Here is a 46,048-nt window from a genome sequence, read left to right as displayed (position 1 = left end):
ATAAACAATCCTTATTAAGATGAAATTTGTTTTTGAAACGATTAAGAGGCACCTTGGTCGACCAAGGCGCCTCTTTGATATGAATTCTACTAATAACCATATATGTAAACGATACCAAGAATGTCATTTATTAAACCTCAGTAAATTATTAGTGAGCAGAGTTATTGTTATTTTAAGTATGTATTATTACACTGTGTATGATGGGCATATAGGGGGGATAGTAATGGTTAACTCTAATAAAAAAGAAATAGAAATAAGCAAAACAAATGAAACACGATCCAATGAAATATCGAAAATGATTGAAGAGGGTGGTTTGGGCGCTGACCAGTATTACACTATAGACAAGCAGCAACCCAATCAAAAAATTTTAATAGAAAATATTGATCAATTCAAAGACGAAATAAGTCAAAAAGATAACGACGATTTAATTGATCTATTAATACTAAATGCTCAGGAAAACATCAACTCAAAAGGTAACCATGCTTTGATTATTATAAAAAAAGAACTGCTTAGCCGAATGTAATAAAAATGAAATTAAAAAAACTGAGATACCTAAATCTTTAGGTGTCTTTGCTATTCTAATAATAAGGAGAAAAAATTTATGAAAGTAAAAGACCAACAACCCTATATCTTAGATAATGAGCTAGGCTCAAGAGAAGAAGTTGAAATAGACGAGCAAAGAATTAAAGAATTAGAAGAATATGATGAGCAAGAAGATAAAAATCCTAATAATAAAATTATTATTTTTACAACTATACTGATATTTATTTTAACCATAATTTTATCTGTTATTATACAGACGAATAAAAAATAGATAAAGTCTTTAAAGTTAAAAACGATCGTTTTTTAATAATATTGTTGGTATAGATAGGTCAGGATCTAAATAAACATTTAAAGGTTCTTAATAAATTAAGAAGATGTTTTTTAAATGAACGATATGACAACGTCCTAACCCACATACTGGATCTTCTATCACGTCTAATTTCGGAGCAAAGCTTCTTGAAACGCAATCTACAACTTAACTTTGCGCACTTACTTGTAAAAGTAACCCATCTAACGCTTTCACTTTATTAATATTTGGTTGTAACGTGCTCACTTATTCTGTGTTGCGAAAAATACATAATAAATCTCTTCTTAGGTATACTTCTTTAGGTGTGACGCCCAACGCGTCAACCATCTCGTCTGTGACTTCAACCGATTTTAATTCATCATTTCTAGTCACATCTAAATCGCTATTCAATGTAGAGAGAATGACGGATTTCATATTTTGATCTATATAATTCATTAAAATATAAGGTGTAGTCAACGTTGCATGCCCACATAATTCAATTTCTCCACCAGGTGTAAACCATCTCAAATTATATTTTCCATTATTTTTGACTGTAAAAGCATCTACCACATATCGTTTCATATACTCAACTCCCTTAGTAATACGTTTTTATAATAATATAGCGTTACGCAGTACTAATTTATTGAAAGTATCATCATATTCTTCTATTATTCGTAACTTTTCCTAAATCTTCACAAATCTTTGTATTAATTATGTAAGCGAATACAAATATAATGAGGACAAATCAATTTTAGTAGGAGGATATCGTTTATGAATAGTTGGCTAGGTATAGAAAGTAAAATTATAATTGTTACAGGTGGAAGTTCAGGTATAGGCAATGAAATTGTTAATAATTTATTAGATAATGGCGCAGTTGTTTATAATGCGGATTTAAAAAATAGTGAAGTAAATAATGAAAATTATAATTTTTTACAAGTAGATGTAACAAATAGAGATATTGTAAAAAATGCTGTAGATGAAGTTTATTCAAAAGAAGGTAAAATAGATGTTTTAATCAACAATGCAGGGATTAATTTGCCACGTTTGTTAGTGGATGGTAAAGAAGAACATCCTGAATATGAAATCAATAACAAAGACTTGGACTTTATGTTTGATGTAAATCTAAAAGGACCTATTTGGTTCAGCCAAGCAGTTGCTAAATATTTTATTAAACAAAATCAGGGACATATTATCAATGTTTCCAGTGAAGCAGGTCAAGAGGGTTCTGAGGGGCAAAGTATTTATTCAGCAACTAAAGCAGCATTAATTGGTTTAACTAGAAGTTGGGCCAAGGAATTAGGTAGACACAATGTTAGTGTTGTTGCAATAGCGCCAGGTATTATTGAAGAAACTGGATTACGTACCTCGCAATATGAAGAAGCATTAGCGTATACTCGAAATACAACTGTAGATGAATTAAATGGGGATTATTCTAAATCTATCCCTTTAAAAAGGGTGGGTAAATTGAAAGAAATTGCTGATTTAGTATGTTATTTGAGTTCCAGCAGATCAAGTTATGTTACTGGTACAACAATTAATATTTCAGGTGGTAAATCCAGAGGGTAACCCCATAAAGTTAGGGGGAAATTATGAAATTAAGTGAGAAACATTTAAAAATAGTTGAATTATTGCTCAACGATAGCATGTCATTGGAAAAACTAACGTTTACCTTAGAAGTTTCAGAAAAAACTATTTTAAATTATATTAAACAAATTAATCATTACTTCGATAATTTAATTGTTATATCTAAATATAACAGAACGATAACGCTTTATATTAAACAAGAACAGAAATTTTTTAATCAATTTGAAACATTAGTAAGAAGCACTGAAGAAAGTAATTGCTCCAATTATAACGCAATGGTTGATATATTTTTTCAAATATTAAAAAATGATCCCATTACGATTGATGAAATAGCAGAGTATCATTTTATGAGTAAAACAAGTGTAAATAATTTGTTGAGTAGTTTAAAAGAGGAAATAGAGGAATACAATGTTTCAGTCATAGGAAAGCCTAATGTAGGTTTATCTATCGGTGGTGTTGAGTATGATATTCGAAAATTAATTATTGAGAAGTTTATACATCGTTATGACAATACTGAAATAGACCATGAATTATTTACTCATTTAAATAAACTTCGGGAAACGCTAAAGCTTGATGAGCAGTCGTACACTCGCTTTATTGTTTCAATAATGGTGACGATAGAGCGAATAGGCGAAAGTGCATTCATAGATAATGATATCTCTTTAGACAATCATATTTTCTCTTCAAATGACTATAAAGAAATAGTTTTTATTCGAGATTATTTAAATAAAAACTATAGAAATATTGATGTAGATAAAGAGATGATTTTAATCGTCATACAATTAATGGGAAGACGTGCATCAATATTAGACGAATTAATTTCATCCACAGATGAAGCACTAATTAATCGCGTAATTTCAAACACGATAGATGAAGTTATTGAAAGTTTTGCTATAGAAATAGATTATTCACTATTCACTAAAGATATACGGTTGCACATTAAACATTTAATTAATCGTATGCTTTTTGATATTAGATTGAACAATGAAATTTCTTATGATATGAAACAGCGTTTTCCATTTGCTTATGAGTTATCAAAAGTATTAGGTGAGAATATCACGAAAGAGATAGGTTTAGATGTTTCAGAACAAGAACTAGGGTTTTTAACAATATACTTTAGTATTTATTTGGAACAATTAGAACAAGAATTAAATGAAATTTCTAATATAGCGATTTTGACAGATTATGGATTAAGCACAATTAAGCTATTAAAAAATAACTTGTATAAAGTTTTTGGAGAAAACATCAGTATTACTACGATGGAAAAAGTAGAATTTAATGAACGAGTAGTAAATGATTATGAACTAATTATATCAACGACTAAAGAAAATAGACTATTTAATAGAGTGATCTATATAGAAGATGCATTTGATGAACAATTATTAAAGCTCAAAGTAGAACAATTTTTAATTTATAAGGATTTAAAAAGTAAAACTATTTTTAACAAAAGTGTCATTGTTGACTGCATGTCAGACACTGATTTGCATCATATAAAGGATCTACTTACTTATGAGGAAGTTATTAGGCAAATGGTAGATATTTTATATCACGAAAGTAAAGTTGAAGAGACTTTCAAAGCACATATTATCGAAAGAGAAAAAAGAAAATCTACAGTTAATAAAAGATTAGGTTTCCCACATGCAAGTCAAAATCAAGAGGGCATATATATTAAGGTCGCAATTTTAGAAAAGGGAAGTATTGATTATCCTGATTTGAAAATCGTTGTACTCATAGCTACACCTGAAAAGGTTGTTAATGAAGCATTATTAATTCGGACGTATGAAGAAGTATTGAATTTATCAACAAATGCCTTCTTAATTAATAAATTTTCACAAAAAACTACCTTTGCTGATTTTGCTCAAGTATTAAACCAAGAAATGAGGGATTAAGTTATGTTTTTCATCATACTCATCGTATTAGCTGCTGTTGGTTTCGTTGTTCAATATTTGTTGGGACTTTTACAAATAAAACATTTTACGAAAAATTATACAGATTTACGTAGTAAAGGACGTGTAGCAATCGGTAGAAGACCTGCTATATTTAAAGCCGGAACGTTAGTTTTATTTCAATTAAACGCGAAAAATGAAATTGAAGAAGGTCGTTATATGCAAGGCGTGACGGTATTTTCTAAGTTTCGTAAGTTAAAAGGATTAGAAGGTTTTAAACTAAACAAAATTACTGATACTGATTTAAAAAATTACAATAAATTATTGATCAAAGCAATATTAGATGCTCAGCATACACTCAATATCATTGATAAGGGTGGAGAAATTGAAAGAATTCCGTCACCTTTAATGAAAGCAGTTAAAAAGGTGAATAAATTATTTAAAAATGAAAGGGGTATGAAACATGGATTACATCGTTAAATTCGCAGAAGGATTTATAAAGTTATTCCAAACAGGCGCCGATACATTTATAGATTGGATGGGGACGATTGTTCCTTTAGTACTTATGTTATTAATAGCTATGAATACACTAATTCAACTTATAGGCGAAGATCGTATTAATACCATTGCACAAAAATCAGCACGTAACCCATTTATGAGATATTTAGTTTTACCATTTTTAGGATCATTTATGTTAGCAAATCCGATGGTTCACTCATTAGGGAGATTCATGCCTGAAAAATACAAACCGAGCTATTTTGCGTCTGCAGCACAGTTTGCGCATACAAGTAATGGAATATTTCCGCATATAAACCCAGCTGAATTATTTATTTTCCTAGGTGTAGCGAACGGTATCCAACAATTAGGTTTACCAACAACTGATTTAGCGGTGCGTTACTTACTAGTTGGTTTAGTAATGAACTTTATTGGTGGTTGGATTACTGATTTCACAACAAGTTACGTAGAAAAACAACAAAAAGTTAAATTAAGCAAAGAAATAAAATTAGAAGGTTGAGGTGAAAAAAATGAGTAAACAAGTAGAAGTCGTAAAAGGTTCTGGAGGATTTGGTGGCCCACTAAAACTTGGTGTAGAAGGCCAAAAGAATAAATTAGTTTATATAACTGGGGGTCATAAGCCCTCAGTTGTTGATAAAATAGCTGATATTACAGGGGCAGAGGTTGTTAACGGTTTTGAGACATCGGTTCCAGATGAAGAGATAATGGCAATTGTTATAGATTGTGGTGGCACATTAAGATGTGGAATTTATCCTAAAAAAGGCATACCAACTATCAATATAATGGCGACAGGTAAGAGTGGGCCGTTACGTCAATATATCACTGAAGATATTTACGTTTCTAACATAGATGAGGGGCAAGTATCAGAAGTGTCAGAAACAAATGAAGAACCTTTGATCGCGAGTTCAAGCCAAGAAGTGGATAAACCATCTGAAAAGTCAGGAAGTACTTATTCTAAAGATAAAAAAATTATGGAAACACGTGAAGGAGAAGCAAACAAGTCATTCTTAACTAAAATTGGATTAGGTGCTGGTAAGGTGATAAACACATTTTACCAAGCTGCTCGTGATGCTGTAGATACAATGCTACATACTATACTTCCATTTATGGGGTTTGTAGCTTTATTAATTGGTATTATCCAAGGATCAGGCATAGGTGATCTTTTCGCACAAATCATGTCGCCCCTTGCAGGAAACATATGGGGGCTATTAGCTATAGGGTTCATTTGTTCATTACCATTTTTAAGTCCCTTACTTGGACCAGGTGGAGTTATTGGTCAAGTGCTAGGTACATTAATAGGGGTTGAAATTGGAAAAGGAAACATTCCTCCTAACTTAGCGTTACCAGCTTTGTTTGCAATTAACACACAAAATGGAGCTGACTTTATCCCGGTAGGTTTAGGACTAGCAGAAGCAGAAACAAAAACGATTGAAGTAGGCGTTCCATCTGTTTTATATTCAAGATTCTTGAATGGTATGCCACGTGTATTTGTAGCTTGGCTCGCAAGTTTTGGTCTATATAAATAAAATAAGGAAGGGGTTTTAAAATTGTATAAAACGTTAGTAAAGAAAATTGGGCAAGATGCTGGAGCATTTGAAGAAGAAAAAATGGTCATATTATTTGGAGACAATGCTCCTAATGAATTAGCAGATTACTGCTACATTATTGAAGTGCAATCTGTTGAAGATAGTATTACTGAGGAACAAAATTTTTATATAGATAATACAGCATTTGATATTACCAAAGTAGGTTCAGCAGTTAATAAAAATTTAAATGATTTAGGTCATATCACAATCAAATTTGATGGTAGTACAGTGGAAGAGCAATCTGGCACACTATATGTTGAAGATAAAGATATTCCAACCATTAAAGAAGGTTCAGAGATAGTAATTAAGTGATTTTAAAATGAATTGCTTAAAGATAGCATAAAAAAAATATTAGCAGTGTCATTAGGTGGAGTATTATTACATCAAGCACCTACTAAACAGCCAACACAGCAAATTCAAAGAAAAGAACAGGAACAACCTATAGATAATAGTGAAAAAGAGGTAATAGAAAGACAAATAAAAAAGACTTAGATTAATTTCTAGGTCTTTTTTATTTGTCTTTAAAAGATGGATTTTACAGCGTCCCAAAATCGTTCGTTTTTGACACAAAACCTCTTAACTTAATAATAAGAGGTTTTTCTTGGATATTTAAGTCTATAAACTTGTGTTATAATCAATGTATTATAAATATCAAAAATCATGAGTTTTAAGACGATGAGAGACGCGTTTATTTGCATCGAGAATTAGATTTCGTTAATAAGTGCCCATAAAACGATTAAAAGAGGTGGTATTCAAATGGCTAAAATTGGTTATGCACGTGTATCAACACAAGATCAAAGTCTTGATGGACAGATAGATACACTTGAGGAATATGGTTGTGAACGTATCTTTAGCGAGAAAGCGAGTGGTCGTAAAACTAAAAGAACGCAACTTGATAAGTGTTTAGATTATTTACGTGAAGGAGATATCCTAGTTATCTATAAACTAGACCGTCTTGGACGTACAACGAAACAATTAATTGAGTTATCACAATGGCTAGATGAAAACAGCATTGATCTACATATTATAGATATGAACGTATCGACTAAAGATGCGATGGGCAAGATGTTCTTTACCATGATGAGTGCATTCGCTGAACTTGAAGCTAACTTATTAAGTGAACGTACGAAAAAAGGGTTGGAAGCTGCAAGAGCAAGAGGGCGAAAAGGTGGCCGTCCTTCATTGCCAGATTATAAGAAAAGAGAAATTAAATTTTTATATGATGAGCAGAAGCTCACAGGTGAAGAAATTGCAAACAAAACTGGAGTCAGTAGAAGTACTGTTTATAGAATAATAAAAAAAGTATAAGGAGATTAAAATGAACTTAAGAGAGACTTTATTTACAACAGGAGAATTTTCTAAGTTATGCGGTGTAAAAAAACAAACACTTTTTCACTACGATCAAATAGACATTTTAAAACCTGAATATAGAAACGAGAAAGGCTATCGTTATTATTCTCTGCAACAGTTAGAGATTTTCAGTGTGATTGATATATTAAAAGATTTAGAATTATCACTTTCTCAAATAAAAGCATTTTTAGATATTAGATCTATACCAAAAACAATTAATTTATTAAATTCTAAAGAAAAAGAGATAGATTTAAAAATTGAACAAATGGAAAGGCAAAAACTATTTATTCAAAATAAAAGAGATTATTTACAATTATCTTATGAAGCTGATTATTCCTCCATTGAAATCGTTGAGTTAACTGAAAGATATTATTTAATTAGTGAAAATATAGGTAATATAACTGTAAAGTCTTCTTCACACAAATTAATGGCTTTCATAAATTATATAAAAACAAATAATTTAGATTCAGGTTATCCTATTGGGGTAATTATCAAAAAGAACAATATACAAAACGATAGATATAATGAGTTTTCAAATTTTTATATTCAAGTAGATAAAGATGTATGTGAAACACCATTAATAAGAGACAAAGCACTATATGTTATTGCCTATCATGAAGGACCTGATGAAACTTTATATAAAACACATAAAAAAATTAAAAATTATATGCAAATAGAAGGATTAAAAATTATCGGCGATAGTTTTGAAGAATACGCAGTTGATGAGATTAGTACAAACGGTCCAGATAAGTATGTCACAAAAATATCTATTCAAGTAGAAAAAGATTGATATTTTGCTCCTCACTATAAAATTATTTAAAATAACTTCTTGACTATATGGTAACCATATAGTCTATATTTTTATATTAGGGAGTAGGTGATGAGTGTGATTACAAAAAAGTGGATTATCTTATGTTTAGTTTCTAGCGCACTATTTCTGATAGTTATTGATATGACTGTCTTATATACAGCGTTACCAGTATTAACTCATGATTTACAAGCCACAGCAACTCAAAAATTATGGATTGTTAATGCTTATGCATTAGTAGTTGCAGGGCTGCTTCCTGGGCTTGGAACACTAGGGGATCACGTTGGTTATAAAAAAATGTTTTTACTTGGTTTAACTATTTTTGGAGGTGCTTCATTATTAGCAGCATACTCTACTACACCTAATATGCTTATATTAGCAAGAGTTTTTTTAGCTATGGGTGCAGCTTCAATGATGCCGCCAACACTTTCAATCATCAAATTAACTTTTACAGATTATAAAGAACGTGGATTAGCTTTAGGAATTTGGTCAGCTATAACTGCTGCTGGTGCGGGGATGGGCCCAGTTATAGGTGGGTTACTATTAGAAAAATTTTCATGGCCTTCAGTATTTATTATTAACATTCCTGTGGTCGTAATTGTCCTTATTTTATCTCAGATTTTGATACCTAGCTATCCTACTAACAAAAATGGAAAATGGGACTTTGTGAGTTCGTTACAAATAATGTTAGGGTTAATTAGTATTGTTTTCGCTATAAAAGAGTTAACTAAGCCTGAAAATAATATTACAATAGTACTTCTATCATTTATTATAGGTCTTATTACTATGATACTTTTTGTTAAAAGGCAAAATAAGTTAAAGCACCCATTGATTAATTTGATTATATTTAAGAATTTCAATTTTACTGGTGGAACTATTGTAGCTGTTGTAACAGCTTTTGTATTAATGGGCTTTGAATTTATTTTATCTCAAAGATTACAACTTGTTTTAGGGTTAACTCCTTTAAAAGCAGGATTAGCTATAATGGCCATGGCGATGGCTTCACTTGTAGGCGCAATTTTAGTTGGAATTATATTAACGAAATATAGAATATTAAAACTTCAATGGATTATGCTTTCTTTAGCATTTTTTGGAATTCTCATGTTTTATTGGGTTTTGAATGCCAATTTAACTATTCAAGTTATGATTTTAATAGTGTTAGGATTTGGTTTAGGCGGTGCTATGACTCTAGCTTCCAATGCTATTATGTCTAACGTAGACGATGGAAATGCTGGTATGGCGGCCTCTATAGAAGAAGTTTCTTTTGAGTTTGGAGGATCTTTAGGCATAGCTGTTTTAGGAGGTTTATTTTCTGCTTTTTATAGTTTGTTTTTTGATTTTAGTAATACATCAATTGATACATCTAAAGCCCAAGGCAGTTTAGATGAAACAATTATTCAAGCAGAAAAACAACCTTCACATATAAATGAGCAATTAATTAATGCTGGAAAAATCGCTTTTGATGATGCTTTTTCACTAATTATAATAATAAGTATATTGTCACTAGCATGTACTATAATTTTATTAATGTTATTGGACTTTAAACAGAAAAAATTATCAAATATTAATTAAGAAATTCTAATTTAGTGGATCCAAAAGAGAATAAAAACCAATTATTTTCGCATATAACTTATATTATTTAGACTTTCATTAAGATAGAAAACAACGATCCAATAAGTATTGGATCGTTGTTTTCTAATCACATCTTTTAATTACTTTCTATTGTCGTTTCTATTTTCTGGTAAGATAATAAGCGCAATCTAACTAATAATAACTGGTACTACAATATTACTAACAACCGTAAACATACTTATACTGACAAAGTTATCCATGTAGAATAACTGAAAATAAAATCTTATTCTGCTGTTTCTCCGCCATCAACAGGAAGGTTAACACCTGTAATAAAAGAGGATTGATCAGAACATAACCACACCGCGGCGCTTGCTTGTTCATTTGGTACACCCATACGTCCCATTGGAATCCCTGACTCAAAAGCTTTCGCTTGATCTGCTGATTCTTGACTCCAACTTTCAACAGCCGCTGTCCTAGTCATTCCAGGACAAATTGAGTTAATACGTATATTTTGTTTACCAAATTCTAATGCAGCACTTTTAGTTAAACCATTAACCCCGTGTTTAGCAGAAATGTAAGGTGTTAAACCAGGTGTACCAACTAAACCTCCTGTAGATGCTGTATTAACAATTGCGCCTCCACCAGATTCAAGCATAGCTGGTATCTCATATTTCAAACATAAAAATGTACCTGTTAAAGTAACATTTATTACACGTTGCCAACTCTCTGTGTCAATTTCTGTTACTGGAGTTGTTGGAGCACCGATTCCTGCATTATTATGTGCCCAATCCAATCTACCAAATTGTTTAACAGTTTGATCGACTAAATTTTTAACATCTTTTTCGTCAGCTACGTTACACTTAATAAATTGGGCTTCTCCACTTTCCTCTTGAATGAGTCTCACAGTTTCATATCCTGCATCTTCAGAAATGTCTGAAACGACAACTTTTGCTCCTGCTTTCGCAAAGGCAATAGCACTTGCTCTACCAATCCCATTACCTGCTGCTGTTACAATACCAACTTTATTTTCCATTAATTGTTCCATTCTTTATCACGCTTTCTTTATGTTATTAATATAATTTAATACTACCGCCATCTACCATCACTGTTTGTCCAGTAATATATTGAGAATCTTTACTTCCTAGAAATACAGCGACTGGTCCAATATCCTTTTCAACGTCTCCAAATTTTTGTAGAGGAATTCCTTGGACAACTTGGTTATAATATTCTGGGTTATCTTTTCTCCATTGATCAACACCTTCAGAATAAGCAATAGGGGAAATAATATTAGCATTGATACCAAATTCTCCAAACTCATTTGCGATAACACGAGTTATGCCACGAATAGCTTCTTTAGCCACAACATAAGACCCTTGATTTTTGTCTCCTTTTACAGCTGCGCCAGGACCAAAATTTATAATGTTCCCTTGTGTTTCTTTTAAATGAGGAATTACCATTTGGCATAAATAAAATGTCGCATAAAATCCCGTATTAAATGACAAATTCAAATCATCTTCCGTAATATTTAAGAAACTATTCATACGAGACGCATGGGCATTATTAATTAATATGTCAATTTGTCCATAAGTTTGAATAGTACGATCTACACACGCTTGTAATGATGCTTTGTTACTTAAATCTGTTTTTATAAATAAAGTATCATTACCTTGGTTGTTTAATTCTTGGCTTAATTTCTGTCCTTTTTCTTCAGCAATATTAGCAATAACAACTTTCGCATTTTCTTTAACGTAAGCTCTTACAATTCCAGAACCTATGCCTCCTGCGCCACCCGTTACAATTGCAATTTTATTATCTAATCTAGCCATTTAAATTACCTTTATTTTTAGAATTCCAATAGCCTTCTTTAACAAGTTTTTCTTTATTTTTAAAAGCCAAAATAATAGCAATGATATTAACCACAAATAGTAAAATAATAATAATAAGGCCAGTTGTATAGCTACCAGAAATATCATATATAAATCCATAAGCTGGTAAAGCCACAATAGATGCAAGAGCTAAGCCAATTGATGAAGTGGAGTAAATTTGACTATAGTCTTTACTTCCAAATAATGCCGAAGCCATTGCTGGCGCTATTGTTCCAATCGATGAAGTGAACATACCAAATAAGAATAAGGCAACAGCTACTACCACAATAAAATCAGGCATAGCAATCAATAAAATAGTGGAGATTAGGCCTAGTATCATAGCCAATAAACCTACTTTTTTTGCGCCAATCTTGTCTGTTAGATAACCAAATAAAAGTGAACCAACAAAAACCCCTACCATAAGTGCAGACATCATTGCGCCAGCAATACTAACTTTTTGTCCATGGTTAACAAGGTAAGTAGGAACGTGCATTGTAAAGCTTGATATGGCAGTAATAATGAAGAAAAAGAGGCCTAATAAGAAAAAAGCTGGTGTTTTTTTGGCCGTATTATATGCAATACCTTCAATGTTTTGTGTTTGTTTATGAGGATCTATACCAGTACTTGTATCTCCATAAGCTTTTGTATTTTTATCCTTAGGAAAATTACGGATTAATAATAAAATGATAGGCGCAACGATAATAAGCACACCTATACCTGTAATAAAATATGCATTTCTCCAACCAAATTGACTAATTAAAGCACCTATAATAGGTTGTGCAAATACACCAAGTAATCCTCCAATCGCTGATAAAATTCCAAGCGCAATCCCTTTACCTTTACTAAACCATCTTTCAATTAAAATAGGACCACCTATTACGGTAATGAAAACACCACCAATAGCGAGTGGTATAGCTAAGAGATACCATCCCCAAATTGAGTTCATTAAACCAAATAAAGCGAAGGCACCTGCTTGTAAAACAATGGCAACAAACAATACTAAACGTGCACTATATTTAGATAATAGCTTTCCTCCAAATGGAAGAAACAGCAAAGTAACGATCGAAGAAATACTTAAATAAATCGTTAAACTGCCTACACCTACATTTAAATCTTGGGAGACAGGAGATAAAAATAAACCTGCTGAATTATTTAACGCTGCTTTACCTAACCCTACAGAAATACAAAGTCCCATTAATATTAACCACGCAAAATGTAACCTTCCTTTATGCATTTAATCCACCTCTAAAATTCAAAATGTTTATCTCCTTTCTGTATTTAAATGTTTTACACGTTCAAATAATTTCTTTTGTATACCTAATAGTTGTTCAACTTCTTCAGTATTTAAAACAGAATAAACTTCATTTCTCATGTTTTGCCCTTGCTTTTGGGCTTCTTCTAAAACATCTAACCCTTGATCAGTAATTGTAATTAAAATGATACGTCGGTCATTTTCTTGTTGCTCTCTAACTATATAGCCTTCCTTTACAAGTTTGTTCGTTAATTTAGTAATAGCTCCAGAAGTATACCCTAGAGAAAGTGCAAGAGACGAAGGTTTTTGTGGTCCCTCCTCTTTTAATTTAGATAAAGCCAAGATCTGTGAAATGTTAACGTTCATATCAAATTTTTTCATAAAAAGTGTCATTGTAGCGTCATTAAACAGTTCGACATTATGAATAAGTTCAAAAAAATTATTGTTTTCCATAATTGCTCCTTTCCCAAAAATTATTATGATGTTAATATACCAGTAAATGTCTTCCTGGTAAAATATTTAACGGTATACTAATTTTGTAATATTTATAAATTGAAATCATGCTAAAAAGAAACACAAAAATATAATAAGTGCCAGGGAGTATCTAAGGAGGAATTATGAGTATTTATATAGAAAGTATTGACGCATTTAATATAAATGAAGTTAAAAATTTAAAAATAGCCAAGAAACAAGTTAATTTTATAGAAACAATAACAGATTGTTTAAAGGAAGCTAAGAAATCTTCACAGTGGCATCCAGTAGCAATTTATAAAGATGATTATGTCGTTGGATTTGCGATGTATGGTTGCTTTGGGGAAAATAAAGAGACGTGGATTGATCGAATTCTTATTGATGAACAACATCAACGTAAAGGATTTGGTCGAGCAGCTATGAAGTTATTGATAAATTTAGTTTTAAATAAATATAATATAAAAATAATATATTTAAGTATTGTTAAGGAGAATGATATTGCACGGACATTATATGAAGAGTTAGGGTTTCATTATACATTTATAGATGATTTAAATGGGGAGTTAATATTTAGATATAAACAACACCAAGGATTTTAATATTGATAAAGAACTTTTCATCCTAACTCACATAAATAAGATAAATGAAAAACATTATATTCATAATTCAATCCCTCAAAACCTACATCCAAAGATTTGAGAAATTGAATTACTAAAGACTTTTTTCAACTTTATATAGATGTTTATATCAATTTTTTTAGTATACTTATAATCTAACCATAAAAGCACTTCGCAACGATAAATGTTACAGTTGATAAACAAAAAGATACAATAATGACAACTATTAATGGTTTGAAAACACGATCTTTTAAGTCTTTAAAGGAAACATTTAACCCTAATGCAACCATTGCCATCAATAAGCATATAGTCGTGACATTATCGATAATTTGCATAACCATGTGTGGCAATGGCACATAAGTATGGAACAGTGCCATTATGACAAAACCAAGTAAAAAGTAAGGTACATCAATACGTTTTTTTTCGGTCTCGCTATGCGATTTTATTCTCATAATTAGAATTAAAATAATACTCAGAGGTATTAATAAAAACACACGTCCCAGTTTTCCTAACAATCCAACACTCAAAGCTGCTTGACCTGAGAAATCCGCAGCAAGAATTACATGTGCAATTTCATGTAAACTTGTGCCTGACCAGACCCCAAATACTTCAGGAGATATTGTAAAAATAGAATATATCACAGTATATGCAAGTGAAAATATAGTGCCAATAAGTGCGACAATCCCGATACTAATCGCAGAATCTTTTTCTCTAGATTTTAATATTGGAGATATTGCTGCAATAGCAGCCGCGCCACATACCCCAGTGCCAATACCTAATAATAGAGTGAGGTGTTTATCTCCTTTAATGTATTTATTTAGTAACAACATTAATCCGATACTAAAAAGGATGACTCCAATATCGATTAATAACAAACCACTACCTTTTCCAATCACATCATAAATATTTAACTTTACTCCATATAATATAATAGCTAATTTCAGTAAACGTTTAGATGAAAAGGCGATACCAGAACGATATGCTTCAGGATAACCCTTAAAATGTCTATATAGAATCGCAATCAGTATAGCAATTGTTAAAGCACCTACCTTATCTAAAAATGGTAACTTTGAGCCTAATAAACTTATGACAGCAACGATAAATGTGAATAATAAACCATAAACAAATGCTTTACTTTTTAAGGGCTTCACTTTTTAACTCCTCCTTTTATCAAAAGTTTAGCATCGCAAAACTATAACTTGAAATAAATATTAAGTATATAACTCATAACAAATTTGATATAATAGAGGTAACTCAAATGTCAGGAGGCCTAGTTAATGGATCCATTAAAAGTTCTAACTGAAGTAGTTAAAATGAAAAGCTTTACTAAAGCTGCAGAAAATTTATACACTTCACAGCCGTCAATAAGTCGTGATATTAAGCGATTAGAATTGGAATATGATGTAAAAGTTTTCGAATTCAGACATTCTCAAATGTCTTTAACGAGTGATGGGGAGAAACTATTTCAATACGCTTTACAGCGTGAGCATTTAGAACAAACCTTAAGACACGATTTGAAAATGCAGCCTGATAAGATTTCTGGAGATCTAAGGGTGGGGAGTAGTTATACATACGGTGAATATCGATTGTCACAACACCTTACTGACTTAGCTAAAAAATACCCTGAATTATATATTCATGTGCATTTAAATAATTCTGACACAGTATTACAACATATTAAGAATAACATTATCGATTTAGGTATAATCGAAAAAGAGGTTCAAAGCAATATCATATACAGTAGACGTATTGCTCAAGATGAAATAGTGTTAGTTCGTAAAAAATCATCAACTCCAAATAAATCAATATGCTTTATCAGAGAACGTGGATCAGGTACACGAGTTTACCAAGAAAACGCATTATCACAAATTAATTCATCACCTTATTTAGTAGAAATTAATAATACAAATCTAATTAAAAATATGGTCCATGCCGATAACGGCTTTTCTATAGTCTCTAAATCTACATTAACGCCTTATGATTTAGACAAACTAGAAGTGATAAGCTTAGGCATCAAACGTTATTTCTATTTAGTCATACATAAAGATAAGTATATTGATACAAATCTTAATGAAGTAATCAAAAATTTGGTTTCATAAATTTTGGTTTTTGTATTATTTATTCTAAATTCAAAGCACGTTCTAGTGACAATCTATTTTCAAATAAAGTAATCTTTCAACGGAGTTCTAAAAAGTACTTTAATGGTATTGCTAAAGATACTCCCCCCATAAATGTTCTCCGTTCAGATAGATGATATAAAATCATTACTACATTATAGTTATTTGTATGCTATGTGTTAAGGATGCACCTTATATATGCAATTAAGGTTACATAATATAAGCTTAAATTCTTTCAATTATGAATAATGCAATTTTCCTAGATAATTCTTCCTTTGCCTTTGTGTTATTACTACAAGTTAACTGTAATGCACCCTCGTGAATCATTTGTGCAAAAATAGGAACAAATATTCCTTTTTCACTATCTCCATAAACGTCTTTCAGACTGTCTGATAAAACAATGTTCAATTCTTTTAATATTTTTTCTTTCATTTGAGGTAAGACTAGCAAAGCGTAGCTACTTCGACATTCAACATTAGGTTCTTGATAAAAATTATGAACTGCTAAAATAAGTTTACTTATACTTTCTTGGTTAAATATCATAGCGTTTGAAACATAATTTTCAATAGAAACTGTAGCAAAGTCTTCCATGATATAGTCTATTAGGTCATATTTATCTTTAAAGTGCGCATAAAAAGTAGCTCTGTTTACTCGAGCTACTTTTGTTATATCTGCTATTGTGATTTTCTCAAAATCTTTTTTATTAACTAAACTAAAAAAACCATTAATTAATGATTGTTTCGTATGTGTCGTTCTTAAATCTTTTACTTTTTCTGCCATTTATATCTTCTCCATTAAACAATTTAATCTTCTTGTTGCTACAGCAACATTTAACCATAGTTTGTTGATTGTTATATTATTTTATTGGCTGTATATTTTAATTAAAGCAACATAGAGTTGCTTTAATATATCATAGACAAGGAGCTACTTAAAATGAAAACAATTGCTATTGTAGGCGCAGGTACTGGATTAGGATTATCCCTAGCTAAGAAATTTGGTGATGAAGGGTTTAAAGTAGCAGCTATATCTCGAAATACTGAAAAATTAAAAACTATTCAAGAAGAGCTTAGTAACTTAAATATCGAGTCGAGGACTTTTGTAGCAGATATCACAGACTTAGAATCATTAAAAGAATCTATTCAAACAATTAAATATGAGTTTGGTTCGATTGATGTAATAGAATTTAGTCCTTATGCAAAAGAAGGTAAATTTACAAATATATTAGAAACTACGCCACAAAGCGTATCAGAAATGTTGAAAACTTATCTGTTTCCATCAATTCAGTTAGTTAACGAGGTGTTGCCAGATATGATTAATAAAGGAAGTGGAGCAATCTTATTTACAACAGGGGTATCTACAATGTTTCCTTTACCTTTGGCTGGAGATGCTGGAATTATAGGAGCTGGTCTTCGTAATTATGCTGAAAACCTCTACAATGAAATGGAGGAAAAAAATATATTTATCAGACATCTTTCAATAGGTGCAGTGATAGAATCTGGAACAATCGGTGATCCAGATTCTATTGCAGATACTTGGTATAATTTATACAATAAAAAAGAGCAATTTGAAGAAATATTCCCGCAAGGTTTTAAACAGTCTGATATTTCCTAATTAGTGTCACGCACTTAAATGATAAAATTGCTATTAATTTAATGATTTTGCATTTCTATCATTCATGATGTTATAACAAAACCAACAAAATTATATACTTTATGCGCCCCCCCTTGACATTACTTGTATCGAGGGGTTTTTAAGTGCAGTTATGATTGCTGCTCACTTATACTAATACATTAAAAATAGTAGAACGATACAACCACTGACGACTACGGTCATGATGTATAAAAGATATTTGTCATTTTATATTTTAGTTTAATCAGTCAATAAGTACATTTGAAATGTTATATTTCGAATTACACTTGTTCTTATATTCATATCTTTTCATTGTGTTTCTTTTTCCTCATAATTGTATAAATAAATCCCCCATTTATATAATTCTTCTACTAATGGTTGTAAAGATCTTCCTAATTCAGTTAGTTTATAATCTACTTTTGGCGGCATAACTGGATAAATTTTGCGTGTAACAAGTCCATCTTTTTCCAATTCTTTTAGTTGATTAATTAATACACGTTGGTGTGCACTAGGAATAGCTTTTTCAATTTGATTTAAGCGTAATGGTTCTTCTCGTAATAACTCCCATATAATCATAAGTTTCCACTTTCCGCCAATAATATTTAATGCAAGTTCCTTTTCACAATTAAAACTTTGATTTTTAAATTCTATCAATTTATTCAATCCCCCTCATAATCAATACTGTTAAATTAATCAGTACATCATTTTTAACACTGTATTTACTTAATATTACGTAAGGACTATATTATAACAAAAGGAGGTCATTATATGAATAAATTATTTATAAATGGTCAATTTGTAGAAAGTGATTCTATAAATCAATTAGAAGTTATTAACCCAGTTACAGAAGAAATAATTAATACAGTTACTTTAGCAAACGAAAATGATACTAAAAAAGCAATCAACGGTGCTAAAGAGGCACAATTAAAATGGGAAAAAGTCAATATTGTTAAAAGAGGTAAAATTGTTCATGAATTAGCTGAGCAATTAGAAAAAAATAAGAATGACTTAGCTGAAATTTACGTTGAAGAACAAGGGAAGCCACTCTATGCAGCCATAGGTGAAATAGAAAAATCTATTGAGTATATTAACTATATGTGCAGTTTAGCTAGAAAAAATAACGGAGAAGTTTTACAAAGCGAAGTGGAGAATGAGACCATTATATTAACTAAAAAACCTGTAGGTACGACTGCTGGTATCATTCCTTGGAATGCACCTATTTTTGTACTAATAAGAAAATTAATTCCAGCTTTGGTTACAGGTTGTTCTATTGTTATTAAACCAAGTGAAGAGACACCATTTGGTGCATTTAAAATTGCTGAATATATTCAAGAAACAACAATACCTAACGGATTAGTCCAAATCATAACAGGAACTGGATCTGAAGTAGGTAACTTATTATCACAGAGTGAAAAAATCGATCTTGTTTCTATTACAGGAAGTACTGGTGCAGGTAAATCGGTTATGGCAAGCGCAGCAAATAATGTAAAAGGAGTTAACTTAGAGCTTGGTGGTAAAGCGCCTGCGATTGTTACAAAAAATGCTGATATTGAAAAAGCAGCTAGTTATATTGTACAAGCAAGAATTAATAACAGCGGCCAAGTATGTACATGTCCGGAACGTATCTATGTAGCCAAAGATATCTTTGATGAATTTATAACACTCGTTAAAGACAAAATGAATAAAGTTCAACCTGGAGATCCCTATGATAAAGATACGACAATGGGTCCTATTATTAATCATAAACAATTAGACTCTATAAACGAAAAAGTACAAACTGCAGTAGCTGAAGGTGCCACAATAGAATTAGGTGGACACATCATAGATAGAAAAGGATTTTTCTATGAACCAACAATTTTAACCAACCTTTCCAAAAATTCTATAGTTATGAAAGAAGAAATTTTTGGCCCTGTACTTCCAATCGTAAGTTTTGAAAACTTTGAAGAAGTATTAGATGAAGCAAATAATTCTGATTATGGCCTTTCTTCTTATATATTTACAGAAAATCTAAAAGAAGCGATGTTAGCCAGTGAAAGACTAAAATTCGGCGAAGTTTATGTTAACTGTGAAGCTGAAGAAGCTATTGTTGGTTATCATGCAGGATGGCGTCAATCAGGACTTGGTGGTGCAGATGGTATAAATGGTTTTGAAGAATATTTAAATACAACCGTAACCTATATTCGTTATGAGTAGGTTAGGGGATTCATTAGTATGATTACTACAGTTATAGATCAATGTTTAATACTATTAATATTCCTCATCATTGGTTTTCTATGTAGCAGAAAAAATTGGATTCATAAAAACCATATGAGCAGTTTATCGAATTTATTAACTAATATTGTATTACCAGCAGCTATATTAACTAGCTTTAACGTTAATATAGCTGCTTATAATTTAAATTTCTTTGTTACAATCATTTGTATCAGCTTATTCTTAGTAGCTTTTCCCTTTCTTCTTTCTAAGTTGCTTGTTTCCTTCACGCACATGGAACTAGCACTGAAAAAGGTATGGATTGGCTGTTGCACGTACTCAAACATACTATTTATAGGTATTCCTATTATAGGTTCAATATATGGTGGAAAAGGATTATTTATACTAGTTATTTATAACACAATATCAAATTTATTTTTATTTACATTGGGTGTTAAACTATACAAAAACGATGTTAACTTTAAATCTGTTGGTTTATCATTATTAAGTCCTGCCCTTTTAGCTTCTTTTCTAGGCATACTACTACTAATACTAGGCGTTTCACTGCCTAAAACATTAGCTACTGCGCTAAATGAATTAGGCAATATGACTGCACCTTTATCTATGATTATTACCGGTGCTTTATTTGGATTAATCAATATCAAGAAATTTATAGTCTCTAAAAACATCTATCTCTTTTGTTTTGTACGCCTTATCGTGATACCTGGTCTTGTATTTATAATCTTAAATTCATTTATAGCAGATGAATTAATTTTAGGCGTCATAGTTCTTTCAGCAGGTATGCCTGCGGGCGCGACCAATACATCCTTAGCAACAATATATTCTGACAAGGGGCCTGAAACTTCGCAATATGTCGTTATGTCTTCGATATTATGCATCATAACATTGCCTATTTTAATGTATATATTGTCATTATAAAATTACTGCTTTGCATTCCCACACACTATGATGTTATAATGTGATTAACAAAAAGTAGTTCCATTGGAACACCGAACCCCCAACCTACTGGAATAGGTTGGGGGTTCTTTTTGGTGGGCTATGTCGCCTTATTATTTATTGCGGTTGTTTAGCCAAAACGTAAAAACCGCAATTATGCATCCTGAAACAACAGGTGCAATTATACTAACAAAAAGTAGTTCCACTGGTCTCACCTCCTTCCGTCGAATATATCGCCGGAAGTTAAGACGACTCTGTTATTATATCATTTGTGAAAGTGTAAGCATATTCACTTCCGATAAGTTGAAATATGTTAAATAGAAATTAAGATACTTAATACCAGTACCTATTACAGTATACTATCGTTAATTTGGTGTTTACAGAAATACCATGTTACTATCACCATCTTCAACACCTATATATTTCATAATATTTATTCAATACATTCTAAAATATGAATATAATTTTTGATAGCTTTTTCAGCTATATTTTGCATTGATTTGCCACTTGAGACAGACTCAATTTTAAGTAATTTATGTAATTCTTTGTTCACTTTAATCATTTTATATTCTGTTTTAATTTCTTTTTCCATTTTGAATAAACTCCTTAAAGTCAATTATATTAATCAATTGCATTGTTAATAATACCTTATTTAACTGTTAAATTCTTTAATAGCATCCCTAATATCTGATTTTAGCTTTTCATCATTTTTGTAACCATTTAAATTGATATATTCCGCATCGTTTTGTACATACTGTAAAAAGGCTTTAAATGTATTCACATAACCTGCATAATGATAATATTGCTCTTCTAAGTTATCGAAATCTTCTCTTGTAACTTCATATTCACCATGGCCTGCCATGAGTTTCATTTTAAGTTCTTGATTTTCTTTTTCAAGTTCATTAATACGTTCACTTTCAGGTTGTATAACCGTAGGTTTAATTCGATTGCCTAATGCAGTCAATCGTGTATATGCCGTTGGATTTAAATCTCTTATTTCTGCAAGTTGCTTTACTTTTTCAAATTCGTCTTCAGTTAAATTGATATTGATTGTTTTCGCTTTTTTATGATTTTGATCTGGCATTGATATCCCCTCCATAACTAAGTAAATACTCAAAAAATAAACCCCATTTTTATTGAGTGATTGCTTAGTTTTTATTTTAACATACGAGGGGATATTTGATGAGTAATCGCTAATTATAAATACTATTTATACAATTAGTAATTACTCATATTTACGCTCACATTTTTGAGCGTACGGACTAAGCAAATACTCACAGGTATTTGCTATTTTTTCATAGAAAAAATCATAGGGGGCTTGGGGGATTCATCCACCAACAAGCAGGGTATCTAGGCACGAAGTGGCTAGCATTCCCAATGCTTGCCAAACCTCTTAAGCGATGTGAGGAAGATTGTATTATGTTATAATACAATCAACGGAACAACGTGTCTTTCGTTAGAAAGCGAGGTGGGATTGTGAGCGAACGTAAACCAATGACTGAAGGGAACGAAGCTGTCGGGAAAAACCAAAATCCCGACCGCAAGGAACCGAAACAAATTAGTTTTCGTGTGAGCGAATTCGAATATTCAAAGTTACAGGCATCGGCTGAAACTTTGAATATGAGTGTGCCTTCGTTTGTTAAAAACAAGGCACAAGGCACTCGATTGGTCGCGCCCAAATTAGACAAAGAGACGCGACAATCGATGGCCAAAGATATGGGTAAGTTGGGTAGCAACTTAAACCAAATCGCTAAAGCTTTAAATACTTATGGCGAACGTGCAAATATAAAATTGATGCAACAAGATATCGCCATCATGCGTAAAGAGTTGAATCACATATGGCAACAACTAAAATAAGTTCTACCAAATCAACGTCACGGGCCATTAACTATGCCGAAAAACGTGCGGAAGAAAAAAGTGGTTTAAATTGTGATGTCGAATACGCAAAAAGTTCCTTTAAAGCTTCTCGTGAAGTTTACGGTAAAACAGATGGCAACCAAGGCCATGTGATTATTCAGTCATTCAAACCAGGTGAAGTCACACCGGAACAATGTAATGCACTCGGTTTAGAATTAGCCGAAAAAATGGTACCCGAGCATCAAGTGGCCATCTACACACATAGTGATACGGACCATATTCACAATCATATCGTTATCAATGCCGTGAATTTAGAAACAGGTAAGAAATTTAATAACGATAAACAAGCTTTACGTGACCTACGTAAAGCGAACGATGAAGTTTGTTTAAACCATGGTTTATCCATTCCAGAACCGACATCAGAATTACGCTATACACAAGCTGAACAAAACCTGATTGATAAAGGAAAAAAATCTTGGAAAAACGAAGTCCGAATGGCCATTGATGAAACACAAGCAACAGATATGGACAGTTTCAAAGAACAATTACTTCCAAAAGGGATATCTGTTGAACGTGTGACCGATAAAACCATCACTTACAGACACATTGAGGCAAATAAAAAAGTAAGAGGCAGCAAGTTAGGCGATATTTATGATAAAGGAGCGATTATTGATGGCTTTGAATCCGAGAAACAACGCAGACACACCAAATACGAATCAGAACGAACAGCTCCTGAACGAACTCCAAAAGATCAATCAACGCATAGACAACCTAGAACAGAACTTAATTGGGCAGATTTCGAACAATCAACTGAAGCCCAACGCAATGAACGAAAACGTCGTGAACGAGCTGAAAGAGCAGAACGCGAAGCTCGGGAACAGGATGATCGAGCTCGAGCAGCGAGAGCAAAGCAGATCGAATCAGAACCAAAAATTAGTAAGCGAACTAAAGGCTTCGACCTCGAACTTTAAAAACTACCTAGATAAAACAGAAACCAAAGTGATTAAAATTTCCAATCAAATGTTATCAAAAATTGATACAAAGCATATGACTGAGGATCTCACAAAGGCATTTAGACAAGAAAAAGATGGGATGTATGAGGATCTCAAAGGGATTCGAATGGCCAACCGAGAACAGCATGAAGCATTGAATAACAGTTTAAAAGAAAATCAAAAGTTGAATAGTACTTTTAAATCAAGTATCAAAAGTATGACGCATGGTATCGGTGCCCTATACTTCGTTATTTTATTAATGGCCTTAGTTTCCATTGTGACCGGTCCGATTGGACACGTTTTAGGTATTGATAGCATGTACAGTGCCTTACATCATACGATTAGACATACGCAATCAGCATGGGGCTACTTATGGTATATCGCTTATATCGCCCCTTATATACTCTTTGTTTTAATTTTATGGGGTTGTTTAAGTCTTTTAAGGCTGTTTGAAAATTAACATTCTTAAAGGGCGATTAAAGGCGTATCTCTTTGAGATACGCCTTTAATTAATATTATTTTCAAAATAAAATTATGATAAATTCAAAAATCCACGACCTAAAACATCCCTTACATCATGAATAGCCAAAAAAGCATTTTCATCTTCTGCTAAAACAATTTTTTTCGCTTTAGTTATTTGAGATTGTGATAAAACAACATATAAAACAGCTATATCTTTCTGTTCATAACTACCTGTAGCTTTAAATAATGTAGCACCTCTACCAGTCAATTCATTTATTTTGCTACTAATTACAGCATTTTTATCTGAAATAATAGTAAGTGCTTTTTTGGGATTAAGCCCCTCAATAATAAACGCCGAAACTCTCTCTATAACAAACAGCATAATTATAGTGAACAAAATATTAATAACTGGTAGAACACTTAAAAATGATAATACGATAATACTATCTAATATAAAAATTGCCTGAGCTGTTCTTATATTCAAATACTTGTTAATTATTTTAGCTATAACTGATGGCCCACCCATCGTGCTACCAGAAATAATAATCATCCCAGAACCTAAACCAATAAAAACACCTGCAAATATCGCATTAACCATAGAATCATTTAAATTTAAAGATAACGATTCCGTAAGATCCAAAAATATCGAGGTAGTAATTATTGTTAACAACGTATAAATAGCTGTTTTTTTACTTAAATATTTCCATCCAATCATTATAACAATTAAATTAATAATTAAAGATGTAAGCGCTGGGGATAAATTTAAAGAATACTTTAAAAGTAAGGATAGACCAACGGTTCCCCCATCCCCCAAATTAGAACTAATAACAAAACAATTAACACCAAAGGCCGTAAAAAAAGACCCAATTGTCGAAATTAATATATTCTTCAAATGTACACCATATACAAGTTTCATTTACAACCTCCTTTATTCTCAAAAGATATGAGTAACTCAAAATTAAAAGTGATTAAAAGATTTTTGTTGTATTCAAATTAAGCCTAACGATGAAGAGAAACACATAGAATTTAATTAGTATAAATATTGCTACTATACCTTTTAAAAAGAAATACAGAAAGTAGTCCTTGTTAAGAATAAAAAGCTTTTTCGTTTTATCTGGGTTAGATATCCATTTTTATATGCATTTATTTGGATTTTAAAAGGCGTCTTGAAGAATTAAGCGTTATACAGACAGATTTATACCAAAAATATTATATGCGTCCTTAAAATGCAAATGTGGACCAAATAAGTATAGTCTAATTTTATGAGTATGAAATTGACCAAAATCAATTTTATTCTTTTAAGACACTGATTGTTAAATAGTCATGTGACATAACAGAGTATTTTGAATTACTGATTAAAGATATTATGCTGTTTCATGTTTTGACGTCGCATATAAAGTGCATGTGTTTCTTCGAATTCAGCTTTAATGGATTGCATTAAATACCCTTGCATAGCTTCAACGGTTTCATTCTTTTGTAGCAGCATCGCTTTGAAACGTTTCAATACACTTACAATTTCAAACTCAACATCTTCCAAACGGTAATAGGTATCATGTGCATTATTAAATGATTTTTTCCCTTTAAGTAAAACACTTTTAATAATACGGATTTCTCTAATTTCAAATTTACTTAAATAGTCTTGAAGTTGTTGCGGCAATTCTTCGAGAACTTGGAACTTAAGTGCATCATTATTAAATTCAGTTTGTTGATGATTTGTATGATCCGGATGATTACTGTTTATTGGATTGTTGTATGTATCATTCATATCATGCGTATCATTATTCTCAGTCTCTATATAATCAGTATTACTTAAGTTAGTATCATTAGTGTATTCTTTTGATATGTCATGATGTATCAAATTAATATTTCTTGATGTATCATTATCATATTTCTGGACGTATGAATTTGATACGTCCGTGTTATTGCGATGTTCTATATCGTTTTCTTGCTGTGAAATATAATATACATCAGCTTCTGTTACTTCCGGTTTTTTAATATATAATTTATTAGGTTTATTTAAACCTACTCTTATTTGATTGAATAAATCAGCTTGAGTTAATTCTTTTTTTATTTTAGATAGCTTATTTGGACTACTGATATTTAAAATAGATTTAAGCTTTTCGTTGGTATAAATAAAAAATATATCTCCATTTTTATCTACCCAATTATTTCTTATGGATAAATCTAAACGATCTCTTAGTATTGACCAAGTTATTTTTGCATCATTCGACAATTTAGTATATTTAGGATTCGTAAAAAACACTTTAGGTAATTGATAAAATTTCTCTTTTTGGATTTCTTTAATATTAAAGTTGGACATACAAAAACCTCTTTCATATTTAAATTTCTAAAAGAGGTAATAAAAAAAGCTATAAGTAAGTTTATATGTATTCGACTTGCACTAATAATTCTTAGTATATATAATAAGAATATAACAACTATATAAACAAACAAATCACTTGTTTTATTACCGAAGAAACCTGACTATTCCCGTAGTTGGGTTTCTTTTATATATATTTATATTAACACTTTTAAAAGTTTTGTTAAATTGTTTATATACATTTGAGTGTAGGCATTTTCAAAGAAGGATAAAACTTCGTATAATATCTTTATATGGTTATGTCGTATAACACCGGATAAAGGCTTATACAGCAAGTATAAAGAGCGTATAACCCCTATATAACTAGTTTAAAAGTTTATACATATAATCCTATATACCTATACGTATAACCGTATAGAGTTATACGTATAGAGAATTATATGTCCTTGTAATAACAAGTATAATGGCTATATAATGGTATAAACGTTATGTATATAACTATATGGAGGCCGTTATATGAAGAGTATGAAGGAAATTGCCGATGAATTAAACGTAACAAAAATGACTGTTTATAATAATGCAAAAAAAGCAAATGTAAAATTTCAAAAAATCGATAACGTAAATTACTTATCCAGTGAAGATGAAATTATAGTAGTAAACCGAATAAGAAAAAATCAAAATAAGAATGATGATTTTGAAAGTGAAAAAAAAGAAGAAGCTAAACCTAATAATGATAACCTGGTGAAAGATGAGACAATAAAACAATTATATAACCAGGTAGATATATATAAAGAACAATCAAACAGAGATAAAGAGCAAATAAATACACTTAATAGACTTTTAGAGAATCAACAAGTATTGGCGTTAGAGAGTAATAAGAAGATTCAAAAATTAGAGAATCAATTAGAGGAAGAAAGACAGCTTAATTATTTCTTTGATACATCTGTTAATGATAGACAAAACGTTAATGCGCAAGAAGCAACATTTACCGAAGAATCTAAAGATATTAATCAAGAAGAAGAAGATGAACAGCCAACAGAAGTACAACATAAAGATGTAGCTGAAGAGAAAAAAGATGACAGTACAAACGAAGAAGTATTAGCAAAAGATGATAAACCATCTGAAGAAATAGAGAGTGAGAATGAGGATAGGGGAGAACAGCCCCCTAAAAAAGGGTTTTGGAGTCGTTTATTTGGTAACTAATTTTAATTAAAAAGGCACGACAAGTTCATAAACTTGGCGTGCCTTTTTATGTGAATCGAACTTCTGATAATCATCGATTATGTTAATAAATTAATAGTAAAAATCAATTTAATTTTAAATTTAAGTTAATTTATCAATAAAATTGGGTATGATTTTATTAAGAGACATAGAGATCTTGCCATACTTATATTAAATTAATTTAATTGTAATGAGCAATTTAGCTTATTATGTAAAAGATGAGCTGAGGTAAGCATGTGCCTGCTCATCTTTTTAAAATTGGAGGATAAATTTATGAAAAAAATTCTATTAACGGGTGCTTCAGGATATATAGGTAGCCATTTAATGAATAAATTAAAAGAAAATTATGAAATTATTGCTGTTTCTAGACATATAGAAAATAAATCTAATGAACAAAATGTTACATGGAAATCTGCAGATTTATTTGATTTAAATGAGATAACAGAAGTAATGAAAAACGTAGATATCGCTATATATCTCGTTCATTCGATGATGCCTTCAGCTAGGTTAACACAAGCAAGTTTTGAAGATATGGATGCAATATTAGCAGATAATTTTGCTAAAGCATCAAGTTTTAATAAAGTTAAACATATCGTATTTATGAGTGGCTTAATTCCTAATACGAATGAATTATCACCACACTTAAGAAGTCGCTTAGAGTGTGAACGTATTTTAGGAGCATATGGTGTGCCAGTAACTACATTGAGAGCTGGACTAATTATAGGTGCTAAGGGAAGTTCTTATCCAATACTAAAAAAATTGGTAGAACGTTTACCTGGTTTACTTCTACCTAAATGGGCATATAATACGACGTTGCCAGTCGCTATTGATGATGTCATTAATGGTCTGTATAAAATTGTAGAGCGTGATCCGCAAGCGAATGAATCGATTGATATCGGCGGACCAAATCACATGACATATAAAGACTTATTCAATCAAACAGCACAGGTTCTAGACAAAAACTTACCTACACTGGATTTACCGATTATTCCAATTTGGTTAAGCAAATATTGGGTAAAACTAATTTCTGGTGTGCCGAAAGAAATGGTATATCCGTTAATGGACAGCTTAATACATGATATGATTAGAGATAATAAAAATATTGTAGAAGATATTTCTGTTGGAAAAATTGATTATAAAGAAAGTGTACGTAACGCCTTAGAGGAAGAAGCTGCTACACAAAAGAAAAGTAAAAAAACAAGTAAGAGTGCTATTAAAGATGTTCGAGCAATTTCAAGAGTAACCTTGCCTAAAGATATGACCATGAGTCAATTGGCAGAATTATATGCTAATTTCTTAAATAAAATCACATTAAATGTTGTTAGTAGTAACTTCGATGAAGATAATTTTACAATAACCGTACCATTTTTAAATAAAAAGTTACTCTTATTAAGAAAAGACAGGGCTACATCTAATGAAGATAGGATTTTATATCGTATTGTCGGCGGAGATTTTGCTTTAGATTCAAATGGTGGTAACGCGAGATTAGAGTTTAGAAGGTTACCTTATAGTGATGAATGTATTATAGCATTACAGGAATATGAACCGACGCTACCTTGGTGGTTTTACAAGTATACGCAAGCTAAAATTCATAAAAGTGTGATGAATCTTTTCAAATTCAATTTGAAAACTAAAAAAAGTACTGAAAAGGGAGGGTTTAACATGAAAAAATTTATCTTACCAGTCGTTATTATAGGTGTGATTGTATTAAAAATATATGGATTAAAAAAATATCTAGCTAAAAATAATAACATGTCGAATGCTGAATTATAGCAGATAGATGTAATTAAATTCACATATAAAAAAGAGGAGTTAACAATTGAAAGCTAACGATATAGTAAAATCGATTATAAAAGTTAAAATGCCGATTATAGGTGGAAAACTTATAGGGAAAGTTGCAGTTAAAAACGCGCGTAAAGACTATAAGAAGAATGTAAAACCACCTTTTTCACCGTCAGGCTATCTATTTCCTATTGTGTGGCCAATACTTTATACAACGATGGGTGTAGCTTATGCAATCGTTACTAATAAATCAAATAACAAGAATTTAAAAGTTATATATTATACACAATTAGGTCTAAACTATATATGGTCGATATTGTATTTTAAATACAAGTTAAGATTTAGTGCTTTGATAGAGAGTTTTGTGTTACTTGGGGCGGTAATAACTACAACAGTAAAATTTTTCAACACGAAGAAAATTGCTGGCATACTATTGGTGCCATACATGCTTTGGAGTGCGTTCGCAACGTATTTAACTGTAGGGAACTGGTTATTGAGTAAAGAGAATCCAAGGTATACAGAAAAAAAAAGGAAATAAATCAATGAAAAAGATAATATATACTTTAGAAGTTGGAATTTTGAAAAAGAAGGGCAATTATGGCAAAAATTGGTTAAAGTTCAATATTGGAAAAATCAATTGCCAGATGGTCAACGTATTAATTCAAATATTGTTAGTAAAGCAGCTTTTGATACATCAAGTAATACGCATGAAGTAAGTAAGTTTATATTAGAAACGAGACGTGCGGAGCTTGTCCATTTGTTTTCGATATTGCCTGTTATCGCTTTTTTAAATTCGTCAAGAAGCATTAAAATTATTAATCTAATCTATGTCATTATAGCTAATGTACCGTGTATAATTGTGCAACGCTATAATCGACCTATTTCAATTTATTTTGGTTGGGTCAGGTTCGACAGAGCATTTAAGATTATTAGCACATAAAGCTAAATCTGTAGGTGCAGAAGTTGTATTATTGTCGACAAATCCGGCTTCAGCGATAGGTGAGCTTGCAAATGCAGTTATTGAATTACCGGCAGGGACGAAATATGATGCTGAAGGTTCAGCACAGCCCCTAGGTAGCCTATTTGAACAAGCATCACAAGTGTTTTTAGATAGTATTGTTTTAGACTTAATGACTGAGTTAAAAGTTGATGAAGAAGCAATGCAGCAAAATCATGCTAATTTAGAATAAAACCTACGCAAGATAATTCATTTTAATACTACACATTCATTTGTGGGGTATTTTTAATTTAAAGACTTTAATTCATACAAATTTTAAAACGATGAAAATGTTTGAATGGTTTGAATTTGGAGGGTATGAAGCTAATATATCTAAACTACGTAAGATGAACCCTCAATTACTTGATTTCGATACTTGGGTTAAACATTCAGGATGGAACCCCTTTAAGTAATTAAAAATATAGACTATTAGTTTCATTTAAAGATATATTTAAAAATATATTTAAAAAGTCACCGCCACCCTAAACTAATGTTTAGGGTGGTTTTTTTATTATATAGGGTGAAACTATGTCAATTACTGTACTGTTCATTTTCACACAATACCAAGGATTAAAACTATTGTTTAATAATGAAAATAGAGACTAAGACGATATTGTAATAAAGATGAAAATTGCTATCAATCGTTTGACTAGTTTCGATATATCGTTTATTATAACGATATATCGAAACTAGAAAGGTGATAATAATGTTTAACAGACAATTTCATAATAGAAGACACACACTGATGCAACATGAGGACAGAGGGTTCGGAAATGGTTTTGGTGGATTTGAAAAAATGTTTGCTTCTGCACGTGGTACAGATCGATTCTTTAAAAAGGGTAATTTGCAATTTATTATATTGAAACTATTATTAGAAGAACCTAGACATGGCTATCAAATCATCAAAGACCTTGAAGTACAATTCAAAGGCTTCTATTCTCCAAGTCCAGGTAGTATTTATCCAATTCTACAAATGTTAGAAGATCGTGGGTTTGTTTCAATTTCAAAGGACGGCAAGAAAAAAATTTATACAGTTACAAACGAAGGAATACAATTTTTAGAAGAGAATGCGAGTAATGATGAATTTACGAAACATATGGAACAAATCAAAAAGATAGACATGGATAAAATGCAAGAATTAAGAGCCGAATTACAAGAGTTATTTAAATCATTTATGTTAGCAGGTAAAAGCGCAATGAAAGACGATAAAGAATATGAACAATTTCAACAACTAATTAAAGAAACTAAAAAGAAACTTTTACAGTTTAGGGAAGAAAAATAAAATTTGAAAAGAAGGTTTAACGATGAAAAAACAAAATCTAAAACACATTGCAATTATTGGTGGAGGACCAGGTGGATTGATGTTAGGTCTACTCTTACAACGTCAAGGGTTACCCTTTACTATTTATGAACGTGGCTACAAAAGTATGCATGCTGATAGAGGTGGCTCACTAGATATTCATGAGGAGAGTGGACAATTACCATTAAAAGAAGCAGGTATATTTGAGACTTTCCGAAAATATGCTCGTTATGAAGGTGAAGATACACGTATTGTAAGTAAATATGGCGAGATATTATATGATGAAGATGCGGAAGAAGAGGGCGGAAGACCTGAAATCGACCGAGGAAAATTATGTGATATTATGATTGAACAAATCCACCCAGAACACATTAAGTATGGTTATAAATACGAAAAAATGATAAGACAAGATAATGGACAAGTCGAGCTAATATTCGAAGACGGCGCTGTAGTTACGGCCGATTTAGTTGTTGGGGCAGACGGCGCATTTTCAAAAATCCGTCCATATTTAACAAGCTCCGAACCTGAGTACACTGGTATTTCTATGATTGAGATGAATTCCGATGAAAACGAGCACTCAGATCTTCTGGAGTTCAATAAAAATGGGAAAGTCATGGGATTAGGTGGCAACCAAGCTATATTAGGTCAACGTAACGGAGATGGACGTATCATGGCGTACATCAGTTTTAAAGTGAAGTATGAAACACTTGATGAATACTGCAACCTTTCGCTAGATGAATTAAAAGAAAAATTGTTGAATGAGTTTAGTGATTGGAGTTCAGAACTCCAAAAATACATTGCATATAGTTATGATGATATCAAGTTTCGTCGTATCTACAAACTTCCTATTGGCTTAACTTGGGAAACGCAACCGAATCTTACAATCATTGGAGATGCTGCGCATCTCATGAGTCCGTTTGCAGGTGAAGGTGTGAATATGGCTTTATACGACGCTTACCTTTTAGCAGAGTCATTTAAAGTTTATGATAATCTTACTGAAATATTGAAAGGTTATGAGCAGCAGATGTTCGAAACGACAAAAGTTTATGCGAAAGAGTCTCAAGATAACTTAGAGATAATCTTCTCAGAAAATGGTGCAAAAAAAATGGCACAGTTCTTTATAGATATGGAAAAGTAGAGTAATAAACAACTAAGTAAAAAATCTAATATACCGCTTAAATATAAATGGCAAAAACGTTCTTTATTTAGATAATATTTGATTTTGAAACGATTAAAAGACTCCTTATTGGATAAGGAGTCTTTTTTAATATAAGTTCTGGTAATCATCGACTATGTTAATTAGTATAAATCAAAAAACTAGGAATATTTTACCTTAAGCTATTTATAATAGTTTTATAATCTTTCTTTTTATTAAACAGCGAAGATGTACCTAGTACGAATCCTTGCACTCCCATAGTCGATAATTTATCAATACGTTCTGGAGATATAGCTCCATCCACGAAAACAGTATAATTAAATTGTGATTTAAAACTATCTTCTAGTAACTCTTCTATTTTATAATCCACATAATCCAAATATTTTTGTCCTGCAAACCCAGGATTTACAGTCATAACCATTATATAGTCTATAATATGCAATAATGGCTTAATAGTCTCTACAGAAGTTCCAGGATTAATTGCAATTCCTGCCTTAATATTTTTTTGCTTAATGGTTTGTAAGGTCTTTGCAGGGTGTAACTCTGATTCTGGGTGGATATAAATAATATCCACTCCCATTTTTGCAAATAAATTTATGTGTTTTTCTGGATTATTAATCATTAAATGTACATCAACTAACTTTTTAGTGTTTTTTCTAATAACCTCTAAGTCTTGTAACCCCATTCCAAAATTTGGAACAAATTGGCCATCCATAATATCAATATGGTAGCCACTTACATTTGCTTCTTCTAATTTTTTCACTTCATTAGCTAGATCAGAAAAATTAGCACACATCATAGAAGGTAATAATATTTTATCCATAATTAACTTCCTTTCCCATTTATAGTAGTTTAAAATTTTTGTCTTTTGACCATTGATTTGCAATACCATAAGAAAAATATAATATAAAAAACTACTGCAATTATAGCGAATATTATTAATCTAATATCAAAAGAGTTCCATGCATTCCCTACTAATACGCCTAGCATTTTTTCAATAGGATCTGAGTCTACTGAAGAAAACATTTGATTTTTTGAAAGCCCAGAAGGAAATTCTCCTATTTCCTTTGAAGTATTAGTAAGAAAACTAGAAATCATCGTAGCTGCCCATAAAAATAATGGTAGTAGTATAGTACCAATAATAGTCATTCTTATTACTTTACCACCAGTAATTAACAATAATGCTGGAACCAAGACAGTTAATAGTATGCCACCTAAAGGTAGGACATTGTTGCCTGGTAATAACATGGCCATAAATAACAAAATTGGAGCTAATATATTTACAACAGCCCATAATTCAGCACTTGAAGCAAGTATAGGCCAATCAATACCTATGAATAACTTACGGCCTCTGAATCTAGAACTCATAATTGTACTAATTCTATTAGAAAGTGGTTCAATAGCTGGTCCAAACCAACCGCCGATATAAGCGAATAATTCTAAAACCACGCCAGTTGTGAAACCGAGAGTTAGTACTTCTTTTAAAGATTGTTGGCCTAAAATCCCAATAAAACAACCTAAATATACTCCAATTGCAAATTTACTACCCCAGAAACCTATTTTTTTATTTAAAATCTCAGCATTAAAGTCAAATTTATCTACAAATGGTAAAAATTTAGTAATAAATTTATCAATGATATAAACAAACGGTGCAATTAAAAGACTAGGATGTGCTGTTGTAGTAACATTATTTTCATCATAATTTAAAACTTGATTTATAGAAGGTTTAAGAGCATCTGAATTTTTTAACATCAAAGAGTAAATCATAATAACAAATAAAGTTGTAATAATCATATTGTGAGCATAATATTCAACTAATAAGCCAATTATTGAGATATTCCAAATGTTAAATAAGTCAACGTTTAGAGTTTTAGTTTTATTCATAAACAGCATAAGTAAATTAACAATGATACAGACAAAAGCAAAAAACAAAGTATAAATAGAACCCCATGTAATAACTGCCATTGGCGCCCAGCCTAAGTCTGTTATGTGTAAATTTACACCTGTAGATTTTACAAAGTCATTTAATGCAGGGCCCAAAGCATCAGTTAAAAGAGAAATAGCGGCTGTCATACCAGTTAAAGCTATAGCCATACGGATACCACTTTCTAAAGCTTTTGAAAATTTCACTTTAAAACCTAATGAAAGTAAAGTAATAATAACAAACATTATAGCGGGCCCGCCTAAGCCGATAAACCATTGAAATAGATTATTTAATTGTGAAAACATTTTAACCCTCCCCTATTTGTAATCGGTTACAAAACAAGGTTATCTTTATGATAAAATACTAATACTATATTTTCAATGTTATTTGACAATAAAAATTTAAAGTTATATAATTTTTGTAATCGGTTACAAAGGGTGTTTTTAAATGGTTACAATTAAAGAAGTAGCGAAAATGGCTGATGTGTCAACAGCTACTGTTTCTAGAATTATTAATAATAAAGCAGGAGCCAATATTGATACTGAAAAAAGAGTAAGAGAAGCAATAAAAAAATTAGAATACGAACCAAATAACATTGCCAGGTCTTTATCAAATAGATCTTCAAATTTAATAGCTTTGATTATTCCTAATTTAAATAATCCATACTTTGCAGATTTAGTGAATATTATTGAAACCTCAGCATATAATTATGGGTATAAATTATATCTTTGCAATAGTAATGATAGCGAAGAAAATATATCATACTTTTTAAAAAATATTGTAGATAACTATATACAAAATGTAATTATCAATTCATTGGCTATTACAAAAAAAGATATAGAGTATCTGGAAAAACATAATGTTAATGTTATTACAATTGATAGAACTAATTTAGATAATCAACCGAATTCTATTTCAGTAGATCACTTTGAAGGAAGTTTTCTTGCCACTAAACATTTAGTGAATAATTGTGGATGTGAACATATTTTATTTATTTCAGGTGAAATGAATGAGCAGTCTTCTATCAATCGTTTTAGAGGGTATCAAAAAGCGATTCAAAAATTCACTAAAACTCATACCATTAATTTACTGGAAGGAGATTTCACTTATAAAAGTGGATATGAATTAGCACTAAAAAAGTTGAAAACGGAGAATAATATTCAAGGAATAGTTTGTGCTAACGACGCAATGGCTATCGGAGTGATAAATGCATGCTATGAATTAGGTATATCAATACCTAATAGTATACAAATAATTGGATATGATAACTGTGTTTTATCGCAGTATTCCACACCGAGTCTTACTACAGTCAACCAATTAGATCCAAAAATTGGTCAGATGATTATGGAATCTATAAAAGAAAATAAAGCGATACAGTTTGAATATATTCCTGAACTTATTATTAGAAAAACAACTAAAATATGATTTTATTATTGGGGGACTGAGAAGTTGAACAAAGAGATTATAACGATGGGAAGTATTAATCAAGATATTTTTATTAATGCAAAAGAATATCCTAATTATGGGGACACTGTGTGGGTTGATTCCGTTAACACACAACCTGGTGGCAAGGGGGCTAACCAAGCAATAGCTTTATCAAGAATTGGTAGTCAAGTAAGATTTATTGGAGCTGTTGGGAATGATGAACAAGGTAAAAACATGTTAAAAAATTTAACAGACCAAAAGATTGATACTACTAATATTCAAATTAAAGAAAATGTAAATACCGGAACTTTTGTTGTTATTCTTGATGAACAAGGTGAAAATACAATGTTAGGCACTGTAGGCGCTAATAATAAAATAAAATTAGATCCTATTACGGCAATTTTTAATTCAGTCAATGCTAATTACTTCCTATTACAACTAGAAACCAATGAAGATGCTATTATGCATGCGTTAAAAATTGCAAAAGAAAAAAATATAAATATTATTTTAGATCCTGCTCCTGCAGATGGTTATAAAGAAGTATACTTATCTTATGCTAATATCATAACTCCTAATCAACAGGAAGCAGAAAAGATATCTGGAATAAAAATAACAGATAAAGAAACAGCCCTAACAGCTGCCACAATCATTAATAGAAAAGGGGTTAATACAGTTATTCTTAAATTGGGGAAATTAGGTTCTTTGATTTATACAAATGAACAATCTACTTTTATATCATCATACAAAGTAAAAGCTATAAATACAGTTGGAGCAGGAGACGTTTTTGCTGCAGCTTTAACTGTATACTTAAATGAAGGAAATCAATTAGTAGAGTCAGTTAAATTTGCAACAGCTGCTGCAGCTATTAAAGTCAGTAAGCGAGAAACACAAAATGCTCTACCAACTAAAAAAGAAATTAAGGATTTTATAAACAATTATTCTTAAATATAGCAAATACTCTTTTCATTTCATAAATCTTCCTTATATAGACAGTATTTGATTTTAAGAATGATGCTCTTTTAAGATGTCTTTTTATAACGAATTCTTATGTTAATGCAATGAGATTATATTTATTACAAATTTAAAACAGTTCGTTTTACTAATGAATATAATTAAGACTATACTAGTTCTTCGTAACATAAGGAGGTAATATAATGAATAATGTAAAAGGTAAAGTAGTAGTTATAACTGGAGCATCTAGTGGTATCGGTGAAGAAACAGCAAGTCTACTCGCTGAAAATGGAGCTAAACTTGTTTTAGGTGCAAGACGTATCGATAAGTTAGAAGAAATCCAACAAAAAATTGGTGATAATGTGAGTATACAAAAAACAGATGTCACTAATGCAGAGGATGTTAATACATTAATTGAAACAGCATATAATGATTTTGGACGTGTAGATGTTTTAATTAACAATGCTGGTCTTATGCCTCAATCTTTCTTAGATAAAAACAAACAAGATGAATGGAATCAAATGATAGATGTTAACATAAAAGGTGTATTATATGGAATCGGTGCTGCCTTACCTTATATGAGAAAACAAAATTCAGGACATATTATTAACTTGGCTTCTGTAGCAGGTCATGCAGTATTCCCAGGAAGCGCTGTCTATAGTGGAACAAAATATGCGGTAAGAGCTATAACAGAAGGGTTAAGACAAGAAGAAGCAACAGTAGGTTCAAAGATTAGAACTACTATACTTTCTCCGGGAGCTATTGATACTGAATTAACAGATCATATTAGTGATAAAGAGATTAAAAAAGGCGTAGACGAATTATATGAAGATGCAATTAAACCAGATGCTATTGCAAGAGCAATTAGCTATGCAATTAATGAACCTGAAAATGCGTCTGTTAACGAATTTATTATTCGTCCAAGTAATCAAATTCTATAATTAGAAAATATTTAATATGAAATAGCAGAACTAGTAAATAATCTAGTATGTTTTTAAGAGTAAATATATATTATCATTTTGAATATTATATAAAATAGGCTATTTTAACTAAATAAAAAGTAAGGAAGGGCTCTACAATTAGATGTTTTGTAGAGCCCTTCCTATTGTGAACTATTTCAAAAAATTACACTTTTAAAATAGTCCTACCTAAATGTTGTCCTTTTAAAAGCTGATCTATCGTTTTATAAAATTCTTCAAATCCAATTTCATTATATAGAAGTGAATTTCCTATATTCCATTCGTTCGCTAACTTACTCCATATATCTTCACGTATATTATGTTCAACATATACAGAATCAATACCAATTAATTTAACACCCCTAAGAATAAACGGTAAAATATTAGCGTTAAGTGAATTTCCTGCTACATTTCCACATACGGTAGTAACACCTTGATAATTTAGACGTTTTAAACCGTATAATGTTACATTACCACCTACTGTATCTAAGAAATAATCAAAAGTGCCTTTTTTAAGTGGTTTGTTATCATCTTCAATTATTATCGCTTGTTTTGCGCCTAAATCATTTGCTATTTCTATTTGTTTCTCTTTTCTTACGATAGCAGTAATATTTTCATATCCAATTTTACGTAAAATTTGTATAGCAACACTGCCCACACCACCTGTAGCACCAGACACTAAAATTTCAGGTTGTGCTTCTATATTCATTCCTTGTTTTTCTAATTCAAAAATGGATAATGCTGCGGTAAAACCGGCTGTACCGTATACCATAGATTCTTTAATAGACATCTCTTGGGGTAGTGGAATAATCCATTCTCCTGGCACCCGGGCATACTCTGAGAATCCGCCCGTATGTGTCATACCAACGTCGTAACCCGTAACTAAAACATTATCGCCTTCTTTAAACTTTTCATTCGAACTTGATTCAACAATACCAGAAAAATCTATACCAGGAATCATAGGATAATCTCTAATTACGCCGCCTTTATATTGCAAACCGAGCATATCCTTATAATTTATAGAAGAGTACTCCACTTTTACTAATACATCCCCCTCCGATAAATGAGATTCATCAACGGTTTCTACTTTATAACTAACGTTTGATTTACTGTTTTTCACTACTAGCGCATTGAACATTTATTAGCCTTCTTTCATAATAATTTTGGTATAATATATTTTTGTAACAAAACTATTTCTTGCTAGAATGTATCATGATATAATAAACTAATCAATATTATTAATTTAAGTGAGGTTTTAATTATGGAATTAGATAATTGTATAAATTATTTACTAAGTACTTCACAGAATAAAGTGTTTAAACATTTTAAAAGTTTATTAAATCCTTACAATACTACTCCGGCAGAATATGGTGTTTTGAATTGTTTAATTAATAGTAAATTAAATACACCTAAAGCGATTGGTAATACTTTAAATTTAGAACCGTCAACAATATCTGGAATACTAGATAAGATGTCAAAAAAAGGGCTGATAACACGTAGAACTGATAATGAAAACAGAAGAACTGTGTTAATTAGTAGTACAGATAAAGCAAAAGACTTATGGCCGACATTAGAAAAAATAGCCAATCAACTCAATAATGACTACTTTTCAAATCTAACTAATGAGGAAATTGAAAGTTTTAAAAAGGTATTACTAAAAATAAATAAAAGTGATTTTTAATTTTCATAGTATAAAAGAGGGGACTTAAGAAATGATTTTCTTAAGCCCCCTCTTTTATATTTTATTTCCATTCTAATATACCACTTAAATCTTGATAAATGATGTTGGGTTCTAAATTCAATTCTTCAATCGGAAGATTTTGACGATTTATCCAAGCGGTTTGAAAACCATAATTTTTTGCACCGGATATATCCCATCCATTTGAAGACATAAATAACACTTCTTCTGGTATGACTTCTAAAATTTGTGATACATAATGATATGACTCGATAGTTGGTTTAAAATGTTTTACTTCGTCAGCACTAATTATTTGATCAAATTCACCTGATAATTCAGATTTCTCAATTAGAGGGTCTAGCATATCATGTGAACCGTTTGAAAACACAGCAAGTTTTTTATTTTTTAATTGATTTAGTACTTCTTTAACTTCTGAATAGGGAGTAAGATACAAATATTCTTTTAAAAGATTGTTTGTGATACAAAATCTCTCAATGTAAAATTGAGGATATCATTTTCTATTGCATAAAGTTTCTCTAATAAATTGTAAAAATCCTTCAGCTATAACTGAAGGATTTTTGCAGTTTATTTTAATATAATATCTCACGCGTAATTTTTTTCTATAAAGTTAAAGAACTATAAAAAGAAAAGTGTAAAGAGCAATTTATGATTTCTCCTTATGTAAGCCTATATTTGTTAATATACTGACTATAAATAAAACTAAGAATAGTATGAATCCATATATTTCAGATATATTCAGATGTTCATGAGATAACAGTTTATTCATAATTAAAAACATCATATCTAATGAAAATATTAATAATAAGTGTACATAAATTGTTGTGAATCCTGTTTTGTTTGTTGTGTTTTTATCTGTTGATTTATAGTGATGAACATATATAACAAATAAACACGTAATAAAGGCGAAACATAATGCATATAAAATATTTAAACGGGTTAATTCAATATTTTGTATTAATAAAACTAGGCCTTCACCAAATAATAAAATCACTAATAAGCTTAATCGTTCAGTCAAATGGTTAAAGAATATAGGGTTACGATATGAAGTTTTATAAAAGAGTAGCGGAAAGACTGCTACGATAAAAATTCCTATAAAATACACCCTAAAATTAATCGGTGATGGCAACATTATAGATATTATAGAAAGAATAATTGTTAATAATAAACCAATCATATAAACTTTAACCAATTTCATATCTACTTTCGCATTGGTAAATTTATAATTAATGAAGTATTGTATAAAAATACTTAGATATACCAAGGCTGACATTAAAACAAATGGAAGAAATGTTTGTTGAAAATCGCTATTTATAGCTTTAGACAATATAACGATTAAATACATATCTATAAACACAAAGATGTATTGATACCATTTTTGATTGAAGAACCTATTAACTAAAAGTGTACGGTAAACCCATATAGAGAAAAAGACGAGAAAAAGCATGAAGCTTTTTCCTAGTTCTTCTAAAGACATTAAATTATGTGAAATGCCTTCTGCAGTCTGATTAATAGTAGATAAAATATAAACAAATATTAAATCGAAAAATAATTCTGTCATGCTGACTTCTCTTTTCTTCATTTTTCCACTCCTAAACCTGGTCTTTTAATTATTTAGGTAAAATTTCCTTCAGTTTATCTGTTTGATCATCTATAGCTTGTGGTCCATTACCAGTTAATAATTTTCTGGTTTTATCATATACAACAAGCGATTTTGTAAAGTTTTTTGTTGTTTTAACATTGAAATTATAGGAAATTAACTTTTTATCTACGTAATAGTGTAACCGCGTCTTTTTATTTTTTATTTTAGGGTACCCAGATATTAACATGAACAACTCACCTATTTTAGGTACTGTAGTTATATGGGCGCCTTCGTATAATGATTTGTCATAATTATACGGTTTACCTTTATCATCAATTCTGAGTCTAGCAGACGTTAAAGCAATGGGCGCATGACATATTAAAGAAGTGATGACTTTTTGTTCTGACAATTGATTTAACACTTCGCCTAATTCTGGGTTATCTAAGAAATCTACCATAGGCGCATGCCCTCCAGGTAGGTGCACGAATGATAAATTTTCAAAACTAAAATCATTGTTATTATCAGCATTGTTTTCCAATAATTCTTTTAAAGAATAAAATTTCTTTTCTTCTAAGTCATCCATTTTTCTAACAATCTGTTTTCTAAATTCTTTCGTCTCTTCATCTGTGTTACTCAAATTTTGCGATACAGGCAGTTTTCCAAGTAAATCGTATAAAGTGTTTAATTCCTTTTCTCTGCGGTCGACAAGTTTGGTATTCTTTTGACGATAATTAGTGGGATCTTTATAAAATTTTTCTTTCACAGACGCAATGCCTAGCTTTTCTCCAGCTTGCATACTTAAAGATTCCCCATTAATATCTAATGTCGGTTTTTCGCCATTTGGCGTAGCGAAAATAAATTCATAATCGTCTTTAAAAGTGTCCAATATTTTTCCCATTTCAACTAAAAAGAATCCTGTGTCTATTTTTTGTTTAGTGGGATTATTTAATGGTAGTTCATTTGCTGATGATATAATTATTAAAGCTTGTTTTTTCATAGTATACCTCGATTCTCTTATTCGTTTTCCAATAATTTGAATTTTTCTTCTAATACTTTAAGACCTTCATCTATAAGTCTTTTTTGTTCTATTAAATTTTTTTGATGTTCTAAAAATATGTCTTTTCGTTTCATTTTGGTAGAACTTCCTTGATGATACAATTCAGCAATTTCTTTTAACTTTGATACAGGCATATGTGTCTGACGCATACATTTTATAAATTCAATCCAATATAGGTCTTCTACTGAAAAATCTCTATAGCCATTCTTATTTCTGGTAACAAATGGAAAAAGCCCTGCTTTGTCATAGTATCGAATAGTATGTTCACTGATGCCTAAATTATCGGCTACTTGCTTTACTTGCATAATTTACCTCCTAAAAAAGGTGACTTTATAAAGTCACCTTTTTGGTCTATTTAATAAGTTGAACTAGTAAATCTTCATAGTCATTATGGATAATAGCTTCAAACCCAAATGTTGATACCATATCACTCTTTAATGACTCCACAGTGTTATAACCAATAAGTTCAGGATCATCTATTTTTAAACCAATTCGTTTAATGTCATTATGGAATAAATTATTTTGATGAGATAGCTCAATTATTTCTTCAGCTAAAGATTTAACGTAATTATTACTTGGCAAAGATACGTTCTTATCATCTATGACTTTTTCTTCCGTAATAATCTTAATATCTGTTTCATTTTCTTTAAATATTGCTAAAAAGTAATACATATCAAAATGACCTCCTTATCATTTAAAGTTAACTAGCGTGTCGTATAACCGCCATTTGCAAATAATGTTTGTCCATTTATCCACCAACCATCTAAAGTTAAGAAAGTAATAATCGGCGCGATGTCTTCTATATTTGTAAGTTGATTATGAAGTGCTTGGGATTTATGGAATGCCACAGCATCTTCGCTTTCTTGAGGATAGAAGAAAGGTGTATCCATTGGTCCAGGAGCCACTGCATTAACTGAAATCCCTCTATCCATAAACTCTGATGATGCTGCGCGTGTATAATGCTCGACGGGAGCTTTTCCTCCAGCGTAAGTTGAATAAAATCCTGTATAAGCAGCAAGCAATGCAGTGGCTAGAGTGATGATTTTGCCATTATCATTCATAGCCTTTTCAGCATATTTAATAAAGAAATAAGCTGACTTTGCATTGATGTCTGCCATACTATCAAACTCTTCTTCAGTCGTTTCTGAAATAGGTTTTTTAAGTACTTTTCCTACTGTATTTATTGCAATATCAACTTTTCCAAACGTCTCTTCAGCATGTTGAAATAAAGCTTGGACATTACTAACCTTAGTTAAATCACCAGAAAATAATGTACCTTCTCCACCTAACTCTTCAACTTTTGAAAGTGTAGCTTTAGCATCATCTAAAGACTTTTCATCATGATAATGGATTACTAATTTAGCCCCATCTTTAGCGTAAGTAGTACTTAATAAGCCGCCAAGGTTCTTAGCACCACCAGCAATAACTATAACTTTGTCTTCTAAACTATTAAATTTACCCATATTATATAACCTCCTTTGAATATATTTCAATCATAAACCTTAGACCGCGATATCAAGCAAGTGTTTATCTGATGTTTTTTGGTATTGGTTTAGTTGGAATGATAACGGGTTCAATAGCAACTTATTTTCTGAAAGGTAATAAGAAGTCTAATATAAAAGGTCGTTTAAAAATAATAGGCAAAGATTAATTAAAATCATCAGAAATTAAACAACTAAAAGTTTAAGTATAAGAAAAATAATTTTTAGGTTGACCTAATTTATACTATAATATTCATTGATAAATTTAATGTTCAATGAGGAGATTTTTAAAGTGAAGAAAAGTTTAGAAGAAATAAATGGAAAAGTTTCTTTTGATAGCGAAGCAAATGGTATCAAGAAACTAATAATGTATCTAGGCCCTGGCCTTCTTGTTGCCGTAGGCTATATGGATCCAGGTAATTGGATTACTTCAATGGCAGGAGGAGCACAATTTGGATATACATTATTATTTATAATATTATTATCGAGCTTATCAGCCATGTTACTTCAAAGTATGTGCGCTCGTTTAGGTATTGCGAGTGGTATGGACTTAGCTCAAGTAACTAAACACATAAGTAATAAGCCGTTGTCGATAGCAGCTTGGATTGTTACAGAGTTAGCAATTATGGCTACAGATATTGCAGAGGTCATTGGTAGTGCGATAGCATTAAATCTACTTTTTGATATACCTTTAGTAGTGGGAGTAACTATTACTGTATTAGATGTTTTACTTTTACTAGTAATTATTAAATTTGGCTTTAGAAAGATTGAAGCTATCGTAGGTGTATTAATTTTTACAGTTCTTTTTATCTTTGTATTTGAAGTTTACTTTGCTTCTCCAGAATGGAGTGCTGTTTTAGGTGGCTTTATTCCAAGTACAGAAATAGCTACTAACAATGGTGTGTTATACATAGCTTTAGGTATCATTGGTGCGACAATCATGCCTCATAATTTGTATTTGCATTCTTCAATTGTTCAATCACGTAACTACATACGTGAAAGTAAAGCTAAGAAAAAAGAGGCTATTAAATACGCTATTATTGATTCACATATACAACTTTCAATTGCGTTTATTATTAATTGTTTGATTTTAATATTAGGTGCCGCTCTATTCTTTGGTAATGGTGAAGACTTAGGACGATTTTATGATTTATATAATGCTTTACGAGAATCGGATTTTGCAGGAGCTATAGGTGGTGCTGTTATGAGTACATTATTTGCTATAGCTTTGCTAGCTTCAGGGCAAAATTCAACCATTACGGGCACTTTATCAGGACAAATTGTTATGGAAGGGTTTTTAAATATAAGAATTCCTCAATGGGCAAGAAGATTAGTTACTAGATTAATCGCTGTGATTCCTGTATTCATATGTTTATGGTTATATGGTTCAAGTACTTCTAAAATTGAAGATCTATTAATTTTCACACAAGTGTTTTTAAGTATTGCATTACCCTTTAGTATTATTCCTTTAACGTTAGCAACCAATAACCCTAAGATAATGGGAAAAGAATTTACAAATAAAACATGGATTAATATTATTGCTTGGATTTTAACAATCATATTAAGTATATTGAATATATATCTAATTATAGAAACATTTAATGAGTTTTTATAAAAATTCATTAAAATTAAAAAATTTGATGTTCGTCAGACTTTC

At 30.9% G+C, this 46,048-nt stretch carries 53 protein-coding genes and 2 pseudogenes; 32 read left to right on the top strand and 23 right to left on the bottom strand.

The features are described from left to right. The first annotated feature begins 223 nt into the window (after positions 1-223). Complete coding sequence (locus M4L39_RS13295; RefSeq protein ID WP_277582437.1) at positions 224-523, top strand: hypothetical protein; 300 nt, start codon at positions 224-226, stop codon at positions 521-523. Between the two features lie 78 nt (positions 524-601). Then, positions 602-814: a hypothetical protein gene (locus tag M4L39_RS13290; protein WP_002508713.1), complete on the top strand. Its 213-nt coding sequence runs from the start codon at positions 602-604 to the stop codon at positions 812-814. Between the two features lie 87 nt (positions 815-901). Here the strand turns inward: M4L39_RS13290 and M4L39_RS13285 are convergent. Both M4L39_RS13285 and M4L39_RS13280 read right to left on the bottom strand, forming a co-directional pair. Next, positions 902-1,000 (bottom strand): annotated as a pseudogene (locus M4L39_RS13285) (hypothetical protein); the annotation flags it as partial. 96 nt (positions 1,001-1,096) lie between these two features. Continuing rightward, the gene (locus M4L39_RS13280; protein WP_277582436.1) at positions 1,097-1,411 is read right to left on the bottom strand and encodes a PhzF family phenazine biosynthesis protein; all 315 of its coding nucleotides are present in this window, start codon (positions 1,409-1,411) and stop codon (positions 1,097-1,099) included. 189 nt (positions 1,412-1,600) lie between these two features. Between M4L39_RS13280 and M4L39_RS13275 the strand changes: the two genes are divergently transcribed. The 10 genes from M4L39_RS13275 (at position 1,601) to M4L39_RS13230 (ending at position 10,131) form a co-directional block, all read left to right on the top strand. Beyond that, entirely contained in the window at positions 1,601-2,395 is a 795-nt protein-coding gene (locus M4L39_RS13275) for an SDR family oxidoreductase (protein ID WP_145395617.1), read from the top strand. 23 nt (positions 2,396-2,418) lie between these two features. Beyond that, complete coding sequence (locus M4L39_RS13270) at positions 2,419-4,302, top strand: BglG family transcription antiterminator (protein WP_277582435.1); 1,884 nt, start codon at positions 2,419-2,421, stop codon at positions 4,300-4,302. Between the two features lie 3 nt (positions 4,303-4,305). Then, positions 4,306-4,779: a transcriptional regulator GutM gene (locus M4L39_RS13265; protein WP_277582434.1), complete on the top strand. Its 474-nt coding sequence runs from the start codon at positions 4,306-4,308 to the stop codon at positions 4,777-4,779. Continuing rightward, positions 4,763-5,314 carry a PTS glucitol/sorbitol transporter subunit IIC gene (srlA, locus tag M4L39_RS13260; protein ID WP_277582433.1) on the top strand — a complete coding sequence of 184 codons (552 nt, stop codon included), beginning with the start codon at positions 4,763-4,765 and terminating at the stop codon, positions 5,312-5,314. The genes M4L39_RS13265 and srlA overlap by 17 nt, the downstream gene beginning before the upstream one ends. A 10-nt stretch (positions 5,315-5,324) precedes the next feature. Continuing rightward, on the top strand, positions 5,325-6,341 hold the full coding sequence (gene srlE / locus M4L39_RS13255) for a PTS glucitol/sorbitol transporter subunit IIB (protein ID WP_277582432.1): 1,017 nt from the start codon (positions 5,325-5,327) through the stop codon (positions 6,339-6,341). A gap of 21 nt (positions 6,342-6,362) precedes the next feature. Beyond that, the gene (locus tag M4L39_RS13250) at positions 6,363-6,713 is read left to right on the top strand and encodes a PTS glucitol/sorbitol transporter subunit IIA (RefSeq protein ID WP_145395614.1); all 351 of its coding nucleotides are present in this window, start codon (positions 6,363-6,365) and stop codon (positions 6,711-6,713) included. Between the two features lie 12 nt (positions 6,714-6,725). After that, positions 6,726-6,893 (top strand): hypothetical protein, encoded by a 168-nt coding sequence (locus M4L39_RS13245; protein WP_277582431.1) that lies wholly within the window; start codon positions 6,726-6,728, stop codon positions 6,891-6,893. A 264-nt stretch (positions 6,894-7,157) separates the two neighbouring features. Next, positions 7,158-7,709 carry a recombinase family protein gene (locus M4L39_RS13240; RefSeq protein ID WP_277582430.1) on the top strand — a complete coding sequence of 184 codons (552 nt, stop codon included), beginning with the start codon at positions 7,158-7,160 and terminating at the stop codon, positions 7,707-7,709. Positions 7,710-7,719: 10 nt separating this feature from the next. Further along, positions 7,720-8,541, top strand: coding sequence for a MerR family transcriptional regulator (locus tag M4L39_RS13235; RefSeq protein WP_277582429.1), 822 nt, complete (start codon positions 7,720-7,722; stop codon positions 8,539-8,541). Between the two features lie 90 nt (positions 8,542-8,631). Then, positions 8,632-10,131 carry an MFS transporter gene (locus M4L39_RS13230; RefSeq protein WP_277582428.1) on the top strand — a complete coding sequence of 500 codons (1,500 nt, stop codon included), beginning with the start codon at positions 8,632-8,634 and terminating at the stop codon, positions 10,129-10,131. A 283-nt stretch (positions 10,132-10,414) separates the two neighbouring features. Here the strand turns inward: M4L39_RS13230 and M4L39_RS13225 are convergent, their stop codons facing one another. Genes M4L39_RS13225 through M4L39_RS13210 form a run of 4 tightly spaced genes read right to left on the bottom strand, consistent with a single transcriptional unit; the run spans position 10,415 to position 13,701 of the window. Then, positions 10,415-11,176 (bottom strand): glucose 1-dehydrogenase, encoded by a 762-nt coding sequence (locus M4L39_RS13225; protein WP_277582427.1) that lies wholly within the window; start codon positions 11,174-11,176, stop codon positions 10,415-10,417. 25 nt (positions 11,177-11,201) lie between these two features. Beyond that, positions 11,202-11,957 (bottom strand): SDR family NAD(P)-dependent oxidoreductase, encoded by a 756-nt coding sequence (locus tag M4L39_RS13220; protein ID WP_277582426.1) that lies wholly within the window; start codon positions 11,955-11,957, stop codon positions 11,202-11,204. Continuing rightward, positions 11,950-13,230: an MFS transporter gene (locus M4L39_RS13215; RefSeq protein ID WP_277582425.1), complete on the bottom strand. Its 1,281-nt coding sequence runs from the start codon at positions 13,228-13,230 to the stop codon at positions 11,950-11,952. The genes M4L39_RS13220 and M4L39_RS13215 overlap by 8 nt, the downstream gene beginning before the upstream one ends. A gap of 27 nt (positions 13,231-13,257) precedes the next feature. Further along, a complete protein-coding gene (locus M4L39_RS13210) occupies positions 13,258-13,701 on the bottom strand; it encodes a MarR family transcriptional regulator (protein WP_277582424.1) in 444 nt (147 codons plus the stop codon). Between the two features lie 164 nt (positions 13,702-13,865). On the opposite strand from M4L39_RS13210, the gene M4L39_RS13205 reads away from it, so the two are divergent. After that, positions 13,866-14,318, top strand: coding sequence for a GNAT family N-acetyltransferase (locus M4L39_RS13205; protein ID WP_277582423.1), 453 nt, complete (start codon positions 13,866-13,868; stop codon positions 14,316-14,318). Positions 14,319-14,491: 173 nt separating this feature from the next. On the opposite strand, the gene M4L39_RS13200 is transcribed toward M4L39_RS13205, so the two are convergent. Continuing rightward, positions 14,492-15,487, bottom strand: a complete 996-nt coding sequence (locus M4L39_RS13200) for a YeiH family protein (RefSeq protein WP_277582422.1) — start codon at positions 15,485-15,487, stop codon at positions 14,492-14,494. A 126-nt stretch (positions 15,488-15,613) separates the two neighbouring features. Here M4L39_RS13200 and M4L39_RS13195 point away from each other — a divergent pair, with 126 nt between their 5' ends. Further along, complete coding sequence (locus tag M4L39_RS13195) at positions 15,614-16,435, top strand: LysR family transcriptional regulator (RefSeq protein ID WP_277582421.1); 822 nt, start codon at positions 15,614-15,616, stop codon at positions 16,433-16,435. Positions 16,436-16,678: 243 nt separating this feature from the next. Here M4L39_RS13195 and M4L39_RS13190 read toward each other — a convergent pair whose 3' ends face one another. Further along, complete coding sequence (locus M4L39_RS13190) at positions 16,679-17,233, bottom strand: TetR/AcrR family transcriptional regulator (RefSeq protein ID WP_277582420.1); 555 nt, start codon at positions 17,231-17,233, stop codon at positions 16,679-16,681. A 153-nt stretch (positions 17,234-17,386) separates the two neighbouring features. On the opposite strand from M4L39_RS13190, the gene M4L39_RS13185 reads away from it, so the two are divergent. Beyond that, entirely contained in the window at positions 17,387-18,064 is a 678-nt protein-coding gene (locus tag M4L39_RS13185) for an SDR family NAD(P)-dependent oxidoreductase (protein WP_277582419.1), read from the top strand. Between the two features lie 327 nt (positions 18,065-18,391). Here M4L39_RS13185 and M4L39_RS13180 read toward each other — a convergent pair whose 3' ends face one another. Beyond that, positions 18,392-18,736 carry a winged helix-turn-helix transcriptional regulator gene (locus tag M4L39_RS13180; protein ID WP_277582418.1) on the bottom strand — a complete coding sequence of 115 codons (345 nt, stop codon included), beginning with the start codon at positions 18,734-18,736 and terminating at the stop codon, positions 18,392-18,394. 114 nt (positions 18,737-18,850) lie between these two features. On the opposite strand from M4L39_RS13180, the gene aldA reads away from it, so the two are divergent. Next, positions 18,851-20,275, top strand: a complete 1,425-nt coding sequence (gene aldA / locus M4L39_RS13175) for an aldehyde dehydrogenase (RefSeq protein ID WP_277582417.1) — start codon at positions 18,851-18,853, stop codon at positions 20,273-20,275. An 18-nt stretch (positions 20,276-20,293) separates the two neighbouring features. Further along, on the top strand, positions 20,294-21,211 hold the full coding sequence (locus M4L39_RS13170) for an AEC family transporter (RefSeq protein ID WP_277582416.1): 918 nt from the start codon (positions 20,294-20,296) through the stop codon (positions 21,209-21,211). 131 nt (positions 21,212-21,342) lie between these two features. Here the strand turns inward: M4L39_RS13170 and M4L39_RS13165 are convergent, their stop codons facing one another. The 3 genes from M4L39_RS13165 to M4L39_RS13155 form a co-directional block, all read right to left on the bottom strand. Next, on the bottom strand, positions 21,343-21,435 hold the full coding sequence (locus M4L39_RS13165) for a type I toxin-antitoxin system Fst family toxin (RefSeq protein ID WP_277582415.1): 93 nt from the start codon (positions 21,433-21,435) through the stop codon (positions 21,343-21,345). Positions 21,436-21,662: 227 nt separating this feature from the next. Continuing rightward, entirely contained in the window at positions 21,663-21,821 is a 159-nt protein-coding gene (locus tag M4L39_RS13160; RefSeq protein ID WP_153672652.1) for a hypothetical protein, read from the bottom strand. A 60-nt stretch (positions 21,822-21,881) separates the two neighbouring features. Then, positions 21,882-22,313: a plasmid mobilization protein gene (locus M4L39_RS13155; protein ID WP_277582414.1), complete on the bottom strand. Its 432-nt coding sequence runs from the start codon at positions 22,311-22,313 to the stop codon at positions 21,882-21,884. A gap of 410 nt (positions 22,314-22,723) precedes the next feature. Here M4L39_RS13155 and M4L39_RS13150 point away from each other — a divergent pair, with 410 nt between their 5' ends. Genes M4L39_RS13150 through M4L39_RS13140 form a run of 3 tightly spaced genes read left to right on the top strand, consistent with a single transcriptional unit; the run spans position 22,724 to position 24,538 of the window. Beyond that, positions 22,724-23,086 (top strand): plasmid mobilization protein, encoded by a 363-nt coding sequence (locus M4L39_RS13150; protein WP_277582441.1) that lies wholly within the window; start codon positions 22,724-22,726, stop codon positions 23,084-23,086. Further along, the gene (locus M4L39_RS13145) at positions 23,068-24,057 is read left to right on the top strand and encodes a relaxase/mobilization nuclease domain-containing protein (protein WP_346817096.1); all 990 of its coding nucleotides are present in this window, start codon (positions 23,068-23,070) and stop codon (positions 24,055-24,057) included. Before M4L39_RS13150 ends, M4L39_RS13145 begins: the two co-directional genes overlap by 19 nt. A gap of 49 nt (positions 24,058-24,106) precedes the next feature. Continuing rightward, positions 24,107-24,538: a DUF334 domain-containing protein gene (locus M4L39_RS13140; protein WP_346818188.1), complete on the top strand. Its 432-nt coding sequence runs from the start codon at positions 24,107-24,109 to the stop codon at positions 24,536-24,538. Between the two features lie 72 nt (positions 24,539-24,610). Here M4L39_RS13140 and M4L39_RS13135 read toward each other — a convergent pair whose 3' ends face one another. Beyond that, positions 24,611-25,456: a YitT family protein gene (locus tag M4L39_RS13135; protein ID WP_225486998.1), complete on the bottom strand. Its 846-nt coding sequence runs from the start codon at positions 25,454-25,456 to the stop codon at positions 24,611-24,613. A gap of 432 nt (positions 25,457-25,888) precedes the next feature. Beyond that, complete coding sequence (locus M4L39_RS13130; RefSeq protein WP_277582413.1) at positions 25,889-26,860, bottom strand: replication initiator protein A; 972 nt, start codon at positions 26,858-26,860, stop codon at positions 25,889-25,891. A 516-nt stretch (positions 26,861-27,376) separates the two neighbouring features. Between M4L39_RS13130 and M4L39_RS13125 the strand changes: the two genes are divergently transcribed. The 7 genes and pseudogenes from M4L39_RS13125 to M4L39_RS13095 all read left to right on the top strand — a co-directional run bounded on the left by M4L39_RS13125 (position 27,377) and on the right by M4L39_RS13095 (position 33,298). Next, positions 27,377-28,063, top strand: a complete 687-nt coding sequence (locus M4L39_RS13125) for a DUF536 domain-containing protein (RefSeq protein WP_277582412.1) — start codon at positions 27,377-27,379, stop codon at positions 28,061-28,063. A gap of 291 nt (positions 28,064-28,354) precedes the next feature. Further along, positions 28,355-29,854, top strand: coding sequence for an NAD-dependent epimerase/dehydratase family protein (locus M4L39_RS13120; protein ID WP_277582411.1), 1,500 nt, complete (start codon positions 28,355-28,357; stop codon positions 29,852-29,854). A gap of 46 nt (positions 29,855-29,900) precedes the next feature. Next, a complete protein-coding gene (locus M4L39_RS13115; RefSeq protein WP_277582410.1) occupies positions 29,901-30,401 on the top strand; it encodes a TspO/MBR family protein in 501 nt (166 codons plus the stop codon). A gap of 69 nt (positions 30,402-30,470) precedes the next feature. After that, the gene (locus M4L39_RS13110) at positions 30,471-30,803 is read left to right on the top strand and encodes a hypothetical protein (protein ID WP_277582409.1); all 333 of its coding nucleotides are present in this window, start codon (positions 30,471-30,473) and stop codon (positions 30,801-30,803) included. Then, positions 30,739-31,053 (top strand): annotated as a pseudogene (locus M4L39_RS13105) (6-phospho-3-hexuloisomerase); the annotation flags it as partial. The gene M4L39_RS13110 and the pseudogene M4L39_RS13105, both read left to right, overlap by 65 nt. Positions 31,054-31,566: 513 nt before the next feature. Next, positions 31,567-32,142 carry a PadR family transcriptional regulator gene (locus tag M4L39_RS13100; RefSeq protein ID WP_277582408.1) on the top strand — a complete coding sequence of 192 codons (576 nt, stop codon included), beginning with the start codon at positions 31,567-31,569 and terminating at the stop codon, positions 32,140-32,142. A 22-nt stretch (positions 32,143-32,164) separates the two neighbouring features. Next, positions 32,165-33,298, top strand: a complete 1,134-nt coding sequence (locus tag M4L39_RS13095) for an FAD-dependent oxidoreductase (RefSeq protein ID WP_277582407.1) — start codon at positions 32,165-32,167, stop codon at positions 33,296-33,298. A 190-nt stretch (positions 33,299-33,488) separates the two neighbouring features. Here M4L39_RS13095 and M4L39_RS13090 read toward each other — a convergent pair whose 3' ends face one another. Together M4L39_RS13090 and M4L39_RS13085 are read right to left on the bottom strand one after the other, a co-directional pair. Beyond that, the gene (locus tag M4L39_RS13090) at positions 33,489-34,142 is read right to left on the bottom strand and encodes a ribulose-phosphate 3-epimerase (protein WP_277582439.1); all 654 of its coding nucleotides are present in this window, start codon (positions 34,140-34,142) and stop codon (positions 33,489-33,491) included. 26 nt (positions 34,143-34,168) lie between these two features. Next, positions 34,169-35,545: a PTS transporter subunit IIC gene (locus tag M4L39_RS13085; protein ID WP_277582406.1), complete on the bottom strand. Its 1,377-nt coding sequence runs from the start codon at positions 35,543-35,545 to the stop codon at positions 34,169-34,171. Positions 35,546-35,687: 142 nt separating this feature from the next. On the opposite strand from M4L39_RS13085, the gene M4L39_RS13080 reads away from it, so the two are divergent. From M4L39_RS13080 to M4L39_RS13070, 3 genes are all read left to right on the top strand, one after another. Next, positions 35,688-36,665 carry a LacI family DNA-binding transcriptional regulator gene (locus M4L39_RS13080; protein WP_107386011.1) on the top strand — a complete coding sequence of 326 codons (978 nt, stop codon included), beginning with the start codon at positions 35,688-35,690 and terminating at the stop codon, positions 36,663-36,665. Positions 36,666-36,689: 24 nt separating this feature from the next. Beyond that, positions 36,690-37,610, top strand: a complete 921-nt coding sequence (locus M4L39_RS13075) for a ribokinase (RefSeq protein ID WP_107643728.1) — start codon at positions 36,690-36,692, stop codon at positions 37,608-37,610. A gap of 209 nt (positions 37,611-37,819) precedes the next feature. Then, positions 37,820-38,557, top strand: coding sequence for an SDR family oxidoreductase (locus M4L39_RS13070; RefSeq protein ID WP_031867995.1), 738 nt, complete (start codon positions 37,820-37,822; stop codon positions 38,555-38,557). Positions 38,558-38,741: 184 nt separating this feature from the next. Here the strand turns inward: M4L39_RS13070 and M4L39_RS13065 are convergent, their stop codons facing one another. Next, positions 38,742-39,713 (bottom strand): oxidoreductase, encoded by a 972-nt coding sequence (locus M4L39_RS13065; protein ID WP_277582405.1) that lies wholly within the window; start codon positions 39,711-39,713, stop codon positions 38,742-38,744. Between the two features lie 123 nt (positions 39,714-39,836). On the opposite strand from M4L39_RS13065, the gene M4L39_RS13060 reads away from it, so the two are divergent. Next, entirely contained in the window at positions 39,837-40,256 is a 420-nt protein-coding gene (locus M4L39_RS13060; protein ID WP_057511683.1) for a MarR family winged helix-turn-helix transcriptional regulator, read from the top strand. Positions 40,257-40,317: 61 nt separating this feature from the next. Here the strand turns inward: M4L39_RS13060 and M4L39_RS13055 are convergent, their stop codons facing one another. The 6 genes from M4L39_RS13055 to M4L39_RS13030 form a co-directional block, all read right to left on the bottom strand. Beyond that, positions 40,318-40,707 (bottom strand): HAD-IA family hydrolase, encoded by a 390-nt coding sequence (locus M4L39_RS13055; protein WP_346817094.1) that lies wholly within the window; start codon positions 40,705-40,707, stop codon positions 40,318-40,320. A 210-nt stretch (positions 40,708-40,917) separates the two neighbouring features. Next, positions 40,918-41,853: a low temperature requirement protein A gene (locus M4L39_RS13050; protein WP_069792851.1), complete on the bottom strand. Its 936-nt coding sequence runs from the start codon at positions 41,851-41,853 to the stop codon at positions 40,918-40,920. 28 nt (positions 41,854-41,881) lie between these two features. Then, positions 41,882-42,850 (bottom strand): type 1 glutamine amidotransferase domain-containing protein, encoded by a 969-nt coding sequence (locus tag M4L39_RS13045; protein ID WP_057511681.1) that lies wholly within the window; start codon positions 42,848-42,850, stop codon positions 41,882-41,884. Between the two features lie 17 nt (positions 42,851-42,867). Continuing rightward, entirely contained in the window at positions 42,868-43,215 is a 348-nt protein-coding gene (locus tag M4L39_RS13040; protein ID WP_057511680.1) for a MerR family transcriptional regulator, read from the bottom strand. Between the two features lie 46 nt (positions 43,216-43,261). Beyond that, positions 43,262-43,582, bottom strand: coding sequence for a hypothetical protein (locus M4L39_RS13035; protein WP_002508641.1), 321 nt, complete (start codon positions 43,580-43,582; stop codon positions 43,262-43,264). Between the two features lie 32 nt (positions 43,583-43,614). Continuing rightward, a complete protein-coding gene (locus M4L39_RS13030; protein ID WP_277582404.1) occupies positions 43,615-44,373 on the bottom strand; it encodes an SDR family oxidoreductase in 759 nt (252 codons plus the stop codon). Between the two features lie 286 nt (positions 44,374-44,659). Between M4L39_RS13030 and M4L39_RS13025 the strand changes: the two genes are divergently transcribed. Next, on the top strand, positions 44,660-46,006 hold the full coding sequence (locus M4L39_RS13025; RefSeq protein ID WP_277582438.1) for an Nramp family divalent metal transporter: 1,347 nt from the start codon (positions 44,660-44,662) through the stop codon (positions 46,004-46,006). Positions 46,007-46,048 lie beyond the last annotated feature (42 nt).

This window comes from Staphylococcus equorum, assembly GCF_029531845.1.
Lineage (GTDB): Bacteria > Bacillota > Bacilli > Staphylococcales > Staphylococcaceae > Staphylococcus > Staphylococcus equorum_C.
This window is presented reverse-complemented; position numbering and strand designations above follow the sequence as displayed.

Coding starts and splice junctions, on each gene's coding strand:
- M4L39_RS13295 (WP_277582437.1), top strand. CDS start 224: ATGGTTAACTCTAATAAAAAAGAAATAGAAATAAGCAAAACAAATGAA.
- M4L39_RS13290 (WP_002508713.1), top strand. CDS start 602: ATGAAAGTAAAAGACCAACAACCCTATATCTTAGATAATGAGCTAGGC.
- M4L39_RS13280 (WP_277582436.1), bottom strand. CDS start 1,411: ATGAAACGATATGTGGTAGATGCTTTTACAGTCAAAAATAATGGAAAA.
- M4L39_RS13275 (WP_145395617.1), top strand. CDS start 1,601: ATGAATAGTTGGCTAGGTATAGAAAGTAAAATTATAATTGTTACAGGT.
- M4L39_RS13270 (WP_277582435.1), top strand. CDS start 2,419: ATGAAATTAAGTGAGAAACATTTAAAAATAGTTGAATTATTGCTCAAC.
- M4L39_RS13265 (WP_277582434.1), top strand. CDS start 4,306: ATGTTTTTCATCATACTCATCGTATTAGCTGCTGTTGGTTTCGTTGTT.
- srlA (WP_277582433.1), top strand. CDS start 4,763: ATGGATTACATCGTTAAATTCGCAGAAGGATTTATAAAGTTATTCCAA.
- srlE (WP_277582432.1), top strand. CDS start 5,325: ATGAGTAAACAAGTAGAAGTCGTAAAAGGTTCTGGAGGATTTGGTGGC.
- M4L39_RS13240 (WP_277582430.1), top strand. CDS start 7,158: ATGGCTAAAATTGGTTATGCACGTGTATCAACACAAGATCAAAGTCTT.
- M4L39_RS13235 (WP_277582429.1), top strand. CDS start 7,720: ATGAACTTAAGAGAGACTTTATTTACAACAGGAGAATTTTCTAAGTTA.
- M4L39_RS13230 (WP_277582428.1), top strand. CDS start 8,632: ATGAGTGTGATTACAAAAAAGTGGATTATCTTATGTTTAGTTTCTAGC.
- M4L39_RS13225 (WP_277582427.1), bottom strand. CDS start 11,176: ATGGAACAATTAATGGAAAATAAAGTTGGTATTGTAACAGCAGCAGGT.
- M4L39_RS13220 (WP_277582426.1), bottom strand. CDS start 11,957: ATGGCTAGATTAGATAATAAAATTGCAATTGTAACGGGTGGCGCAGGA.
- M4L39_RS13215 (WP_277582425.1), bottom strand. CDS start 13,230: ATGCATAAAGGAAGGTTACATTTTGCGTGGTTAATATTAATGGGACTT.
- M4L39_RS13210 (WP_277582424.1), bottom strand. CDS start 13,701: ATGGAAAACAATAATTTTTTTGAACTTATTCATAATGTCGAACTGTTT.
- M4L39_RS13205 (WP_277582423.1), top strand. CDS start 13,866: ATGAGTATTTATATAGAAAGTATTGACGCATTTAATATAAATGAAGTT.
- M4L39_RS13195 (WP_277582421.1), top strand. CDS start 15,614: ATGGATCCATTAAAAGTTCTAACTGAAGTAGTTAAAATGAAAAGCTTT.
- M4L39_RS13190 (WP_277582420.1), bottom strand. CDS start 17,233: ATGGCAGAAAAAGTAAAAGATTTAAGAACGACACATACGAAACAATCA.
- M4L39_RS13185 (WP_277582419.1), top strand. CDS start 17,387: ATGAAAACAATTGCTATTGTAGGCGCAGGTACTGGATTAGGATTATCC.
- aldA (WP_277582417.1), top strand. CDS start 18,851: ATGAATAAATTATTTATAAATGGTCAATTTGTAGAAAGTGATTCTATA.
- M4L39_RS13170 (WP_277582416.1), top strand. CDS start 20,294: ATGATTACTACAGTTATAGATCAATGTTTAATACTATTAATATTCCTC.
- M4L39_RS13160 (WP_153672652.1), bottom strand. CDS start 21,821: ATGGAAAAAGAAATTAAAACAGAATATAAAATGATTAAAGTGAACAAA.
- M4L39_RS13155 (WP_277582414.1), bottom strand. CDS start 22,313: ATGCCAGATCAAAATCATAAAAAAGCGAAAACAATCAATATCAATTTA.
- M4L39_RS13150 (WP_277582441.1), top strand. CDS start 22,724: ATGACTGAAGGGAACGAAGCTGTCGGGAAAAACCAAAATCCCGACCGC.
- M4L39_RS13145 (WP_346817096.1), top strand. CDS start 23,068: ATGGCAACAACTAAAATAAGTTCTACCAAATCAACGTCACGGGCCATT.
- M4L39_RS13140 (WP_346818188.1), top strand. CDS start 24,107: ATGTTATCAAAAATTGATACAAAGCATATGACTGAGGATCTCACAAAG.
- M4L39_RS13135 (WP_225486998.1), bottom strand. CDS start 25,456: ATGAAACTTGTATATGGTGTACATTTGAAGAATATATTAATTTCGACA.
- M4L39_RS13130 (WP_277582413.1), bottom strand. CDS start 26,860: ATGTCCAACTTTAATATTAAAGAAATCCAAAAAGAGAAATTTTATCAA.
- M4L39_RS13125 (WP_277582412.1), top strand. CDS start 27,377: ATGAAGAGTATGAAGGAAATTGCCGATGAATTAAACGTAACAAAAATG.
- M4L39_RS13120 (WP_277582411.1), top strand. CDS start 28,355: ATGAAAAAAATTCTATTAACGGGTGCTTCAGGATATATAGGTAGCCAT.
- M4L39_RS13100 (WP_277582408.1), top strand. CDS start 31,567: ATGTTTAACAGACAATTTCATAATAGAAGACACACACTGATGCAACAT.
- M4L39_RS13095 (WP_277582407.1), top strand. CDS start 32,165: ATGAAAAAACAAAATCTAAAACACATTGCAATTATTGGTGGAGGACCA.
- M4L39_RS13085 (WP_277582406.1), bottom strand. CDS start 35,545: ATGTTTTCACAATTAAATAATCTATTTCAATGGTTTATCGGCTTAGGC.
- M4L39_RS13080 (WP_107386011.1), top strand. CDS start 35,688: ATGGTTACAATTAAAGAAGTAGCGAAAATGGCTGATGTGTCAACAGCT.
- M4L39_RS13070 (WP_031867995.1), top strand. CDS start 37,820: ATGAATAATGTAAAAGGTAAAGTAGTAGTTATAACTGGAGCATCTAGT.
- M4L39_RS13065 (WP_277582405.1), bottom strand. CDS start 39,713: ATGTTCAATGCGCTAGTAGTGAAAAACAGTAAATCAAACGTTAGTTAT.
- M4L39_RS13060 (WP_057511683.1), top strand. CDS start 39,837: ATGGAATTAGATAATTGTATAAATTATTTACTAAGTACTTCACAGAAT.
- M4L39_RS13050 (WP_069792851.1), bottom strand. CDS start 41,853: ATGAAGAAAAGAGAAGTCAGCATGACAGAATTATTTTTCGATTTAATA.
- M4L39_RS13045 (WP_057511681.1), bottom strand. CDS start 42,850: ATGAAAAAACAAGCTTTAATAATTATATCATCAGCAAATGAACTACCA.
- M4L39_RS13040 (WP_057511680.1), bottom strand. CDS start 43,215: ATGCAAGTAAAGCAAGTAGCCGATAATTTAGGCATCAGTGAACATACT.
- M4L39_RS13035 (WP_002508641.1), bottom strand. CDS start 43,582: ATGTATTACTTTTTAGCAATATTTAAAGAAAATGAAACAGATATTAAG.
- M4L39_RS13030 (WP_277582404.1), bottom strand. CDS start 44,373: ATGGGTAAATTTAATAGTTTAGAAGACAAAGTTATAGTTATTGCTGGT.
- M4L39_RS13025 (WP_277582438.1), top strand. CDS start 44,660: ATGTTCAATGAGGAGATTTTTAAAGTGAAGAAAAGTTTAGAAGAAATA.